Annotated in this window: 46 protein-coding genes (1 of these 46 running past the window's edge); 24 read left to right on the top strand and 22 right to left on the bottom strand. The window is 57.9% G+C overall.

The genetic code is table 11. The features are described 5' to 3' along the window. On the top strand, positions 1-229 hold the end of the coding sequence (locus tag QZR14_RS22430; protein WP_311997776.1) for a recombinase family protein. The gene continues 335 nt to the left of window position 1, outside the view; the window shows 229 of its 564 coding nt (coding positions 336-564); its start codon lies beyond the left edge, outside the window; it ends in the stop codon at positions 227-229. 386 nt (positions 230-615) lie between these two features. Here QZR14_RS22430 and QZR14_RS22425 read toward each other — a convergent pair whose 3' ends face one another. The 3 genes from QZR14_RS22425 to QZR14_RS22415 all read right to left on the bottom strand — a co-directional run bounded on the left by QZR14_RS22425 (position 616) and on the right by QZR14_RS22415 (position 6,044). Then, positions 616-1,782: a hypothetical protein gene (locus QZR14_RS22425; protein WP_311997775.1), complete on the bottom strand. Its 1,167-nt coding sequence runs from the start codon at positions 1,780-1,782 to the stop codon at positions 616-618. A gap of 398 nt (positions 1,783-2,180) precedes the next feature. After that, complete coding sequence (locus QZR14_RS22420; protein WP_311997774.1) at positions 2,181-3,881, bottom strand: AIPR family protein; 1,701 nt, start codon at positions 3,879-3,881, stop codon at positions 2,181-2,183. A 630-nt stretch (positions 3,882-4,511) separates the two neighbouring features. Next, positions 4,512-6,044: a site-specific integrase gene (locus tag QZR14_RS22415; RefSeq protein WP_311997773.1), complete on the bottom strand. Its 1,533-nt coding sequence runs from the start codon at positions 6,042-6,044 to the stop codon at positions 4,512-4,514. 275 nt (positions 6,045-6,319) lie between these two features. Here QZR14_RS22415 and QZR14_RS22410 point away from each other — a divergent pair, with 275 nt between their 5' ends. Continuing rightward, positions 6,320-6,640, top strand: coding sequence for a YbjQ family protein (locus QZR14_RS22410; protein WP_250603928.1), 321 nt, complete (start codon positions 6,320-6,322; stop codon positions 6,638-6,640). On the opposite strand, the gene QZR14_RS22405 is transcribed toward QZR14_RS22410, so the two are convergent. Continuing rightward, positions 6,641-6,994 (bottom strand): YceK/YidQ family lipoprotein, encoded by a 354-nt coding sequence (locus QZR14_RS22405; RefSeq protein WP_250603930.1) that lies wholly within the window; start codon positions 6,992-6,994, stop codon positions 6,641-6,643. A 222-nt stretch (positions 6,995-7,216) separates the two neighbouring features. On the opposite strand from QZR14_RS22405, the gene QZR14_RS22400 reads away from it, so the two are divergent. From QZR14_RS22400 to QZR14_RS22385, 4 genes are all read left to right on the top strand, one after another. Beyond that, on the top strand, positions 7,217-7,405 hold the full coding sequence (locus QZR14_RS22400; RefSeq protein ID WP_250603932.1) for a hypothetical protein: 189 nt from the start codon (positions 7,217-7,219) through the stop codon (positions 7,403-7,405). A gap of 322 nt (positions 7,406-7,727) precedes the next feature. Beyond that, positions 7,728-8,099 carry a hypothetical protein gene (locus tag QZR14_RS22395; RefSeq protein ID WP_038366883.1) on the top strand — a complete coding sequence of 124 codons (372 nt, stop codon included), beginning with the start codon at positions 7,728-7,730 and terminating at the stop codon, positions 8,097-8,099. Positions 8,100-8,235: 136 nt separating this feature from the next. Further along, a complete protein-coding gene (locus QZR14_RS22390; RefSeq protein WP_007914081.1) occupies positions 8,236-8,655 on the top strand; it encodes a YMGG-like glycine zipper-containing protein in 420 nt (139 codons plus the stop codon). Positions 8,656-8,777: 122 nt separating this feature from the next. After that, on the top strand, positions 8,778-8,957 hold the full coding sequence (locus tag QZR14_RS22385; protein ID WP_127926470.1) for a hypothetical protein: 180 nt from the start codon (positions 8,778-8,780) through the stop codon (positions 8,955-8,957). 278 nt (positions 8,958-9,235) lie between these two features. On the opposite strand, the gene QZR14_RS22380 is transcribed toward QZR14_RS22385, so the two are convergent. Together QZR14_RS22380 and QZR14_RS22375 are read right to left on the bottom strand one after the other, a co-directional pair. After that, on the bottom strand, positions 9,236-9,631 hold the full coding sequence (locus QZR14_RS22380; RefSeq protein WP_311997772.1) for an Imm50 family immunity protein: 396 nt from the start codon (positions 9,629-9,631) through the stop codon (positions 9,236-9,238). 2 nt (positions 9,632-9,633) lie between these two features. After that, positions 9,634-14,418 (bottom strand): RHS repeat-associated core domain-containing protein, encoded by a 4,785-nt coding sequence (locus QZR14_RS22375; protein WP_311997771.1) that lies wholly within the window; start codon positions 14,416-14,418, stop codon positions 9,634-9,636. 246 nt (positions 14,419-14,664) lie between these two features. On the opposite strand from QZR14_RS22375, the gene QZR14_RS22370 reads away from it, so the two are divergent. After that, a complete protein-coding gene (locus QZR14_RS22370) occupies positions 14,665-15,360 on the top strand; it encodes an HAD-IA family hydrolase (RefSeq protein ID WP_122842763.1) in 696 nt (231 codons plus the stop codon). 72 nt (positions 15,361-15,432) lie between these two features. Here QZR14_RS22370 and QZR14_RS22365 read toward each other — a convergent pair whose 3' ends face one another. Then, positions 15,433-16,179 (bottom strand): 3-oxoacyl-ACP reductase family protein, encoded by a 747-nt coding sequence (locus QZR14_RS22365; protein WP_093431727.1) that lies wholly within the window; start codon positions 16,177-16,179, stop codon positions 15,433-15,435. A gap of 126 nt (positions 16,180-16,305) precedes the next feature. Here QZR14_RS22365 and QZR14_RS22360 point away from each other — a divergent pair, with 126 nt between their 5' ends. Further along, entirely contained in the window at positions 16,306-17,232 is a 927-nt protein-coding gene (locus QZR14_RS22360) for a LysR family transcriptional regulator (protein WP_311997770.1), read from the top strand. Between the two features lie 120 nt (positions 17,233-17,352). On the opposite strand, the gene QZR14_RS22355 is transcribed toward QZR14_RS22360, so the two are convergent. The 3 genes from QZR14_RS22355 to QZR14_RS22345 all read right to left on the bottom strand — a co-directional run bounded on the left by QZR14_RS22355 (position 17,353) and on the right by QZR14_RS22345 (position 20,989). After that, positions 17,353-18,081, bottom strand: coding sequence for an aspartate/glutamate racemase family protein (locus QZR14_RS22355; protein WP_095047763.1), 729 nt, complete (start codon positions 18,079-18,081; stop codon positions 17,353-17,355). A gap of 55 nt (positions 18,082-18,136) precedes the next feature. Continuing rightward, positions 18,137-19,675, bottom strand: coding sequence for an NCS1 family nucleobase:cation symporter-1 (locus QZR14_RS22350; RefSeq protein ID WP_311997769.1), 1,539 nt, complete (start codon positions 19,673-19,675; stop codon positions 18,137-18,139). Between the two features lie 579 nt (positions 19,676-20,254). After that, a complete protein-coding gene (locus tag QZR14_RS22345; protein WP_123448528.1) occupies positions 20,255-20,989 on the bottom strand; it encodes a phosphoadenylyl-sulfate reductase in 735 nt (244 codons plus the stop codon). A gap of 164 nt (positions 20,990-21,153) precedes the next feature. Here QZR14_RS22345 and thrH point away from each other — a divergent pair, with 164 nt between their 5' ends. Further along, positions 21,154-21,771 (top strand): bifunctional phosphoserine phosphatase/homoserine phosphotransferase ThrH, encoded by a 618-nt coding sequence (gene thrH, locus QZR14_RS22340; RefSeq protein WP_250603949.1) that lies wholly within the window; start codon positions 21,154-21,156, stop codon positions 21,769-21,771. A 108-nt stretch (positions 21,772-21,879) separates the two neighbouring features. On the opposite strand, the gene pabB is transcribed toward thrH, so the two are convergent. From pabB to rloA, 4 genes are all read right to left on the bottom strand, one after another. Beyond that, on the bottom strand, positions 21,880-23,223 hold the full coding sequence (gene pabB / locus QZR14_RS22335; RefSeq protein WP_311997768.1) for an aminodeoxychorismate synthase component I: 1,344 nt from the start codon (positions 23,221-23,223) through the stop codon (positions 21,880-21,882). A gap of 514 nt (positions 23,224-23,737) precedes the next feature. Continuing rightward, the gene (locus QZR14_RS22330) at positions 23,738-24,724 is read right to left on the bottom strand and encodes an alpha-L-glutamate ligase-like protein (protein ID WP_160057043.1); all 987 of its coding nucleotides are present in this window, start codon (positions 24,722-24,724) and stop codon (positions 23,738-23,740) included. Next, on the bottom strand, positions 24,724-26,259 hold the full coding sequence (gene rloB / locus QZR14_RS22325; protein WP_093431750.1) for an osmotic stress tolerance membrane protein RloB: 1,536 nt from the start codon (positions 26,257-26,259) through the stop codon (positions 24,724-24,726). The genes QZR14_RS22330 and rloB overlap by 1 nt, the downstream gene beginning before the upstream one ends. Before the next feature lie 5 nt (positions 26,260-26,264). Next, positions 26,265-26,801 carry a retropepsin-like aspartic peptidase RloA gene (rloA, locus tag QZR14_RS22320; RefSeq protein WP_053116866.1) on the bottom strand — a complete coding sequence of 179 codons (537 nt, stop codon included), beginning with the start codon at positions 26,799-26,801 and terminating at the stop codon, positions 26,265-26,267. Positions 26,802-27,158: 357 nt separating this feature from the next. On the opposite strand from rloA, the gene QZR14_RS22315 reads away from it, so the two are divergent. From QZR14_RS22315 to prpD, 6 genes are all read left to right on the top strand, one after another. After that, positions 27,159-27,881, top strand: coding sequence for a GntR family transcriptional regulator (locus QZR14_RS22315; RefSeq protein WP_172828118.1), 723 nt, complete (start codon positions 27,159-27,161; stop codon positions 27,879-27,881). Next, positions 27,878-28,768 (top strand): methylisocitrate lyase, encoded by an 891-nt coding sequence (prpB, locus tag QZR14_RS22310; RefSeq protein ID WP_250603955.1) that lies wholly within the window; start codon positions 27,878-27,880, stop codon positions 28,766-28,768. The genes QZR14_RS22315 and prpB overlap by 4 nt, the downstream gene beginning before the upstream one ends. Before the next feature lie 146 nt (positions 28,769-28,914). Next, complete coding sequence (gene prpC, locus QZR14_RS22305) at positions 28,915-30,042, top strand: bifunctional 2-methylcitrate synthase/citrate synthase (RefSeq protein ID WP_311997767.1); 1,128 nt, start codon at positions 28,915-28,917, stop codon at positions 30,040-30,042. 197 nt (positions 30,043-30,239) lie between these two features. After that, the gene (gene acnD / locus QZR14_RS22300) at positions 30,240-32,834 is read left to right on the top strand and encodes a Fe/S-dependent 2-methylisocitrate dehydratase AcnD (protein WP_311997766.1); all 2,595 of its coding nucleotides are present in this window, start codon (positions 30,240-30,242) and stop codon (positions 32,832-32,834) included. Positions 32,835-32,888: 54 nt separating this feature from the next. Further along, a complete protein-coding gene (gene prpF, locus QZR14_RS22295) occupies positions 32,889-34,079 on the top strand; it encodes a 2-methylaconitate cis-trans isomerase PrpF (protein ID WP_311997765.1) in 1,191 nt (396 codons plus the stop codon). Between the two features lie 413 nt (positions 34,080-34,492). Further along, complete coding sequence (gene prpD, locus QZR14_RS22290; RefSeq protein ID WP_311997764.1) at positions 34,493-35,977, top strand: 2-methylcitrate dehydratase; 1,485 nt, start codon at positions 34,493-34,495, stop codon at positions 35,975-35,977. Between the two features lie 88 nt (positions 35,978-36,065). Here the strand turns inward: prpD and QZR14_RS22285 are convergent, their stop codons facing one another. Then, the gene (locus QZR14_RS22285; protein ID WP_250604219.1) at positions 36,066-36,980 is read right to left on the bottom strand and encodes a DMT family transporter; all 915 of its coding nucleotides are present in this window, start codon (positions 36,978-36,980) and stop codon (positions 36,066-36,068) included. A 114-nt stretch (positions 36,981-37,094) separates the two neighbouring features. On the opposite strand from QZR14_RS22285, the gene QZR14_RS22280 reads away from it, so the two are divergent. Next, entirely contained in the window at positions 37,095-38,504 is a 1,410-nt protein-coding gene (locus QZR14_RS22280) for an aminotransferase-like domain-containing protein (RefSeq protein ID WP_311997763.1), read from the top strand. Positions 38,505-38,623: 119 nt separating this feature from the next. On the opposite strand, the gene ppsR is transcribed toward QZR14_RS22280, so the two are convergent. Further along, entirely contained in the window at positions 38,624-39,442 is an 819-nt protein-coding gene (gene ppsR / locus QZR14_RS22275; RefSeq protein ID WP_016773826.1) for a posphoenolpyruvate synthetase regulatory kinase/phosphorylase PpsR, read from the bottom strand. Between the two features lie 174 nt (positions 39,443-39,616). Here ppsR and ppsA point away from each other — a divergent pair, with 174 nt between their 5' ends. The 8 genes from ppsA to QZR14_RS22235 all read left to right on the top strand — a co-directional run bounded on the left by ppsA (position 39,617) and on the right by QZR14_RS22235 (position 47,777). Next, positions 39,617-41,992: a phosphoenolpyruvate synthase gene (gene ppsA, locus QZR14_RS22270; RefSeq protein WP_311997762.1), complete on the top strand. Its 2,376-nt coding sequence runs from the start codon at positions 39,617-39,619 to the stop codon at positions 41,990-41,992. A 96-nt stretch (positions 41,993-42,088) separates the two neighbouring features. Beyond that, entirely contained in the window at positions 42,089-43,078 is a 990-nt protein-coding gene (locus QZR14_RS22265; RefSeq protein ID WP_311997761.1) for an alpha/beta fold hydrolase, read from the top strand. Positions 43,079-43,305: 227 nt separating this feature from the next. Continuing rightward, entirely contained in the window at positions 43,306-43,797 is a 492-nt protein-coding gene (rraA, locus tag QZR14_RS22260) for a ribonuclease E activity regulator RraA (protein WP_311997760.1), read from the top strand. A 22-nt stretch (positions 43,798-43,819) separates the two neighbouring features. Then, positions 43,820-44,815 (top strand): zinc transporter ZntB, encoded by a 996-nt coding sequence (locus tag QZR14_RS22255; protein ID WP_250603968.1) that lies wholly within the window; start codon positions 43,820-43,822, stop codon positions 44,813-44,815. A gap of 63 nt (positions 44,816-44,878) precedes the next feature. Then, positions 44,879-45,127: a hypothetical protein gene (locus tag QZR14_RS22250; RefSeq protein WP_003223293.1), complete on the top strand. Its 249-nt coding sequence runs from the start codon at positions 44,879-44,881 to the stop codon at positions 45,125-45,127. 2 nt (positions 45,128-45,129) lie between these two features. Continuing rightward, positions 45,130-45,954, top strand: coding sequence for a mechanosensitive ion channel family protein (locus tag QZR14_RS22245; RefSeq protein WP_007916401.1), 825 nt, complete (start codon positions 45,130-45,132; stop codon positions 45,952-45,954). 90 nt (positions 45,955-46,044) lie between these two features. Further along, positions 46,045-46,635 carry an RNA polymerase sigma factor SigX gene (gene sigX, locus QZR14_RS22240; RefSeq protein WP_011333251.1) on the top strand — a complete coding sequence of 197 codons (591 nt, stop codon included), beginning with the start codon at positions 46,045-46,047 and terminating at the stop codon, positions 46,633-46,635. A gap of 107 nt (positions 46,636-46,742) precedes the next feature. Continuing rightward, on the top strand, positions 46,743-47,777 hold the full coding sequence (locus tag QZR14_RS22235; RefSeq protein ID WP_034152869.1) for an OmpA family protein: 1,035 nt from the start codon (positions 46,743-46,745) through the stop codon (positions 47,775-47,777). Positions 47,778-47,847: 70 nt separating this feature from the next. Here QZR14_RS22235 and cobA read toward each other — a convergent pair whose 3' ends face one another. The 6 genes from cobA to QZR14_RS22205 all read right to left on the bottom strand — a co-directional run bounded on the left by cobA (position 47,848) and on the right by QZR14_RS22205 (position 57,409). After that, complete coding sequence (gene cobA, locus QZR14_RS22230) at positions 47,848-48,603, bottom strand: uroporphyrinogen-III C-methyltransferase (protein WP_311997759.1); 756 nt, start codon at positions 48,601-48,603, stop codon at positions 47,848-47,850. A gap of 13 nt (positions 48,604-48,616) precedes the next feature. Further along, complete coding sequence (locus QZR14_RS22225) at positions 48,617-51,331, bottom strand: nitrate reductase (protein WP_311997758.1); 2,715 nt, start codon at positions 51,329-51,331, stop codon at positions 48,617-48,619. Next, on the bottom strand, positions 51,331-51,648 hold the full coding sequence (nirD, locus tag QZR14_RS22220) for a nitrite reductase small subunit NirD (protein ID WP_311997757.1): 318 nt from the start codon (positions 51,646-51,648) through the stop codon (positions 51,331-51,333). The genes QZR14_RS22225 and nirD overlap by 1 nt, the downstream gene beginning before the upstream one ends. Next, positions 51,645-54,098, bottom strand: a complete 2,454-nt coding sequence (gene nirB, locus QZR14_RS22215; protein ID WP_311997756.1) for a nitrite reductase large subunit NirB — start codon at positions 54,096-54,098, stop codon at positions 51,645-51,647. Before nirB ends, nirD begins: the two co-directional genes overlap by 4 nt. Before the next feature lie 421 nt (positions 54,099-54,519). Further along, the gene (locus QZR14_RS22210; protein ID WP_311997755.1) at positions 54,520-56,190 is read right to left on the bottom strand and encodes a bifunctional protein-serine/threonine kinase/phosphatase; all 1,671 of its coding nucleotides are present in this window, start codon (positions 56,188-56,190) and stop codon (positions 54,520-54,522) included. Between the two features lie 7 nt (positions 56,191-56,197). Further along, positions 56,198-57,409: a nitrate/nitrite transporter gene (locus QZR14_RS22205; RefSeq protein WP_250603982.1), complete on the bottom strand. Its 1,212-nt coding sequence runs from the start codon at positions 57,407-57,409 to the stop codon at positions 56,198-56,200. Positions 57,410-57,671 lie beyond the last annotated feature (262 nt).

Below are 57,671 nucleotides of genomic sequence, written 5' to 3'. Positions count from 1 at the left end.
GCTAGGTTTACTGGGTAGCGTTGCTCAGTTTGAGCGGGCATTGATCCGAGAACGTCAGGCAGAAGGCATTCAGAAAGCCAAGGCAGCAGGCATTTACAAAGGCCGTGTGAAGACGATAGATGATGAAGCCATTCGCAAAGCAATGGCGGAAGAGGGAGCATCGTTCCGCAAGGTGGCAAAGGCTCTTGATGTGAGCCTGTCGACAGTACAGCGTGCTATGAAGAAATAACGCAATCGAGACGCCACGCAATCACTCGCGAGCAACGATAACCATTAGGTGCGACTGTGACGCTGGCGCTGAGATAAACAGCCCGCACGCAATCCTGCAAAACCTCAGGTCGTATTCAGACCATCACCACCATCGGATTTGGCGAAAGCTTGGCATAAGCCCGGCCTTAATCGCCATACCGGTTGGATATGCCTGACCAATATCTAACACCCACCACGGATTCCAGCACTATCAATATACAGATTCAACCCAGAATCGAGATTCAAAATAAAGGGGGTTGGGATTCAGGGGTAAAAAGTGGTGGTGTAATATTTGGAATCACTGCGTGCATCAATTCCGTAGGTTCTGACCTTCACGACAGTCGTCTGTCTTTTGGGCGTGCGCCATTACCGTGTGACGCCAAGTTGCTCCATGGCTGCCCAGTGATACCTATCTGCTCTTGCTAACATTTCGCTCGCTACTGGATCGTCTTTATACTTTACAATTTCGCGTTGAAGTTCGTTATGAATAATGTCCGTGACATGATCAGCATAATCGAAGTCTTTGAGTTTCTCTATCTCTTTATAATCCGCAAAAATTGTTGCTAGCTGCCGATAGGTTTCCTCAAGCATTCTTTCAGTAACAACAATATGTTGCTGGCTATCTTCATAAAGGTCATGGAGGTGGGGAAGAGCTTCTATTTTATATCGAATTTCAAACGCACCTTTCGCTCTATAGTAAGTAGTCAATGTTTTGTAGAGGGAATCCCGAATTAACCCTCCTTGACCTTTGTGGTGTATTGGAGCGACGTTTGGATTGCCCGTATAAAAAAGGATGGAGTTAAGTACATTTTCGATTCTAAACAATGTTTCATCGATGTTGTAAATATTTAGTCCCGCATTCCGACCTAAGAAGAAAATGTCGCCTTCACGATGAGGGCCGATGTATTCGATACCAAGGCAACCTTGTATATGATAAATTTTCTCCACAAGCCGCAGGTGCTCTTCGTTATCCCTGTAATTTTCTAGTAGTTCACCAACAGATTTATAAATAGCTAAACAGTCAGTTAGGTCGTAGGCTTTAGCATTTTCAGGTTCTACTATTTTCACATTATAGTCACAACGACTTGGGCTGTTATTAGGAAACATAGCTGTATAAACCCGGTCAGGGTCTGCGAAGCGAATAGTACCTTTAAAAAAAACAGCTTGTTCATTGAGCCTTTCAATAAATACCTTTCGATGATTAAGGTATTGTTCAAAAATAAGAGCGGCTAATTGCTTCTCTACAACAATGTCGTGCTTTTGTTGCTTGACTAAATTTTCGGCATCCAATGCGATTTGTCTTTCTTCGCCTTTTACTTGTTGGAGATAGAGGAAAAGTAGTGTGCCGATAGTGGCGAATGAGCTTAATAAAGTAAATGCACCACTCATCACTGAACCGAAGCTGCCCCAGTCAGTTGTAAGTCGAGAGATTGGCCCGAGGTAATACCCATAACTACATAGAACCCCCGCAGCAACAAAAACACCAACTCCAACAGCTATGCCTACCCCGGCTAATATCCAATTTGTTTTCATGATGACTCCTGGCTATATCTTGTTTTTTGCTAAACCTTATGAAAGGTGCAAAGATATTGCTGATGGCAACCGTGGCGCGGTTGGATAAGGAAAAGAGTATCAGGCAAGGTTGGGATAAAAAAGCTGCTAATCTCCAATGAAGGCCATCAAAGCTCGGAATGTTGCCGTAGGTAAAGGTATTCTCGCTAATGCGCGCACCTAATGATGTCCGCGATGAGCTTTTCTAACATGGCTGATTGCTATGGGCCAAAGTTACCACGCCAAATGAGATGCGAACGTTGCATAACTTAAAGCTTGCCTAATTTATCACTGCAAACCGTCATGCTTCTCGCCGTCAAACAGAATGCCCCGAACTCCAGTTCACTCAATGATCTAGAGTGGGGCGAGGCAACTTCCAATCAAGAAGAAACATTGTGGAGCTTTGGAAGTTTCCAGCGAGCTGAATTGTTTAATTTAAGGGCAAGTGTTCTTTTTAATTTGTCCAAAAAAGGCTTTACCCGAATTTCATTTCGAACACTCGCAGCCTCATCATCTGAACTAACAATGCTAACTGCAATTTCGGAGTACAACTCCATCGCCTTTCTCGAGTACTTGGCTATTGCATTTTTGAAATCGTCTCCCGTCATCTTTTTCAAGGTTAGTTTCGAAACGTCAGTGCCGAGGCGATCAACTAGGAAATTAGCAACAAAAATACCCCATGGAGTACCGTGTATACCCAAAATAATTTTCATCACTTTATCGCTAGGTACACCAGCCGCATTAAGTAGTGCAGATCGCTCCACTTCAACTTCGTGAGCTATCAACCACGCAAGGAAAACTTTTTCCGCCGTTAACCCTCGAGGGAATACCATTTTATAAAAACGGTCGAAAAGTTCCATTTTTCTCGTAACCGCTTCGAGTATCGTATCATCGGACATAGCAGCTAAATACTGAGCGGCTTTATCCAGTTCTATCCTCTTCGAGTTTTTCATTACCCTTGCACCCTCTTGCTTAGGTGCATAGGTATAGTCGATAGAAGAAAATGAGGTGCGCAAGCTCTCTTGTATTGGGTCAAGCAATCGGACGGCAGCCAGCTTAACCGGGTTTTGAGTATTGTTATACCTAACAATATCAGTCAGCAATGCTTTTTTAGCAGCTACCACTCGCACTAACACCTGAGACTGCCCCGCACTGGGATTATTTTCAATAGCCTTAGATAAACTGACCGTTGTTTGACAGCCGTTGACAATTGAAAAGCTTCTTATGGTGTATTTGTTCTCACCTATCTGCTCAAATGAATCTGCGACTATTGTGATACCGTTATTCAACGCCCAAAAATCGCCATGCCGGTTTTCTGCGGTCTCGACTATCTTCTCGTTTATACCACCTTTTCGCTGACCGATAAAAAGCCGAACATTGCCCTCAAAGAGTTGATTTTCATACTGGCTATACAGGCGAAATAGCTCTCCCGCATATACAGAGCCAACTATTGAATATCCAAACTCTCCGCGCAACTCAGCAATACCGCCATTGAATTGCAAGTTATCCTGCGGCACGTTTCGATCAGCAGCCTTTACTACTAAATACTTATCATATAGAGTATCTTGGTATTCATAGAAAAATGAGACATCTCCATAGCTTTTTGAGCGAACAGTTGCTTCTCTATTTCTTGAAATAGTATCAGATTTAGCAGCAAGCGTTACTAACCCAAAGACCATGCTGTAGCCCTCGGTATCTCCATCAGTCAATCTATCGTATATGTCGTTTCGACCTGCGTATTGGAACATAATAGGGTCTTTAACACTTGCGACAGCGCCAATTAACGCGTTCCACTTTTTCAAGCCTGCACTTTTATCTGATCGCTCAGATACATATCCTTGAAGCACATAAATAGTTTGCTGGTCATCGTCGATATAAATAAAATCACAGCCAGCATCTTCCGGCCCGTCTACCGAAGCAGCATCAATTGCCTCGTCTTCATCAATACCCAGAAGAGTAGACGCATACCATGCAGCTAAGGCTCTATCACGACTTATCCCACCCCTTTTAGCTAGCGAGTCAATCGCAGCAAGCAGTTCCTTGCGTTGGGCAGGGGTTTTTTGGGTGGGTGACAGAGCCATTTGTTAGAAGTCCTTTTGCACTGATTTGAGAAGGCGTTTGCCTCGATGTCGTAATGCTATCATGCGGAACCACCGAATTCACACCCGCCCCAGTAAGTCGCCTCATATTCGGGGCCAGCGTCTCATTTTAAGGCTGTGACCACCTGAGAAATACTTGCTGTCTGTGGCTCCGCTTGACGGCTACAAGCTGAAACGCTAGTGCGTTCTTTCAATCGTACAGCTGGAGTCTTTCGCCGCCCATGCGTTCCGTTGTCGCTACAATTGCGACCGCTGCAACTGCCTTCATGATGGCGCCATCGATATGTAATCTGGCAAGATTACATAGGGTTACCTGCACGTCAGGCGACCAGAGCAAGTATTTCCTTCAGGAGCGGAAATTTTGGAACACAGGTCAAGCGATGTGTTTTCTCAGAGCATCGTCGCCTAACTTATGCGTCCGGACGCAAGATAGTAGTTCTGATGGCGTAGACAATCCTCTCGCCGATCATTCTCGCCGTCTTACGCTCCGAATCACGCCGGTACATGTCTTACTAACTCTACCGGACTTGAAGAAAGTGGAGGTGGGTGGTCTTCTACAGCACCGGTTCCAGCTAAGTCTGCTAGCTGAATATCTTCGGATTTTCACCACCATCAACAGGTGGTTGTGACGTCAATGGGCAACTCTGCTTTCAGGGCAGGGAGTTTGGAGATTGCTGTCAGCTTCTGTGCCGTGCTCGCGCCTTTCGAATACACGTCGTGAGTGACTGAGCCCGTTTCATGTCCAACTAGCTCTTTTGCCAAGGCGTCTGGTACGTCAGCTCTGATCAGCTCAGTAACTACGGTATGGCGAAAGCTGTGGAAGACGTGGAGCTTGCTGAAGCCTGCTGTTGTACGCAATCTACCAAACGCCTTGGATATCGCGTGGGAGCGTTTGCCGTAGTGGTCGTGTGAGCTGGTGGGGATTAGGAAGGTATCAGTAGTTTCTTCGCACAGGCGGTCAATGGTAGTGGTCAGGCTCGGATGGATTGGCACCACACGCTTGCTCGCCTTGCTCTTGCTCTTCGGAAAGTCGAAGCAGCGGATGCCGTCAACAGTGATCACGCTGTCTCTGTTCAATCGACATAACTCTTCGATCCTGGCCCCGGTGTACCAGCCTAATGCGATGAGGTCTGCAAGCGGTTTATCCCCGTTGTCCAGTGCTGCTTGGTGCAGCTTGAGGGTATCAGCACGGGTGTATATTTCCCTGTCTTTGCCTGCTGTCTCGGAGCCACCGCCCTGTGGCAGTTCGTGTGCTACGAACGGGTTAACCTTGTCTTTGTATTCTTCACGCCATGCCGCGTCATATTTCATCGCCCACTTCCAGAGCGCCGTACCAGCCATGAGGTACTGGCCTAACGTAGCTGGTGCACGATCCAGCGATTTGAGCCATGCGTCTACCGTGTCGAAGTTGAGTGGGAGTCCCTCTTTCTTGAGGAAGTCTGACAGTCGTTCCATTTTGCCCACTTGCTGATCGATGTGTTTTGGAGCGCCACCACGACTCTCCCTGAATTCTCGATAGGTTTTCAGGCGAGCGGAGGTGATGGGTGACTTTGGCTTGAGGACGGTTGGGTCCAGAGCTATCGCCTGCCCTTCGGCGACCTCAAGGGGGGTCAGACCATAGTCAGCCGCAATCACCTTCAGCATAATTTCACGATTAACTTGAGCAACATGTTGTACTCGCTCTAACGGATTAGAGGGCATTCTTGCTAGGCTTTCGTTGAGGAAATCGATGACACCTATCACTCCGGCGGCCTCCAACTGGTTTGCCGCCGCAGACATGATGGCAAAATTATTCTCTTCGGAATCCTCGGTTTCTTCGGGTGAAAGCTCGTTGATTTTCCTGGAGTTTCTCTTTGTAACCTCCATAAAATGCGAAACTGTATCCGCGTCGAGTTCGCTACCCCATTCAGCTAATTCAGGACGCCAGTTCTCTTTGCGAATCTGTGCCTCTGTTCTTGCTACTGCAAATTCCGCCTTCCACTGGGTGAGGTAGGGTAGACGTGCGTCCATAGCTTGCTTGCGAAGTCCCGTCTTCAATGACTGAATCCGCACTTTACAGCCGATAGCTTTCTGTAGATCGGCAGGGACGGCCAGCCTCACGTACCAAGTGGATTCACCTTTCTTTTGAATCAGGTTGTCTGCCATTGGAATGCCGTGAAGTGGAGGAGTGGTAGCGGATTGTACTACTCAATTGTACTACTATGCACGCTGAAAGCCCCAGGTTACGGGGTTTTCTGGTCGAAAGGGGTGTTGAATTAGAATCTCTCCTTCACCGCCATATTCAGTACACAAAACCCCTGATTTCGAAAGAAGTCAGGGGTTTTGTGGTTTCTGGCGTCTGCATTTTTATTGCCGCGCCGTGAAGTCCGCTTTGTGCGATTACAATCGCGCATTTATTCATTGGTACAGAGACGACTTCCATGATCATTTCCACCACTCACACCATTGAAGGCCGGCAGATCACGGCTTACCTGGACATCGTCAGTGCCGAGTCGGTGCAGGGCGTCAATGTGATCCGCGATATGTTTGCCGGTATGCGCGATTTTTTCGGCGGACGCTCGCAAACCCTGGAGCGCGCGTTGAAGGAGGCTCGTATTCAGGCGACCGATGAGATCAAGGAACGCGCACACGCTTTGCAGGCGGATGCGGTGGTCGGGGTGGATTTCGAGATCAGCATGCCGGCGGGGAAGGGTGGCATGGTGGTGGTGTTTGCGACCGGGACCGCCGTCAAGTTGCGCTGATCATTGAGCCGACGTTTGCGCCTGGTAGATTTCGATATTGCCGTGTTTAACCTGTTGATAGGCGGTGTAAGGCAATACCAGCGTATCCGTGACGCCGGAGACCGCGAGGTCGAGCAATACCAAGGGTGCAGCGGGGCGGCCGGTGCCGAAAGCTTTCATCGGTAATTCTGGCGCGTGCAATACGCAGAAGTCGTAACCGACGCCGCTGTAGATCCGGGAGATCGAATCACAGTAAGTCTGGCGCTGTTTCAGGTCATTGCCTGCGACGGTGTCTTCCTGAAAAACACTGCTGATCGTCCCGCAGCCGCTGATCATCAGAGCTGAAAGTAGTAGAGCGCTGGCATTTCTGAGCATGTTCGCGATTCCTTCGCAATGAGATTGGGGTGCCAGATTAGCTTGGTGGCAATGCGGATGCCTCTTCATTTTGTTCATTTTTTGTAGGCCATTCGTCGGGCGTAAGGCAGCCTGAATAACAAGTCCAAGAGTGACCGACTAGTCTCAAAGGCATGGAGGTCGATATTTTTTCAGGCAGAAAGGTTTTTTGTCGGTGTCGATCTGTTGCGAAGGGGCGAACGTATGACTGATCCGTATATCGAAGACGATGGCGCTGAATTTTCCTTCAATAACTGCGTCCGGTGCGGCCAGAGCGAATATCAGGCAGGTTTTGGCGAGGATCCTGTGCAGATCGGGAAGATCAAATCCGCGGCACCCAAAGGACCAAAGGCGAAATTCCTCCCCAAGGTCACCACGCGATCCAGAAAATGATTGTTCTCTGAGTAACCCCGTATTGAGCGGGGTTTTTTATGCCAGTGCGTGTGAAGAATTTTCTTACGGGCGACGACGACAAATCAGTTTGCTTTCACAAACTTTTCACGTCTGTCGCAGTAGGGTGAAGCCATCCGTTAGAAAGCAAGTCTCCAGCCCGTCTCCCCAGCGGGCTTTTTTTTGCCTGTCATAAAACCTTTTGCAGAATTGCTGTCCAATCGGCGCCGAGTACGCGGGCACCTCTGATTTCGGCTGGACTTTCGCGTGACGACGGCATTAAATCCCGGCCCTTTTAGTCATCCCAATTGTTGAGGTTTTCGTCATGCGTTTAACACTGCCTGCTCTGGTTCTGGGGCTTCTGGTTGCTCAAGGTGCAATGGCCGCAGGTGATGGCACCGCTGCGCTGGGCGGTGGTCTGGGTGGTGCACTGGGTAATGTCGTCGGCCAGAAAATGGGCGGCAGCACTGGCGCGGCCATTGGTGCCGGTGTAGCAGGCGCGGCGGGCAGCGCAATGGCGGCGCGCAAGGGGAGCCGAACCAAAGCGGCGATTGGCGGCGGCGTTGGCGCAGCCGGTGGTTCAGTGATCGGTAACAGCCTTGGCGGCAAGACTGGCGCAACCATTGGTGCAGGCCTGGGTGGCGCGGCTGGCGGCGCAGTGGGTAGCAACTTGTCCAAAGGTCACAAGCGTCACTAAGACTCATCCCTGTCAGAAGAAGCCCGGCCCGATGTCGGGCTTTTTCATGGCTGAACGTTTTCCCCGTTCGACTCTCCAATCTCACATAGGCCCATGTCTGGGCGGACTGTCCCGCTTCGGGAACTGTGAGGTTGATATGCGCTTGTCATTATCTGCACTGTTTTTCGGTTTGCTGGTAGCACAAGGGGCGATGGCCGCCGGTGATGGCACCGCCGCTGTGGGTGGCGGCCTGGGTGGCGCGCTCGGCAATGTGGTCGGTGGACAACTCGGTGGCAGTACTGGCGCGGCGGTAGGTGCAGGCGTTGGCGGCGCGGCCGGCAGTGCCGTCGGGGCGAATAAACGCAATCGAACCGAAGCCGCCATTGGCGGTGGTCTCGGCGCGGCCGGTGGCTCGGTCGTCGGCAACAGTCTCGGCGGGTCTACCGGTTCGACCATCGGCGCAGGGTTGGGCGGCGCGGCCGGTGGTGCGGTCGGCAACAACCTCGGTGACGATGGTGGCTCTCATTCCGGCGGCGGTCACAAACACAAGAACAAACATAAAAACCGCCATCATTGATGGAGGTTTGAACAGAAACCCGGCTTTTTGCCGGGTTTTTTGTATTTGCTCGTCGGACACCGGAACGATTGGCTGTAGGGCTTTTCGAACGTCATACACTCCCTGAAACGACGAGGTTTGCCATGACTCCTGAAACCGAAGGCAAGGAAGAGAAAGGTTCGAGTGGACTGCCGTTTATCAATGATCCGGGGAATGAGGATCCGGGGTCGTTGATGGATGATGCGACGGTGCCGTTGAATGATTCGGATGAGGCGGATATGGAGTATGAAGAGGATGAGGATGAGCAGTCATCGGATGTTTGAGAAGATCTCAGCGTCTGAATCCGGATTTTAAGGGCCTGAGTTCAAGAGGTCCTACAAATTTGTTAGCGACTAAAAACGGCTGCCCGCCAGTCATTGAACGGGTGAGCGAGTCTAGGTATATGCGTTTTTTTGTAGTGCTAACAATGTGAGATCTCGGATTTAGAGAGTTCCATATTGTCTAGAGTCATGCTGAGCAACTGGATGTCGAATTGTTCTCTGTATCTATATACATTTTTTATGATGCCTCACGGTACAGAGCACCCGTCGCTTAATGAATTTTAGAAAGGTAGCTCTGTTAAATATACGCTAGGTTCTCGCAGTCTTAATGATGATGTGGTAAACGTTACTTTCGAAGTGCTTGATACAGCTGAAATCAGATATCTGTCTCCAATTGGTTGTATGGATAGACTTAAATTTTTTTGAGTTGGAATGTTGGATGTCGTCAACTCTCTAATTTCACCGCATGTTATTCCGATTCGGCAAGCATTGTATCCTATGGATTCCCATTTTTTCGGAGGAGTGTCCGGCATTTCTCTAATATCAAATGCCAAGGTCAATGTTGAAAGATTGTTGTCTATGTTTAAAGCGAATAGCTTGATCTCCCCAACGGGTATATCTCTGCTGAATACCATGTTGAAGAGTTTGCTTCCTTCTATTTCATTCCAGTATTTCATGGTCATTCCTTGAATGGATAATGATCGCTCGTATTTTTTACTTTGCCATTGCGTGCGTCATGCGCGGGGCGTATGTTTATGTGAGGACCTTGATCTCCTCGGTTATTTATATCTCCATATTTATGTCCCGCTGAGTGGTCTTGGAGTATCAATATAAAGCCATCTTTTCGGGTGAATCTATATTCTCTGGTTATAATCGGCTTTCCACTGCTGTCTAGAATGTTATTTCCTTTTCTATCCGTCATGTTGACATAGGTGAACTGCTTCTGCCTGCCACTTACATCATCAGTTTGAATGTCAGGCTGTTGCCCTTTCGGTATTCCTGCATCAACTTTTGCCTGCCTGAATGCACCGCGCCTGGAAACCTGTGGAAGGTCAACTTCATCAGGTTTTGGACAATTGATTGATTTTCGACCTTTGGGTGGACAATTGGAACTCAACCCCAACGGATCCACCCACCCCGTCGGATTCGGCACGTACTGGTACTGATTCAAGCCACCGGCCAACTTGATCGGATCCGGCGTCAGATACCGCCCCAGTCGCGGGTCGTAATACCGGTGCCGGTTGTAATGCAGCCCGCTTTCCCCATCGAAATACTGCCCCTGAAAACGCAGCGGCTGGTTGAGGTAGTCCTCGCCGGCCAGGGTCAGGGCGGCGACTTTGCCGTAGGCGTCGTATTGCGCGGACCAGACGATGTCGCCGCTGTAGTCGGTGAGTTCCTGCGGGGTGCCGAGGTGGTCGAGTTGGTAATAAAACGGGCAGGCTTTTTTCGGGCCTTTGCCGTCGAGCAGGGCCAGCGGGCGGAAGGTGCCGGGTTCGTAGACGTAGCTGCGGTATTCGCGTTCGCTGCTTTCGGCGACGAGGTGGTCGCCTTGCCAGAAGAATTCGGTGGTTTGGCCATTGACGGTTTTGCTGATGCGTCGGCCGAAGGCGTCGTAGCGATAGCTGGCGGTCTGGCCGTCGGGGCGGGTCAGGCCGATCAGGCGGTGTTGGCTGTCGTAGCGGTATTCGGTGACGAGAGTCTGCGCGCGGCCACGGCGTTCGCGGATCAGGTTGCCGAAGGCGTCGTAGTCGTAATGACGGTCGCCCTGCATCAACAGGCGATTGCCCTTTATCTGGCTGGGACCGGGGCGGTCCTGCATCAGCAGGTTGCCGGCCGGGTCGTGGGCGAAGCTTTCCGGCAGTTCGTCGCGTGAGTGACGTACGCGGATCAGCTGATCGAGGGTGTCGTAGCCGTAGGTGCGCTGGCCGTGGCGGCTGTCGGCAATGTGCGCGAGATTGCCGTTGGCGCTGTAGGCATAATCGCGGCGGTAAAACGCATCGCGCTGATGGCCTACGGCGTGGGCGAGTAAGCGTCCCTGATCGTCGTAGGAATATTCGCTGAGCAGTAAACCCTGCTGGCGCTGCAGTTCGCGACCGGACTGGTAGACATGGCGGGTCAGCGGTGTGCCGTTGAGGTCGATGCCGTTCAGCGCGCCGCCCTTGGCGTGGTGGTAATCGAGCAGGCTGTTGTCCGGCAGACGCAGGCGCTTGAGCTGGCCGCAGGCGTCGTAGCGGTAGCGCAGGGTGCCCCAGCCTTGATGCTCGGTGATCAGTCGGTCCTGACGGTCGTACTCGAACGCCAGCGGGTGTTGCTGGCCGTCGTCGACACCCGTCAGTCGGCCGAGGCGGTCGTATTGATAGGAAACCTTGATCCCGTCGGGCAAAGTTTTGACCAGCAAACGCCCGGCAGCATCGCGCTCATAAGCGGTGACCAAACAAGAGCCGTCATCACCAAACTCGGTCTTTTCCAGCAGATGGCCGTTGAGGTCATAGGCGTACGCGGTGCGCCGACCGTCAAAACCGCTTTCCTGACGAATCAGCCCGGTCGGCGTGTAATCCAGCCGATACTTTTCCCCGGACTCGTTTTCGATCTCGGTGAGCAGCAGTTGCGCATGGTCGTAGCGGTACTGCACCTGCGTGCCGTCGGGGTTGATCCGCCGCGAGACCAGGTGCAGATCGTCGTCGTATTCGTAGCGGGTGATGCGCCCCAGTTCATCGCGCTCGGCGGTGACCTGACCGTAGGCGCCGTAGCTGTAGGCGCGGGTGCTGCCGGTAGGAAATATCGTCTGAATCAGTCGGCCAACGGCGTCCCAGTGCTGACGGGTGACGGCACCGTGTTCGTCTGCGGTCGTCGTCCGCCGCCCCAGCGCATCGTAGGAAAAACGCCGCACGCCACCGTCGGGCAGCGTTTCCTCGGTCAACTGGCCAAGGTTGTTCCAGACCAACCGATGCCGACTGCTGTCCGGGTAACGGATCGACAGCAATTGCCCCCGGGTGTCGTAGTAGTAATGGGTGACCTGGCCGTCGGGGTCGACCGCTTCGGTGACATCGCCCTCGGCATTGCGCCGATAGATCCACACCGCGTCGCCGCGCGAACGCCGGTGCAGGAAACCGTTGCGATACTCGTAGGACGTTGGCGCCTCATCCGGCGGAATCAGCGCGATCAGCCGTCCGACTTCGTCGTAGCGGTATTCGGTGACCGCACCCAAGGCATCCTGCTCGGCGATTAACCGCCCCGAAGAGTCATACGCCTTGAGCTGTTCACCACCATCCGCCTCGACCTTGCGCACCATCCGCGCACGCTCGTCGTGGACGTAAGTCTCTTCGGTGCCATCGACGTAATGCACCGCGACACTGCCGTCGTCGTTCCAGACGTAACGCGTGTCCATCTGCGAAAACGACGCCCAGTGACGCACGCAACGGGCAGCCTTGCCGGACCGCTCCCACTCCCAGAAGAAGCTCGCGCCCCCAGCGAGTTGCCGCTGCAAAATCACATGGGCGTCGTCGTAGTCGTAGCGCTCGCTGTCGCCGACGGCGTTGGTTGCTTCGATCAGGTGCGGGTAGGCGTCGTAGCGGTAACTGACCAGCGTCTGTTCGCTGTCCCAGGCACCGTCGCGAAACACTTGGTAATCGACCCCGACCAACTGCGCCCGCTCATAGCGCAACAGCAGTGAACGCCCGGCGCCGTTGTCCAGTCGCTGCACCCGGTCAGAGCGATCGCGTTGCACTGTCAGACGATTGCCATAGGCATCGCTGATCGCCGTCAGTCGTCCTGCGCGAAAGTGATAAAAGCGCGCTGTGTCCCCGGCCAGCGCGAGGATCAGCTCTTCCGGTTCATCGCCAAGAAAGATCGCCGCTCGCGACAGGCTGTTGTGAATCGCCGGCCGCTCGCTACTCGGTAATGGAAAGCGGGTGCGGCGGTTTTCGTGGTCGACCCAGACAACAACGTCGCCCTCAAACGCCAGCCGATGCGCCAGCGAATGGCTCCAGCCGAAGCCCAGGCCGACATCAATCTCCGCCGCGCTGCTGCGATACAACCGCGCGAACTCGAACGGCAACACCCCATCGAGCACCGCATCGGTCAGGGTCAGCAGTTCTTCGCCAGTGACCATCGACACCGGGCAGCCGTTGGTGCAGGTGCGGGGTACACAATCGGCGCTGTCGCCGTTGGGGTTTTTCGCCTGATCCGGCGAGTCGTCGTGGGGCTCATGCCGTTCCATCCGGCTCGAACCGCCAGGCTTGTCCCGCGCAAGAGGCGCCGGATTCGGCACCGTCAACACCAGCGAATCGGCCTGACGAATGTTCAGCGGAATCGACGGCGTGGGTTTCAACTCAACTTCACGGGCGTGAAGCATCAGCGGCCGCAAAGCGCTCGCGTGTTTGTTCAGTTGCGGTGCCGACGTCAGTTCCGCCAGGCGCAACGCTGACGCCGCCAGCCATTCCCGCGCCCGCGGCGACTTGATCTTCGCCAGCACCTTGCTGCTCAAGCGCAGCGGCACGCCGACGCCACCCGACACGCGCATCAGCAGAAAACTGATCAGCAGTTCGACACGAACCTCGGCCACCACTTCAGCCAGGTATTGCGGCGGCAGCATCTTCAGCCAACTGGTGAACGCGGCCAGATGAATAAACAGCAGCGGTTCGTCACTGAGGATCAGCAGGCCATTGGCAATGGCCTCGCTGGAGGCTTGCAGCAGCGCTTCGAGTTCGACGTCGCTCAGGTACGCCAGCAGTTTTTCGCTGTTGGCCTGCAAGTCGGCGAGCAGGGCGAATACCTGTTTGATGTCGTCCCAGACGCCATTCAGGGCTTTCTCGAACCCGCGCCAATCGGCTTGTTGCAACTGACCGTAACGGTCAAGAAACCCGGAGTTGGAAAACTCCGTCCACTGCGGCTGAAATCCGGCCCATTCAGCGCGCAACCAGCCCTCCAGGCCCGCAATGACACCTTCATAAGAGGCATACAGAGCACGCACATGGTCGGTGGATACATCGGGAAAAAAGGTGATGCGATAACGCTGGCCCCGATCGCAATCGGTCACTTGCAGAATGCCGCTTGGGCCGATGGTGTGGTGCAGCGGTTCGCCGAAGGTCAGCACACCGCCGACATCGGCGATCACCGGCTCAAGCGTAACGGGAGTGTCGCCAATCGGCACAAACCGCGCGGCGTCGAACATGTGCACCAGCGTCAACGTCCCACTGGCCGAGCACATGACCACCGATGAACTGAGCGGCTGGCGCGACTTGATCGGCGCGCTGAGGCGCACGTCGTTGCCGACGGTGAAGACCTGCTCGACATCCAGCGCGGTTCCGGTCCAGAACTGCTCGGCCCAGGCGTCGTAGTTGTTCAGGCACAGGCGGAACTCGCGAATCAGGTTTTCAAAATCCGGCTCGTCGGGATTCAGGGCGGCAACAATGAGTAGGCCAATGCTGTTGTTCAGAGCCAGAAGCCGATCGGGTTGAAGCATGGGCAAGCACTCGCGCACGTGAGGAAAGAGGTGCGCGGACTTTGCTGGGGATCAGAGAGGAAAGAAGTCGGGCGAGTAGGCGTTATCTGTAGGATGTTTCGCTAAATGCCTGCGAGTAGTTCATCGCCCAACAAACATTGGCCGTTGCTCAATGTCTGTAGTGCTCGTTATGCTGCTGAACCCTTTAATCAGATCCGAGCAGCGGTTCACCTGCCGCCTGGGATGTCTTTGTTAACGGATCCGATGATGAATGCACCGCTGAAGGCGTTCGGCCCGATCAAGGCCGTGATTTTCGATATGGACGGTTTGTTGCTGGACACCGAGGGCATTTACACCGAAGTCACTTCGCTGATTGCCCAGCGTTACGGGCGCACCTTCGACTGGAGCGTCAAGCAGAACATCATTGGTCGCGGGGCCAACGACCTGGCGAACTACGTGGTGCAGGCGCTGGATCTGCCGATCACCGCCGAAGAGTTTCTGGTGATCCGCGAGCCGCTGATGCGTGAGCGTTTCCCCAAGGCGCAGGCGATGCCGGGCGCCGAGGAACTGATACGCCACCTCAAGGCGCACAATATTCCCATTGCCGTGGGCACCAGTTCGTCGCGGCAATCGTTCGGGCAGAAAACCACCCTCCACCGCGACTGGTTTGCGCTGTTCGACTTCATCGTCACGGCAGACGATCCGGAAGTCGGCGCGGCGAAACCGGCACCGGATATCTTCCTGACCGCTGCCCGCCGTCTGGGTGTGGCACCTGAGGATTGCCTGGTGTTCGAGGATTCGCCGTTTGGCGTGACCGCAGCAAAAGCGGCGGGCATGACGGCCATTGCCATCCCCGATGCCGCCATGGCTGATGAAAAATACGCACATGCTGACGGGATTCTTCGCACGCTAAAAGCGTTCACCCCGAGTGCCTGTGGTTTGCCGGCGCTGGAATGGGCCTGAACCCCTGAGACAAAAAACGCCGCCCCTCTGTGAAAAGAGGGGCGGCGTTTTTCGTTCAGGTAACGCGGGATATCAGGCGCCGAAACCACCGTCGATGGTCAGGCTGGCACCGGTGATGTAACCGGCTTCCGGGCCTGCCAGATAGGCGACGAAACTGGCGATTTCTTCGGCTTTACCGTAACGACCGACCGCCATCAGCGGGATCAGGCTTTCGGCGAAGTCACCGTGCGCCGGGTTCATGTCGGTATCGACCGGGCCAGGCTGGACGTTGTTGATGGTGATGCCGCGCGGGCCGAGGTCGCGGGCCAGACCTTTGGTCAAACCGACCAGCGCCGATTTGCTCATGGCATACACACCGCCACCGGCGAAGGGCATGCGGTCGGCGTTGGTGCTGCCGATGTTGATAATGCGCGAACCTTCGCCCATGTGCTTGGCGGCTTCTTGCGAGGCGATGAACACGCTGCGCACGTTGATGGCCAGGGTCTGGTCGAAATCTTCCAGGGTGAAATCTTCCAGCGGTGCGACGGCGAGCACGCCCGCGTTGTTGACCAGAATGTCGAGGCGGCCAAAGGCTTCAACCGTGGCGCTGACCGCGTGGCGAATCGCTGCGGCGTCGGCGCTGTCGGCCTTGATCGCCAAGGCTTTGCCGCCGCTTGCGGTGATGCTGTTCTGCAACTCTTCGGCTTTCGCGGTTGAGCTGACATAAGTGAAGGCTACTGCAGCGCCTTCAGCGGCCAGGCGTTTGACGATGGCAGCGCCGATACCACGGGAACCGCCTTGAATCAGAGCGACTTTGCCGCCGAGGTGTTGAGTGGTCATGTTCGATCTCCAGATGGTTCAAGGCGGAATGCCTTGGTGTTGGCGCCGATTATCGGCGTGGTATCGACAACTGTGTAGACCATGATTGCTATAGTCTGTGTAAACCAAAAGTTTATAGTGACGATCATGGAAACCTTCAGCAGTATCGAATGCTTCGTGCGCAGTGCCGAAGTCGGCAGCTTCGCCGAAGCGGCACGACGCTTGAGTCTGACCCCGGCGGCCGTTGGCAAAAGTGTGGCCAAACTGGAGGGGCGGCTAGGCGTACGGCTGTTCCAGCGTAGTACACGCAGCCTGACGCTGACCGAGGCGGGGCAGCTTTTCCTGGATCAGGTCAGTGGCAGTCTGACGACGATTCAGAATGCCGTGGCCAATCTGTCCAGTGTCGAAGGGCTCCCGGCCGGGACGCTGAAAGTCAGCATGGGCGCCGCGTTTGGCTGTTTGCACATCGTGCCGATGCTCGGTGAGTTTCTGCGGCGATATCCCGCGATTAGTCCGGACTGGCATTTCGATAACCGACAGGTCGATCTGATCGGGCAGGGCTTTGATGCGGCCATCGGTGGCGGTTTCGAGCTTCCGCCAGGCGTGATCGCGCGCAAGTTGAGTCCGGCGCACCGGGTATTGGTGGCCTCCACCGATTATTTACAGGCCCATCCCGAGGTCCTCGATCCGGACGACCTCAACCATCACGACGGCATTTTGATTCGCTCACCGCAAACCGGGCGTGTGCGTTCCTGGCAACTGGTCGGTCGCAATCCGCAGAACTGCCGCCCGTTGATGCTCAAGGCGCGGATGACCTTGAGTGATTCCGAGGCCGCATGTGCCACGGCGGCGCAAGGGTTGGGGATTGCGCTGGTGAGCATGCCGTTTGCGGTCGGGTATCTGCAGGCGGGGAGTTTGCAGCGGGTGTTGCCGGACTGGTTTGTCGATGACGGCAACATCTCGATCTATTACGCCGAGCACAAATTGCTGCCGGGCAAGACGCGGGCGTTTGTTGATTTTCTGATTGAGCAGTTTGCGGAGCAGGGGTTGGCGCGGCGGTTTAGTGCGATTTGAGCATGGCTTGATACCGAATTGCGTCCTTCGCGAGCAGGCTCGTTCCCACATTTGGAATGCATTTCCCCTGTGGGAGCGAGCCTGCTCGCGAATGGGTCGACTCGGTTTTCGCTGATGATCTCAGCGGGCAAACCGCCCCGGCCAGCCAATGATGTTCTTCGGTCGCGGCGTTGCATAAGTCCGCACCTTCGACGTCGACAAGCGTAACCGCACCAGCGATTCCGCAATCGTCACCGCCGCCGTCACGCCATCCACCACCGGCACGCCGGTACGTCGACGAATCTGCTCATCCAGCCCGGCCATGCCGCCGCAGCCCAGACAGATCACCTCGGCTTTATCCTGCGTCACCGCCAGTTCTGCCTGATGTACGATGGCTTCCAGGGCGCGTTGCGGCTCATGTTCCAGTTCCAGAACGGCCAGACCACTGGCCCGCACCGATGCACAACGATCCCACAGACCGGACAATTTCAGCCGATCCTCGATCAGCGGCACGGTGCGATCCAGCGTGGTCACCACCGAATAAGCGTGGCCGAGAAACATCGCCGTGCTCGCCGCCGCATCAGTGATATCCACCACCGGCACGTTGAGCAATTCCTGCAGGCCTTCGCGACCATGCTCACCGTAACCGGCCTGAATGACCGCATCGAACGGTTGATCGTAGGCCATCACCCGATCCATGACCGCGATAGCGGCCAGGTAGCTTTCGAAGTTGCCTTCAATCGAGTCGGCGCCGAAGTACGGCGTCAAACCGACGATTTCGGTACCGGGCGAAGCGACAGCCTGCGCCGAGCGGGCAATGGCCTCGGTGATGGATTCGGTGGTGTTGACGTTGACCACGAGAATACGCATGGGGGAATCCTTATAGCGGGCAGTTCTGCGGCCCGAAGTCCGGGCCGCGAGGGAATTAATGGCAAACGTTGTCGACAGCGATCGATTCGCCGCTGATGTCGGCGTAGTGCGGTTGGCGTTTGGCAATGATCAGGTAGAGCATTCCGGCGATCCCGGCGCCGATCAGCCAGGAGAACGGCGAGACGCTGTGGAAACCCGGCACCAGCGCCAGGACGATGGCGATCAACGCCGCAGGAATAAACGCCGCCACCGCACGGAAATTCACCCCGCGGCTGTAGTAATAAACGCCGTCGGGATCTTCGCTGTAGAGCTGTGGGACATCGATCCGGCCTTTGCGGATCAGCCAGTAGTCGACCATGATCACCCCGTACAACGGGCCGAGCAGGGCGCCCAGACCCGACAGGAAGTACACGATCACCAGTGGGCTGTTGTAGAGATTCCACGGCAGGATCAACACGGCGATGGTCGCGCTGATCAGCCCGGCGCGGCGGAAGGTCAGGTACTCCGGCGCCAGGTTACTGAGCACGAAGGCCGGGGCGACGAAGTTGGCCATGATGTTCACCGCGACGGTGACGATCAGGAACGCCAGGCAACCGAGCACCAGGAAGAAGGTATTGGGAATCGAAGCAATGATCTCGGTCGGGCTCTCAATGATCCGGCCATTGATCTGAAATTGCGCGCCGCAGAGCAGTACGGTAATCGCGGCGAACACCAGAATATTCACCGGCAAACCCCAGAAGTTTCCGACCTTGATGGTCTTGCGGCACGGCGAAGAGCGGGCGAAATCGCAGAAATTCAGAATCAACGTGCCGTAGATCGCCAGCCACAGTGCGCCGCCGGCAAAGATGTTGCGCCACATCTCGCCACCGGTTAGCGGCTCGCGGATCGACCAGGCGATGGTTGCGTTGGCCTGGAAGTACATCCACGCGGCGAGGGCGGCGACGGTCAGCAGAATCACTGGCCCGGCAAACGCTTCATAGCGGCGGACCATTTCCATGCCGTAGGCGAGGATCGCCAGTTGCACGAACCAGATCGCCACGAAGCACACCCAACCCAGCGTCGACAGACCAAGAATCGAGTCGTGGTCGTATTCGGCGAATCCGGGATGGACTGCAGTAAGCAATACGCGAAACACCACTGACGCCAGGTACGTCTGAATGCCGAACCAGGCAATGGCGATAACCGCCCGGATCAGTGCAGGAATTTGCGCGCCGTGGATGCCGAAACTGATCCGGCTGATCACCGGAAACGGCACTCCGGTTTTCTGCCCCATGTAACCGGACAGGTTCATGAAGAAATACACCAGCGCCGCGCCGATCCCCAACGACAGCAGAATCTGCCAGCCACCCAGGCCCAACGCGTACAGACCAATGGCGAACGAATAGTTGGCGATGTTGTGCACATCGTTGGTCCACAGGGCGAAGATGCTGTATTTGCCCCAGCGTCGGCCTTCGGCCTTGGTCGGCGCCAGATCACTATTGTGCAGACGCGGACTCAGTTGCAGCGGCTCGGTCAGGCCGTCATGGGGCGACGGTTGATCGAGAGCAGAGGCGGGCAGATTCAGCGCGATGTTATTGGAGAGACTTGTACGCATTCCGGCAGGCTCCTGATGTTCAGGGCCGCGATGACTGTGCATGAGCCGTCAGGCTCGACAAATCTTCGTCGCGGCAGTGAAACCATCACTGGTTACGGGGCATCTGCAGCCTGTACGGGATAGGGCGCTTCAGGCTTGCGGATCGAAAGTGGTTTTATGTTCAGCGGTTTTGTATGCAAAACATGTATGCACTAAAGCCAGATTTGTGCCAATCGCGAATCTATAGGCGGTGTTACTCATTTCGAAAAGTTATCGATGAACACTAACTCTTTGAAAATAGGTGGTTAAAAATTGACCGTTCGTACAGCTATTTATTTTTGGCGGGTGGATTTGGCGGCAGGCGAGGGCGAGGTTTTTTCTGGCGGGATGTAACTTTTCAGGGCGTGCAAACAAAAAAGTGCACACATAAATGGCACCGATGGTGACATTTGTGTGTACACATTTTTAAGGTCGTGCAGGTGCAAAATGTGGGAGCAAGCCTGCTTGCGTATGCGTTGGATCAGTCAATGAAGATGTCGACTGAGACTACGCCTTCGCGAGCAGGCTCGCTCCCACAGGGGATGTCGCTGGAATTGGAGATCAGGCCTTGCTGATGATATTCCCGGCATGCAACCCGCATTCTTTCTGCGTCGCCTCTTCCCACCACCAGCGGCCTTCGCGCTCGTGCTGGTTGGGCAGAACCGGACGGGTGCACGGTTCGCAGCCAATGCTGATAAAACCGCGCTCATGCAGGCTGTTGTACGGCAGTTCGAGCATACGGATGTAGCCCCAGATCTCTTCGCTGGTCATCTGTGCCAACGGGTTGAACTTGTACAGGGTGCGCTCCGGGGTGGAGAACGCGGTATCGATTTCCAGCACTGCCACGGCACTACGAGTGCCCGGGCTCTGGTCGCGGCGCTGGCCGGTGGCCCAGGCTTTGACGCCGGACAGTTTGCGGCGCAGCGGTTCGATCTTGCGGATACCGCAGCATTCGCCGTGGCCGTCCTTGTAGAAGCTGAACAAGCCTTTTTCCTTCACGAACGGTTCAAGCCTGGTGTAGTCCGGCGACACCAGTTCGATGTCGATCTTGTAGTGCTCGCGCACCTGATCGATGAAGCGGTAGGTCTCCGGGTGCAGACGGCCGGTGTCGAGGCTGAACACCTTGACGTTCTTGTTGAGCTTCCAGGCCATGTCCACCAGCACCACATCCTCGGCGCCGCTGAAAGATATCCACAAGTCATCGCCGAACTCGGCAAACGCGAGCTTGAGGATGTCCTGGGCGGATTTATTGGCATAGGTCGTGGCGAGTTCCACGACGTCGAACGTTGCACTCATCAGGGCGGCTTCCTACAGGTCGGTGGCGCTGGGCGCTCTATATGGGGCCGATGGTAACAAAAAGCTGCGCGAGTCGGGGCGTGCTGTGCGTTGCGTGTCGGGATTCGAGTCGCTAGAGTTCGGCATCGCTCGACTCAAATAATCAATACAAACGGGAGTGTCTTGTGGAAATTGCTTGCCTGGATCTTGAAGGGGTGTTGGTGCCGGAAATCTGGATCGCCTTCGCCGAAAAAACCGGAATCGAATCCCTCAAGGCCACCACCCGGGACATTCCCGATTACGACGTGCTGATGAAGCAGCGTCTGCGCATCCTTGATGAGCATGGCTTGAAGCTGGCGGACATTCAGGAAGTGATCGCCACGTTGAAGCCGCTGGACGGCGCGGTGGAGTTCGTAAACTGGCTGCGCGAGCGCTTTCAGGTGGTGATTCTGTCGGACACTTTTTATGAGTTCTCGCAGCCGCTGATGCGTCAACTGGGCTTCCCGACCTTGCTTTGCCATCGCCTGATTACCGATGAAAGCGGGCGGGTGACCAGCTATCAGTTGCGTCAGAAAGATCCCAAGCGCCAATCGGTGCTGGCGTTCAAGAGCCTGTATTACCGGGTGATTGCGGCGGGGGATTCGTATAACGATACGACGATGCTGGGCGAGGCGGATGCCGGGATTCTGTTTCATGCGCCGGAGAATGTGATTCGCGAGTTTCCGCAGTTTCCCGCGGTGCACACCTTTGCTGAGTTGAAGCAGGAGTTCCTCAAAGCTTCTAACAGAGAATTGAGTTTGTAATGAATACCCCTGTAGGAGCTGCCGAAGGCTGCGATCTTTTGATCTGGTTTTTCAGGATCAAGATCAAAAGATCGCAGCCTTCGGCAGCTCCTACACGGGTTGTGTCATTCAGAGGTTCTGCAGGGTGTCGAGGAGGATTCTGACTTTGGTAATCGACTCCTGATACTCAGCCTGCCAGTCCGAATCCGCAACAATCCCGCCGCCACCCCAGCAGCACACCTGGCCATCCTTGACCAATAGACTGCGAATTGCGATGGAGCTGTCCATCTCGCCGCGCACGTCCAGGTACAGCAGCGACCCGCAATACAACCCGCGCCGGGTCGGCTCCAGCTCATCGATGATCTGCATTGCGCGAATCTTCGGCGCGCCGGTGATCGAGCCGCCGGGGAAACTGCCGGCAATCAAATCCAGTGCGTCACGATCATCCGCCAGCTCACCGGTGACGCTGCTGACCAAGTGATGCACGTTCGGATAGCTTTCCAGACTGAACAGCTCCGGCACCCGCACCGAACCGATGCGGCAGGTACGGCCGAGGTCGTTGCGCAGCAGGTCGACGATCATCAGGTTTTCCGCGCGATCCTTGGGGCTGGCCAGCAGTTCGGCGGCGTTGGCGGCATCTTCGGCCGGCGTCAGGCCGCGGGGGCGGGTGCCCTTGATCGGCCGGGTTTCCACCTGACGTTCGCTGACTTTGACGAAGCGCTCTGGCGACAGGCTCAACACCGCGCCGCCGTCGGGCAGGCTCTGGAAACCGGAGAACGGCGTCGGGCAGGCTTCACGCAATTTGCAGTACGCCAGCCACGGATCGCCCTGACATGAAGCGCGGAAGCGCTGGGCAAAGTTGACCTGATAGCAGTCGCCGGCCTGGATGTAATGCTGGATGCGTTCAAAGGCTTGACGGTAATCGTCGGCCGAAAGATCGGCGGTCATCGGCGCGTTCAGTTTGAACGGCGCCATCGATTCAATAGCCGGCTGGCTGAACAGCGCGATGAGCCGCTGTTTTTCGCTGTCGATCACGGACGGATGAAACACCAGTTGGCTGGTGGCGGTCTGGTGATCGCTGATCAGCGCCCAGTCGTACAGGCCAAAACGGGCATCCGGCAATTGCAGATCATCCAGCGCCTGGCTCGGCAGGTTTTCCAGATGCCGACCGAAGTCGTAGCTCAGGTAGCCGATCAAACCGCCGGCGAAGGGCAGGTCAAAACCCGTTGGCAAATCAGCCTCGCCCAGGCGGGTCAGATTATCCCGCAGGCGTTGTAGGAAAGCGCCGCCGCTTTCGTCGGGCAACACCGCCAGTTGTTCCAGCGGCCAGGCGCTGAGCAGGTCATAGCGGCCACGGTCGGCACTTGGTCGGCCGCTGTCGAGCAGCACGGCGCCGGGGGCGTTGCGGATGGCCGCGAAGTAGTCGGCGGGATTGGCGCGGTAGGGCAGCGGGTGTACGGAACAGGTCAACATGGTCGGGGCAGATCGGCCATTGAGGCGGGGAGGGGATTGTAGTCCTCTCCGATGCCAGATCAAAGTCAAAAGCCTCCCCCTCACCCCAACCCTCTCCCCCAAGGGGGCGAGGGGGAAAGGGAGCCGATCTTCATGCTTTTCAAAGCCGAGTTTGACTCGAAATTTCGGAAAGGGAGCCGATCTTCATGCTTTTCAAAGCCGAGTTTGACTCGAAATTTCGGAAAGGGAGCCGATCTTCTTGCTTTTCAAAGCCGAGTTTGACTCGAAATTTCGGAAAGGGAGCCGATCTTCATGCTTTTCAAAGCCGAGTTTGACTCGAAATTTCGGGAAGGGAGCCGATCTTCATGCTTTTCAAAGCCGAGTTTGACTCGAAATTTCGGGAAGGGCGCCGACCTTCATGTTTTTCAAAGCCTGAGTTCGACTCAAGACTTTCAAGTCGGCGTAGCTCCAATATCCACCTCGGTCAGTCCCCTCTCCCTCTGGGAGAGGGCTAGGGTGAGGGGCTTTTCAGCTTTTAGCCTTCGACCGCAGGAATATGCCCAAACATTTCCTGAGTAAACGCCACGCGCTCCTCAACCGTCTCCGTCACACCACGCGCCTTCAGCTCTTCCAGGCGCGCTTCCACCGCGTGCGTACGCAACGTCAGCCCACAGTCGTTGGCGATCTGGATATTCAAACCCGGCCGCGCATTCAATTCCAGAATCAGCGGGCCTTTCTCCTGATCCAGCACCATGTCCACACCGATATACCCCAACCCGCACAGCTCATAGCAGCCGGCCGCGAGTTTCATGAAACCGTCCCAGTAGGGCAGTTGCACGCCGTCCACCGCGTTGGTGGTGTCGGGGTGTTTGGTAATGATGTTGTTCAGCCAGGTGCCGCGCAGCGTCAGACCCGTGGCCAAGTCGACACCGACACCGATGGCGCCCTGGTGCAGGTTGGCCTTGCCGCCGGACTGCCGGGTCGGCAGGCGCAACATGGCCATCACCGGGTAGCCCATCAACACGATGATGCGGATGTCCGGCACACCTTCGTAGCTGATGCTTTTGAAGATTTGATCCGGAGTCACGCGGTATTCGATCAACGCGCGGTCGCGGTGCCCGCCCAGTGAATACAAACCGGTGAGGATGCTTGAGATGTGATGTTCCAGCTCTTCATGAGCAAGGATCTTGCCCGACACCGTGCGATAGCGGCCCTCGAAGCGGTCGGCAATCACGATGATGCCGTCGCCGCCAGCGCCCTGGGCCGGTTTGATCACGAAGTCGTTGCGGCCGCCGATGATCTCGTCGAGCTTGTCGATTTCCTTCTCTGTGGAAATCACGCCATACAGTTCCGGCACGTGAATGCCGGCCTCGATGGCGCGCTCCTTGGTGATGATCTTGTCATCGACGATCGGGTACAGGCTGCGCTTGTTGTACTTGAGCACGTAGTCGGCGTTACGCCGATTGATGCCCATGATGCCCCGCGCTTCCAGGGCCTTCCAGGTCTTCCAGAAACCGAACATCAGGCGTCAGCCTTCTTCAGGAAAGCCTTGAAACGCACCAGCTCGGTCAGGCGGTAGCCGCGATAACGCCCCATCGCCAGCATGAAACCGACCAGAATCAGCAGGATCGCCGGGAAGGTGAACACGAAGTAGACCAGCTCAGGCACGGTCATGATCAGGTGCGCCAGGGACGCCGCGAACAGCGTGCCGATCGCGACTTTCATCGCATGGCTGGCGCCGCGCTCTTCCCAGGTGATCGACAGGCGTTCGATGGTCATGGTCAGAATCACCATCGGGAACAGCGCCACCGAAAGCCCGCGCTCCAGGCCAAGCTTGTGGCTGAACAGGCTGATCGCCGCGATCAACACCACAACAAAGGTCAGCACCACCGAGAGGCGCGGCAGCATTTGCAGCTTCAGGTGTTCCAGATACGACCGTAACGACAGGCCCAGCGCGGTGATCACGGTAAACAGCAGAATGCCGAAGCCCAGTTGGGTTTCGCGGAAGGCGAGGGCGATCAGTACCGGGGTGAACGTGCCGAGGGTCTGCAGGCCGATCAGGTTGCGCAGAATCAGGATCACCAGCACGCCGATCGGGATCATCACCATGATCATGAAGGTCTGCTGAGTCTGCAGCGGCAAGCCGTACAGCGAGTATTCGAGGAAGTTGGCGTCGGTGTTTTCGTCCGTCAGCTTGGCCAGACGAATCGCGTTCATCTCGCTGTTGTTGAGGCTGAAGGTCACGTTGGCTTTCTTGCCGCCGTCGACGGTGATCAGGTTTTCATCGCCGGTCCACCACAACAGGCGGTCGGTCGGCAGGCCTTGTTCGCCGGTTTCCGGGTTGAAGTACAGCCAGTCGTTGCCGTTGAAGCTGCGCAGCCACAGTTCAGGCGTTTGCGGCTGGTCGGCGACGAGGCGGATGGTATGGACTTTTTCCACCGGCACGTGGGCGATGGACAGCAGCAGTTCGACGATTTTGGCTTTGTGCGGCGTCGACGGATCGCCGGCCAGCAGCAGTTTCACGTTGTCATCGTTGACGTTGTTGACGCGTTTGATCGCCTCGCCAATAAAGGTTTCGACGTCGGCAGAGTGCTGGCGGATCGGCGCGAGCAGGGCTTCGGCGGCGATTTTCTCAGGGCCTTCAATGGCGATGCTGTCGCGGAAGGTCGGGCCTTTGATCTTGGATTTTTCCGCGGTGTAACGCTTGGTCAGCACCAGACGGTAATAAAGGGTCTGGTTGCCCTTGGCCCGGCGCGCCGACCAGGTGACCTTGCGGTTGCCGTCGACGCGGTTGACGGCGACGCCGTAGTTATTGGAGATAAAACTCTCGTTAAGGCTGACGTAATCGCGGCTCAACGGTGGCACGAACATCTGGATCTTTACCGGATCCTTGGTGCTGGCGACGAACTCGACTTTGGCGTCGATGTTCCACAAGTCGTCGGTGGCGTCTTCGGTCACCGGGATGCCGAGCACGAAAATCTGATAGGCCGTAACCGAAACGCCCAGGAGCACCAGAATGGTAATCAGGATTTTCAGGTGGAAGGTTAGAGAACGCATGGAAATTACTCGGCGGTATGAGCGGCGATGGTGCAGGCGGGTTTGCCGGCAGCGTATTTAAGACTGGGGTCGACCAGCGCGTCGAAGCGTTTCAGCGCTTCGGAGCCGATCAAAAGCGGGTATTGGAACGCACTTCGGTCGGTCAGGTTCACTTCGATGCTGCGCATTGCTGTGCCCATGCAGATATCCAGCTCGATCACCGGACGGGCGGTGTACTTCTTGCCTTCTTCCGGGTCGTAGTCGCCGGCGCGGCGCTTGATCTTGCTGACCCGCGCCAGCGGCCGTTCGATCGGGTGCGAATGCGCGGCGTCGATGGCCAGGTAGAAACGTACCCAGGACTCACCGTTGCGTTTAAAGCGTTTGATGTCGCGGGCACTCAGTGAGGCGGTTTTCGCCCCGGTGTCGAGTTTGGCCGCCACTTCCAGATTGATGCCGTCAAGCGAAGCGTATTCGTTGAGGCCGTACACGGTTTTTTCCCCCGCGGCGGCGAGGCCGGGCAGGCAAAACAGGGCGAAGAATGTGGGAAAAGGCTTGAGTCTCATAAATCCTGGTGCGCAGCGTTCCGTTTTCGGTTCAGGTCCTTGGCAAAAGTTGCGCAAGGCCCTTCGTGTGCCTATCAGCTTTTTATGACAAGCCGTACAAATGGCCAGCAAATGCGGGCGGCATTCTAGCACGGTGGTTTTATGGCGCCAGCGCTGGGGCGGGTCTATAGAAGATCAAAAGATCGCCGCCTGCGGCAGCTCCTACCTTGGATTTGCGTGCGCCCTGTAGGCGCGGCCGAAGGCTGCGATCTTTTAAGGTTATTAGACGATTGTCGACAATACCTATTTATCCTTTGACTGATGCCGGCGAATTGGCTAGTTTTTGCCGCATTGGATTTAAAGGTGTCGACAATCATGCTGGATCAACTCGATCCCCCGGTCATCAGCGGCGACGATTCCGAGACACTCTCGGAAAACGTCTTCCGGCGTATTCAGGCGGCCATCGTCAAAGGCGAGATCGCCCCGGGCAGCAAGATCTCCGAGCCGGAGCTGGCGCGCACTTACGGCATCAGTCGCGGGCCGCTGCGTGAGGCGATTCATCGTCTGGAAGGCCAGCGCCTGCTGGTGCGCGTACCGCATGTCGGCGCGCGGGTGGTGTCGCTCAGCCATGCCGAATTGCTTGAACTCTATGAAATCCGCGAATCCCTCGAAGGCATGGCCTGCCGTCTGGCGGCCGAACGCATGAGCGTAGAAGAAATCGACGAACTGCGCCGGGTGCTGGAAACCCACGAGCGCGACGCAGCGTTTCAGGCCGGTGTTGGCTATTACCAGCAGGAAGGCGATTTCGACTTCCACTACCGGATCATCCAGGGCAGCGGCAACCGCACGCTGACGCAGATGCTCTGCGGCGAGCTGTATCAACTGGTGCGCATGTACCGCATCCAGTTCTCCACCACGCCGAACCGCCCGCGCCAGGCCTTTGCCGAACACCACCGGATTCTCGATGCCATCGCCGACCGTGACGGCGAGCTCGCGGAATTATTGATGCGCCGTCACATCGGCGCCTCGAAACGCAACATCGCCCGTCATTACCAGGACGGCGCCCACAACAAGACAGCCACTGAACGAGGTGAGTCATGAGTTCCAACCTGAACACTCCAGGCCAGCGTTTCCGCGATGCGGTCGCCAGCGAGCACCCCTTGCAAGTGGTCGGCGCGATCAATGCCAACCATGCGCTGCTGGCCAAGCGTGCCGGTTTCAAGGCGATCTACCTGTCCGGTGGCGGGGTGGCCGCAGGTTCGCTCGGCGTGCCGGATCTGGGCATTACCGGTCTGGACGACGTGCTGACTGACGTTCGGCGCATCACCGACGTATGCGATCTGCCGCTGCTGGTCGACGTGGACACCGGTTTCGGCTCGTCGGCGTTCAACGTCGCGCGTACGGTCAAGTCGATGATCAAGTTTGGCGCGGCGGCGATTCACATCGAGGATCAGGTGGGTGCCAAGCGCTGCGGCCACCGTCCGAACAAAGAGATCGTCAGCCAGCAGGAAATGGTCGACCGCATCAAAGCTGCGGTCGATGCGCGTACCGATGACAGCTTCGTGATCATGGCGCGCACCGATGCGCTGGCGGTGGAAGGTCTGGAATCGGCACTTGATCGCGCAGCGGCATGCATCGAGGCCGGCGCCGACATGATCTTCCCGGAAGCCATCACGGAACTGGAGATGTACAAGCTGTTCGCCAACCGCGTGAAAGCGCCGATTCTGGCCAACATCACCGAGTTCGGTTCGACGCCGCTGTACACCACCGAGCAACTGGCCGGCGCCGACGTGTCGCTGGTGCTGTACCCGCTGTCGGCGTTCCGCGCGATGAACAAAGCGGCGGAAAACGTCTACACCGCGATCCGCCGCGACGGCACGCAACAGAATGTCATCGACACCATGCAGACTCGCATGGAGCTTTACGATCGCATCGACTACCACACCTTCGAGCAGAAGCTCGATGCGTTGTTTGCCGCGAAAAAATGATTGAAAGATCAAAAGATCGCAGCCTCGTTTCACTCGACAGCTCCTACAGGAGCGCGTTCGATGTAGGAGCTGCCGAAGGCTGCGATCTTTTGCGAACAACACCGTAATTGCAGATTCCCTAACAAATTCAAAAATTGGAGACAGCAATGGCCGAAGCAAAAGTACTCAGTGGCGCCGGGCTCCGTGGCCAGGTCGCCGGGCAAACCGCACTGTCCACCGTGGGCCAGGCCGGTGCCGGGCTGACCTATCGCGGCTACGACGTGCGCGAACTGGCAGCCGATGCGCAATTTGAAGAAGTCGCTTACCTGCTGCTGTACGGCGAGCTGCCGACCCAGGCGCAACTCGACGAATACCAAGGCAAACTGAGCAAACTGCGCGACCTGCCGCAAGCGCTGAAAGAAGTGCTCGAACGCATCCCTGCCGACGCCCACCCGATGGACGTGATGCGCACCGGTTGCTCGTTTCTCGGCAACCTCGAGCCGGAGAAAGACTTCTCCGAGCAGCGCGACAAGACTGACCGCCTGCTGGCCGCGTTCCCGGCGATCATGTGCTACTGGTATCGCTTCAGCCACGACGGCAAACGCATCAACTGCGTCAGTGACGAGCCGACCATCGGCGGCCACTTCCTGCACCTGCTGCACGACAAGAAGCCAAGCGAACTGCACGTCAAAGTGATGAACGTCTCGCTGATCCTTTATGCCGAGCACGAATTCAACGCATCGACCTTCACCGCACGGGTTTGCGCCTCGACGCTGTCCGATCTGTATTCCTGCGTCACAGCTGCCATCGGTTCGCTGCGTGGCCCGCTGCACGGCGGTGCCAATGAAGCGGCGATGGAAATGATCGAGCGCTTTTCGTCGCCGGAAGAGGCGATCAAAGGCACCCTCGGCATGCTCGAGCGCAAGGACAAGATCATGGGCTTCGGCCACGCGATCTATAAGGACAGCGATCCGCGCAACGAGGTGATCAAGGGCTGGTCGAAAAAACTCGCGGACGAAGTCGGCGACAAGGTGTTGTTCCCGGTCTCGGAAGCCATCGACAAGACCATGTGGGAGCAGAAGAAACTGTTCCCCAACGCCGATTTCTACCATGCCTCGGCGTACCACTTCATGGGCATCCCGACCAAGCTGTTCACGCCGATCTTCGTCTGCTCGCGCCTGACCGGCTGGGCCGCGCACGTGTTCGAGCAGCGCGCCAACAACCGCATCATCCGTCCAAGCGCCGAGTACATCGGCGTTGAACAGCGCAAGTTCGTGCCAATCGAACGTCGCTGAAATGGTGAGCTGACCCGATCCCGGAAAACACCGCAAATCCCTGTAGGAGCTGCCGAAGGCTGCGATCTTTTGATCTTGATCTTAAAAACAAAAATCAAAAGATCGCAGCCTTCGGCAGCTCCTACAGGGGAGGGGTGATTTTCAAGGTCGGTGTCGCCCCCACCCTTTGCAACCACCGTGACCCGAGTCCTGACCCGATGAACACAGCATTCCGCAAAACCCTGCCCGGCAGTCCTCTGGATTATTTCGATGCCCGCGCGGCTGTCGAGGCGATCCAGCCCGGCAGTTACGACACCCTGCCGTACACCTCCCGCGTGCTGGCGGAAAACCTCGTGCGTCGCTGCGACCCGGCCACGCTCACCGATTCCCTCAAGCAACTGATCGAACGTAAACGCGACCTCGACTTCCCGTGGTATCCGGCCCGTGTGGTCTGCCACGACATTCTCGGCCAGACCGCGCTGGTCGACCTCGCCGGCCTGCGTGACGCGATTGCGCAGCAGGGCGGCGATCCGGCGCAGGTCAACCCGGTGGTGCCGACGCAATTGATCGTCGACCACTCGCTGGCGGTGGAGGCGGGCGGTTTCGACAAGCAGGCGTTCGAGAAGAACCGCGCCATTGAAGACCGTCGCAACGAAGACCGATTCCACTTCATCAACTGGACCAAAAAGGCCTTCAAGAACGTTGATGTAATCCCGCCGGGCAACGGCATCATGCACCAGATCAACCTGGAGAAAATGTCCCCGGTGATCCAGGTGCGCGACGGCGTAGCCTTCCCCGACACCTGCGTCGGCACCGACAGCCACACTCCGCATGTCGATGCGCTGGGCGTGATCGCCATCGGCGTCGGCGGTCTTGAAGCCGAGAGCGTGATGCTCGGCCGCGCGTCGTGGATGCGTCTGCCGGAAAGCGTCGGCGTCGAACTGACCGGCAAGCTGCAACCGGGCATCACCGCCACCGACATGGTGCTGGCGCTGACCGAATACCTGCGCAAACAGAAAGTGGTTGGCGCGTGGCTGGAGTTCTTCGGCGAAGGGGCGGCGGCGCTGACCCTCGGCGACCGCGCGACCATCTCCAACATGGCCCCGGAATACGGCGCCACTGCAGCGATGTTCTACATCGACCGGCAGACCATCGATTACCTGAAACTGACCGGTCGCGAAGACCAGCAAGTGCAGTTGGTCGAGCAATACGCCAAGCTCACCGGCCTGTGGGCCGACAGCCTGAAAGGCGCGCAATACGAGCGCGGCCTGACCTTCGACCTGTCGTCGGTAGTGCGCAACATGGCCGGCCCAAGCAACCCGCACGCCCGCGTTGCGGTGTCGGATCTGGCCGCCAAAGGCATCTCCGGGCAGTGGGATGACGTGCCGGGGCAAATGCCCGACGGCGCGGTGATCATCGCTGCCATCACCAGTTGCACCAACACCAGCAACCCGCGCAACGTGATTGCTGCCGGACTGCTGGCGCGTAATGCCAACAAGCTTGGCCTGACCCGCAAACCGTGGGTCAAATCCTCGCTGGCGCCGGGCTCGAAAACCGTGGCGCTGTACCTCGACGAAGCAGGGTTGACCACGGAGCTGGAACAGCTCGGTTTCGGCGTCGTCGCGTTCGCCTGCACCACCTGCAACGGCATGTCCGGCGCACTCGATCCGGTGATCCAGCAAGAGATTATCGACCGCGATCTGTATGCGACTGCCGTGCTCTCGGGCAACCGCAACTTCGACGGCCGCATTCACCCGTACGCCAAGCAGGCATTCCTCGCTTCGCCGCCATTGGTGGTCGCGTACGCCATTGCCGGGACCATCCGTTTCGATATCGAGAAGGATGTGCTGGGTGTGGTCGACGGCAAGGAAATCCGCCTGAAAGACATCTGGCCGAGCGACGAAGAAATCGACGCGGTGGTGAAATCTTCGGTCAAGCCTGAGCAGTTCCGTAAGGTCTACATTCCGATGTTCGCCGTCCATGAAGACACCGGCCCGAAAGTCACGCCGTTGTACGACTGGCGCGAGATGAGCACCTACATCCGCCGTCCACCGTACTGGGAAGGCGCACTGGCCGGCGCCCGTCCGCTGAAGGGTATGCGCCCGCTGGCGGTGCTGCCGGACAACATCACCACCGACCACCTGTCGCCATCGAACGCAATCATGCTCGACAGCGCCGCCGGCGAATACCTGGCGAAAATGGGCCTGCCGGAAGAGGACTTCAACTCCTACGCCACCCACCGTGGCGACCACTTGACCGCGCAGCGTGCAACCTTCGCCAACCCGAAACTGTTCAACGAAATGGTCGTGGAAAACGGCAAGGTCAAACAGGGTTCACTGGCGCGTGTCGAGCCGGAAGGCAAGGTCATGCGCATGTGGGAAGCCATCGAAACCTACATGGAACGCAAGCAGCCGCTGATCATCATTGCCGGCGCCGATTACGGTCAGGGGTCGTCCCGTGACTGGGCGGCAAAAGGTGTGCGTCTGGCCGGTGTCGAGGCGATTGCCGCTGAGGGTTTCGAGCGCATTCACCGCACCAACCTGGTGGGCATGGGCGTGTTGCCGCTGGAGTTCAAGCCGGGCACCGACCGTCACACCCTGGCCATTGATGGCAGCGAAACCTACGACGTGGTTGGCGAGCGCAAACCGCGTGCGGATCTGACGCTGGTGATCCACCGCAAGAATGGCGAGCGCGTTGAAGTGCCAGTGACCTGCCGTCTGGATACCGCTGAAGAAGTGTCGATCTACGAGGCCGGCGGCGTGTTGCAGCGCTTCGCTCAGGACTTCCTCGAAGAGTCGGCGGTTGCCGTTTAAAACAAGTTAAGTGACCAAGGGATGACGAATCCCTTGGTTCTTTGAGGAGCAACCATGGCTCACGCACCACAAATCAAAATCCCCGCCACCTACATGCGCGGCGGCACCAGCAAAGGCGTGTTCTTCAGCCTCAAGGACCTGCCCGAAGCCGCGCAGATTCCTGGCCCGGCTCGCGACGCTTTGCTGCTGCGCGTGATCGGCAGCCCCGACCCGTACGACAAGCAAATCGACGGCATGGGCGGCGCCACCTCCAGCACCAGCAAAACCGTGATTCTGTCGAAAAGCATCAAGGCCGATCACGACGTCGATTACCTGTTCGGTCAGGTCTCCATCGACAAGCCGTTCGTTGACTGGAGCGGCAACTGCGGCAACCTCTCGGCAGCGGTCGGTTCGTTCGCCATCAGCAACGGTCTGGTCGACGCCAGCCGCATTCCGTACAACGGTGTCGCGGTGGTGCGCGTGTGGCAGGCCAACATCGGCAAAACAATTATTGCCCACGTGCCGATCACCAACGGCGAAGTACAGGAAACCGGTGACTTCGAACTTGACGGCGTGACCTTTCCAGCGGCTGAAGTGCAGGTTGAATTCATGGACCCGGCGGCTGAAGAAGAGGGTGGCGGTGGCTCGATGTTTCCTACCGGCAACCTGGTCGATGAGCTGGAAGTGCCGGGTGTTGGCACCTTCAAGGCGACCATGATCAATGCTGGCATCCCGACGATTTTCGTCAACGCCGAAGACATTGGTTACACCGGCACCGAGCTGCAAAGCGCGATCAACAGCGATCCGCAAGCGCTGCAGATGTTCGAGACCATTCGTGCCTACGGCGCGCTGCGCATGGGCCTGATATCGAATCTGGATGAAGCGGCCAAACGTCAGCACACGCCGAAAGTTGCGTTTGTCGCCAAGCCTGCTGCGTATGTGGCGTCCAGTGGCAAAGCGATCGGCGCGGGTGATGTGGATTTGCTGGTGCGGGCGTTGTCGATGGGCAAGTTGCACCACGCGATGATGGGCACGGCGGCCGTTGCGATTGGTACGGCGGCGGCCATTTCCGGCACCTTGGTAAACCTTGCGGCCGGTGGCGTTGAACGCAATGCCGTGCGCTTCGGGCATCCGTCCGGGACGTTGCGCGTTGGCGCTGAAGCCAGTCTGGAAAACGGTGAGTGGATCGTCAAAAAAGCAATCATGAGCCGCAGTGCGCGCGTGCTGATGGAAGGCTACGTACGCATTCCCGGGGATTCTTTCTGACTCGCGAACCTTTTCCCTCACCCCAGCCCTCTCCCGGAGGGAGAGGGGGCCGACCGAGGTGTCTGACGCTGTACATCGACCTGAAAGATCCAGTCGATTATGGATTCAGGGGGGCGACCGAGGCGTCTGAAGGAGTGCACCGACCTGAAAGATCGATTCAGGGGCATCGAGGTGTTTGAAGTTGTGCATTGACCAGATCCATTATGGATTCAGCGCAAATCGCTCACGTCGGTGAACCTCTACTGCATCCCCCAATCGGTTCCCTCTCCCTCGGGAGAGGGCTAGGGGGAGGGGCCACCCACTGAAGAAACCCAAAACAAGCAGGCACCCCAGACCTGCAATCAACCAGACCAAACCCGCCAAGCCCTGAGGAAGACCGCACCCACTCATCATTCCCGCACAGGAGAACCGCAATGAGCGCCAACGTCGACCTGAACAACCGCCCCGACTACGACCGTGTCCTGCAAGACATCGCCGATTACGTCCTCACCTTCAAAGCCGAATCCGCCGAAGCTCTCGACACCGCTCGCAACTGCCTGATGGACACACTGGGCTGCGGCCTGCTGGCGTTGCGTTTTCCCGAATGCACCAAGCATCTGGGCCCGATTGTCGAAGGGACAGTGGTTCCTTACGGTGCGCGGGTCCCCGGCACCAGTTATCGCCTCGACCCGGTCAAAGCCGCGTGGGACATCGGCTGCATCGTCCGCTGGCTCGACTACAACGACACCTGGCTCGCCGCCGAGTGGGGGCACCCGTCGGATAACCTCGGCGGCATTCTTGCGGTGGCCGATCACCTCTCGCAAAAGCGTCTGGCCAACGGTGAGTCGCCGCTGACGATTCGCGATGTGCTCGAAGCGATGATCATGGCCCACGAGATTCAAGGCGTGATGGCTCTGGAAAACTCCTTCAATCGCGTAGGACTTGATCACGTCATTCTGGTGAAAGTCGCCTCAACCGCCGTTACCGCCAAACTGATGGGCGCCAATCGTGAGCAACTGCTGTCGGCCTTGTCCCACGCGTTTGCCGATGGTCAGGCGTTGCGCACCTATCGTCATGCTCCAAACGCCGGTTCGCGAAAATCCTGGGCGGCGGGGGATGCGACGAGTCGTGGTGTGCGTCTGGCCGATATCGCCCTGCGCGGTGAAATGGGCATTCCCGGAGTTCTCAGCGCCAGGCAGTGGGGCTTTTATGACGTGCTGTTCAGCCACACCAACAGCGATCTGGCGCTGAAACCGGACGATAAACGTGCTTTCAGTTTTTCGCGGCCGTTTGGCAGTTACGTAATGGAAAATGTCCTGTTCAAGATCAGCTTTCCCGCCGAATTCCACGCGCAAACGGCCTGTGAAGCGGCGGTGACGTTGCATCCGCAAGTGCGCAATCGCCTGCACGAAATCGACAAGATCGTCATCACCACCCACGAATCGGCGATCCGCATCATTTCCAAGGTCGGGCCGTTGGCCAACGCCGCCGACCGTGACCACTGCATCCAGTACATGACCGCCGTGCCGCTGGCCTTCGGCAATCTGGTTGCGGAGCAGTACGAAGACGATTTTCACCGGGCGCATCCGGTCATCGACGTACTGCGCGAGAAAATGGTCATCGTCGAAGAGCCGCGCTTCACCCGCGAATACCTTGAAGCCGACAAGCGCTCGATCGCCAACGCCGTGCAGGTGTTTTTCAAGGACGGCAGCAGCACCGACAACATCGTCGTGGAATACCCGATCGGCCATCGCCGCCGCCGTGCCGAGGGCATTCCGTTACTCGAAGGCAAGTTCAAGGCCAATCTGGCCACACGTTTCACCGGCCAGCGCAGCGGCGAAATCTTCGCATTGTGCAAGGATCCAGCGCTGCTTGAAGCCACCCCCGTAAACCGTTTCGTCGACCTGTTTGTGATCTGACGAAAAACCTGTAGGAGCTGCCGCAGGCTGCGATCTTTTGACTCTGATTGTAAAAACAGGATCAAAAGATCGCAGCCTTCGGCAGCTCCTAAATGGACGATTTGCGCCACTTTTCGATAGGCAATTTGGTGAGCGCAAACCCGCTGAGCAAAACCGCCGAATAGATCATCAGCTCCCGGGACAGGGTTTGCCCCTCGTACCAGGCGCCGATGATCACGGCGAACACCGGGAAAATGATAAACACGAACGACAGAATGATCGGGCTCAAGCGTTTAAGCAGCAAAAAGTAAACGATGAATCCACCGACCGACGCCACCAGCCCAAGGTAAAACAGCGCAGCCCAGGAGCGTACGCTGACGTCCCTGAACACCGGCGCCTCAACGCTCAAACCGACAATAAATAACATCAGCCCGGCGATACCGATCGGCAGCGTGTTGTAGGTGATCACGCTGATGGCGCTGCCGTGTTTCTTTGTCACCACGTAACACAGCGCGTGCATCACCGCCGCACACAGAATCGCCAGCACCCCAAGCCATTCGGCCTGATCCAGGTGCAGACCCTGGCTGCGAATAATCATGAACAGACTGCCAAAGCCGATGGCGATGCCGAGTATTTGCGACGGGTAGATTTTCTCGCGCAGAAACAGCGCGCAAAACAACAGGATAAACACCGGCATGCAACTGAACAGCAGCGCTGTCAGGCCCGACGAAACGTGCACTTCACCGTAGTTGAGCAGGTAGTAGGGCAGGCTGAAATATGACAGCGTGACGAACACGAAGAACCCGCGACTTTGCCGCGGAAACAATAGCGGTTCCTTGCGCAACAGCGCAAAGCTCAGAAACAGCGGAAAAGCGATCAGAAAGCGCAACCCGGCGGCCGTTAGCGGCGGCACGCTTTCCACTGCAATCTTGATCCCCAGCCACGTCGTGCCCCAACTCAGACAGACGATCAGAAACAGCGTGCTGGTGATCAATCCGGCGAGCCAGGGTTTGCTGATGTGCATCGGTGTGCTGACGGCGGTCGACATGTGGCGTACTCCGAACGGTGGAATTGACCTGATCGCGAAAACGGTCTATTTCTGATTGAACCTGTTCTAAGCACGCTATTCGGGGCGAGAATGACTGTCAAAGTAAGTATTGCCATGGTGTCAATTCTCCACGACGGCCTCGCCAATGGCGTTGGCGTGAAGTACAAACGCCTGGCGGACGCGGTCTCGCAGGCCATTGAGGAGGGTGTGATTGAGGCGGGATGCAAGTTGCCGCCGCACCGGCTGCTGGCCGACAGCCTCGGGGTGACCATCGGCACGATCAGCCGTGCCTATGGTGAATTGGAGCGGGTGGGATTGGTTGTCGCCCGCGTCGGAGATGGCACTTATGTGTGTCAGCGCGGGATGGAACGGCCGCAGGAAAAAGGCTTTCGTAATGTCAGCGATGAGCCGTCGGCCTGTTTCGACATGAGCCGCAATCAACCGATCCCGGCGCAGGAAGCGGCATTCATGAGTCAGAGCCTGCAGGAATTGGCCAGTGATCCTCGGGTGTTGCAGCAATTGACCGGGTACACCGCAGAGGGCGGTCTGGCCCGGCACCGATTGGCCGGGGCAGTCTGGTTGCAGCATGCGACGTATGTCCCGCACGCTGACCAGGTGTTATGCGTCAACGGCGGCCAGCATGGTCTGTTGTGCACATTGATGGGCTTGCTCAAGGCCGGCGACACCGTTGTGACCGAGCATCTGTCCTACCCGGGATTGATCGGCGTCGCACGCCAGCTCGGGATAAAACTCATTGGCGCGGCGATGGATGACGAAGGGCTTTTACCGTCGGCGCTGGAGGATATCTGCCGTCAGCATCGTGTTTCTGCGCTGTATTGCACGCCGACGATCCAGAATCCTACGGCCGCCGTGATGTCGATCCCACGGCGCGAGGCGATTGCCGAAATCTGCCGCCAGCACAATCTGCTGATCATCGAAGACGAAGCCCATGCGGTGCTGGATCGCCAGCGCCCATTACCGCTGAGTTATTTCGCACCGGAGCGCGCGGTATTGATCGGCAGCCTCAGCAAGGCTGTTTCGGCGGGGTTGCGCGTCGGTTATCTGCATGCACCGCAAGCGTTGATCGGGCGTTTGAGTGCCGCCATTCGTGCAACGTGCTGGATGGCCAATCCGTTATCGATGGAAGTGGCCAGTCTGTGGATCGAAAGCGGCATGGCCGAGCGTTTGCTGGATGAGCAGATCAGCGAGATCGCTCGGCGCAAGGCCTTGGTGGCACCCTTGCTGCAGGGTTTGAACTACAAGACTCACCCTTACAGTCCGCATTTCTGGGTGGAAGTGCCCGAGCTGTGGCGGGCGTCGCAGATTGCGGCGGAGTTGAAAGAGAATAACTATCTGGTGGCCACCGCTGAGGCGTTTGCGGTGGGGCATGCTGCGGTGCCGCAATTTATTCGGGTGAGTGTGTGTAATGCGGTGGGGGATGACGGGTTGTTGCTTGGCGGCTTTGAAGCTTTGGCCAAGGCATTAACAGACACCGTGTGATCGTTCATCGCGGGCAAGCCCGCTCCCACAGGTTTATCAGGTGTTTGCGAAACTCACATTCACAACAAATTCCTGTGGGAGCTGGCTTGCCAGCGATGCCGTCAGCCAGGACACCGCAACTACTTGAAGCGCCGCTCCACGCCTTTCTCCACCAGAATCTTCGCCGAAATCTCTTCCACCGAAAAATGCGTGGAATTGATGTGCGGGATGTTCTCGCGACGGAACAGGTTTTCCACTTCGCGCACTTCGAATTCGCACTGGGCGTAGCTCGAATAACGGCTGTTGGGCTTGCGCTCGTTGCGGATCGCGGTGAGACGGTCGGGGTCGATGGTCAGGCCGAACAGCTTGTGCTGATGGGCGCGCAGGGCCGTCGGCAGGGTCAGGCGTTCCATGTCGTCTTCGGTCAGCGGATAGTTGGCCGCGCGGATGCCGAACTGCATGGCCATGTACAGACACGTCGGCGTTTTGCCGCATCGCGACACGCCCACTAGTATCAGGTCGGCTTTGTCGTAATAGTGGGTGCGCGCGCCGTCATCGTTATCGAGCGCGAAGTTCACCGCCTCGATCCGCTCCATGTAATTGGAGTTGTGCCCGATCGAGTGCGACTTGCCGACGGTGTAGGAAGAATGCTCGGTCAGTTCCTGCTCGAGCGGGGCGAGGAAGGTAGAGAAAATGTCGATCATGAAACCATTGGAGGTTGCGAGAATCTCACGGATGTCCTGATTGACGATGGTGTCGAAGATGATCGGGCGAAAGCCGTCGGTTTCAGCGGCTTTGTTGATTTGTTGTACCATGGCCCGCGCTTTTTCAACGCTGTCGATGTACGGTCGCGTGAATTTGCTGAAGGTAATGTTTTCGAACTGCGCCAGAAGGCTTTGCCCCAGGGTTTCGGCAGTGATGCCGGTGCCATCGGAGATGAAGAAAGCAGATCGTTTCATTTGCACCTTGGGCCTTAAGCTAATGAGCATTTCTGGATATGATAGGCGCGATTTGTCGGCCGCCATTGGCCCGCATTCTCACTTATTTTCCAGGTCCAGGCCATACAACCGGCCAAGGCTCCCCCGGGCCGCCGGTTTCTGAGCTTTTCCAACACAGTTAGTGGAGAGATCACCTTGGTAGAGTACGTAGTTTCCCTCGATAAGCTCGGCAAACACGATGTTGAGCATGTGGGGGGCAAGAACGCATCCCTGGGCGAGATGATCAGTAACCTGGCAGGCGCCGGTGTTTCGGTCCCCGGCGGCTTCGCCACGACGGCTCAGGCCTATCGTGATTTCCTCGAACTGAGCGGCCTCAACGACCAGATCCACAAGGCCCTCGACGCACTCGACGTTGACGACGTCAACGCCTTGGCCAAGACCGGCGCCCAGATCCGTCAATGGATCATGGAAGCCGAATTCCCGGAAAAACTGAATGCCGAGATCCGCACCGCGTTCGCCGCGCTGTCGGCCGGTAATCCTGATGTGGCCGTGGCCGTGCGTTCTTCCGCCACCGCCGAAGACTTGCCGGACGCGTCCTTCGCCGGTCAGCAGGAAACCTTCCTGAACATCCGTGGCGTGGAAAACGTTATCCGCGCCGCCAAAGAGGTGTTCGCTTCGCTGTTCAACGACCGTGCGATTTCCTACCGCGTGCACCAGGGCTTCGACCACAAACTGGTCGCCCTGTCGGCTGGCGTGCAGCGCATGGTGCGTTCGGAAACCGGCACCGCCGGCGTGATGTTCACCCTCGATACCGAATCCGGTTTCCGTGACGTGGTGTTTATCACCGGCGCCTACGGTCTGGGCGAAACCGTCGTACAAGGCGCGGTCAACCCGGACGAGTTCTACGTACACAAGGGCACGCTGGAGGCCGGTCGTCCGGCGATCCTGCGTCGCAATCTGGGCAGCAAAGCCATCAAGATGATCTACGGCGACGAAGCCAAGGCCGGTCGTTCGGTCAAGACTGTCGACGTCGACAAGGCTGACCGCGCGCGTTTCTGCCTGACCGACGCTGAAGTCAGCGAACTGGCCAAGCAAGCGATGATCATCGAGAAGCACTACGGCTGCCCGATGGACATCGAATGGGCCAAGGACGGTGACGACGGCAAGCTGTACATCGTGCAGGCGCGTCCGGAAACCGTGAAAAGCCGCACCCAGGCCAACGTCATGGAGCGTTACCTGCTGAAAGAAACCGGCACCGTGCTGGTTGAAGGTCGTGCGATTGGCCAGCGCATCGGCGCCGGTAAAGTGCGCATCATCAAAGACGTGTCCGAAATGGACAAAGTCCAGCCGGGCGACGTGCTCGTTTCCGACATGACCGACCCGGATTGGGAACCGGTGATGAAGCGCGCCAGCGCCATCGTCACCAACCGTGGCGGCCGTACCTGCCACGCGGCAATCATCGCCCGTGAGCTGGGTATCCCGGCAGTGGTCGGTTGCGGCAACGCCACCCAACTGCTGAAGGATGGCCAGGGCGTGACCGTGTCCTGCGCCGAAGGCGACACCGGTTACATCTTTGAAGGCGAACTGGGCTTCGATATCAAGAAGAACTCCGTCGACGCCATGCCGGAGCTGCCGTTCAAGATCATGATGAACGTTGGCAACCCGGACCGCGCTTTCGACTTCGCGCAACTGCCGAACGCCGGTGTCGGCCTGGCCCGTTTGGAATTCATCATCAACCGCATGATCGGCGTTCACCCGAAAGCGCTGTTGAACTACGACGGTCTGCCGCAGGAAATCAAGGAAAGCGTCGACAAGCGTATCGCCGGTTACGACGATCCGGTCGGTTTCTATGTCGAGAAACTGGTCGAAGGCATCAGCACCCTCGCTGCCGCGTTCGCACCGAAGAAAGTCATCGTGCGTCTGTCGGACTTCAAGTCCAACGAATACGCCAACCTGATCGGCGGCAAGCTCTACGAGCCGGAAGAAGAAAACCCGATGCTGGGCTTCCGTGGCGCTTCGCGTTACATCAGCGAATCGTTCCGTGACTGCTTCGAACTCGAGTGCCGTGCGCTTAAACGTGTGCGCAACGAGATGGGCCTGACCAACGTCGAAATCATGGTGCCATTCGTCCGTACCCTGGGCGAAGCCAGCCAGGTGGTCGATCTGCTCGCCGAAAACGGCTTGAAGCGCGGCGAGAACGGTCTGCGCGTGATCATGATGTGCGAGCTGCCATCCAACGCGATCCTTGCTGAAGAATTCCTCGAATTCTTCGACGGTTTCTCGATCGGTTCCAACGACCTGACTCAGCTGACGCTGGGCCTGGACCGCGATTCCGGTATCATCGCGCACCTGTTCGACGAGCGTAATCCGGCGGTCAAAAAGTTGTTGGCCAACGCAATTGCCGCGTGCAACAAGGCCGGCAAGTACATCGGTATCTGCGGTCAGGGTCCTTCGGACCACCCGGATCTGGCCAAGTGGCTGATGGAGCAGGGCATCGAGAGCGTGTCGCTGAACCCGGACACGGTGCTGGAAACCTGGTTCTTCCTCGCAGAAGGCCAGGCGCAGGCCTGATCAATAGTGAACGGCCCGTTCCCTCTTTGGGGCGGGCCTTGAGATTCAAGTAGGGCGGGCTCCTGTAGATGCCGCCCTTTTTTGTGCAAGAGCATTATGCAAAGCAGCAGCAACCTATTTCCTGTCGCCCTGATCAGCGCCGAACGGCGTGGTGATCTGAGCGAAGACGTGTATCGCTTGAAACCCGGCAACAGTCCCGACTGGTCCGTGGAAATCGCTGTGACCCGTTTGGGCATGGCCGATGACTCGACGCCTCGCGGTGTGCCGGTGATCCTGCTGCACGGCAGTTTCTCCAATCGACGCTTCTGGTTTTCACCCAAAGGCCTGGGCTTGGGCGCGTATCTGACGCGCCTGGGGTTCGACGTGTGGATTCCGGAGATGCGCGGCCACGGCTTGTCGGCGCGCAACGAAGAATACCGACGCAACCGTGTCGCCGACTATGCCCGCTACGATCTCCCGGCGATTGCCGCGTTCGTGCGTGAGCAGAGCGGTCAGGTGCCGCACTGGATCGGCCATTCGCTGGGCGGCATCACCCTGGCGGCGGCGCTCGGTGGCGAATACCTTGGCGAGCCTGCCGTGGCGTCGGCAGCGTTTTTCGGCGCCCAGGTCAGCCGCACCTACTGGCCGCTGAAAATCCCGCCGGTGGAGTGGAGCGGGCGCTTCATTCTCAAGCGCTTTGCGCAATTGTCGGGTTCGCGTCTCAAACGTGGCCCGGAAGATGAGCCGATCGGTCTGGCGCTGGAAAGCATGCGCTGGTACGGCTTGTTCGGCCGTTTTGGCGACAAGGACAAGGATTGGTGGGCGGGGCTGGCCGATGTGCGAGTGCCAGTGCTGGCGGTCAGTGCAGCAGGCGATCATCAGGATCCGGCCTGGGCCTGTCGCAAGTTGTTCGAGCAGATCGGTTCGGAGCACAAGCAATTCATCAATCTGGGGCGTGAGCAGGGCTTCAACGATAATTTCGGCCATGTCGAGATGCTGGTGAGCAAAGCGGCGCAGACTGAGGTGTGGCCATTGGTGGCGCGCTGGTTGAATGATCAGCACACGCCATTGCTGGGCGAGAAGCCGGATTTGGCTGCTGCGGTCTGAGAGGGAAAGCCCTGAAAAGGGCATTTCGTTCGCGTTGGCTTGCGGCTAAGATATGACGCGTTGTGCGGTTCTGGTCATTTTTGGTGGCTGTTTAGCTATTACGTTTCAGGGTTTGTTCAGGTTCGTTCAGCGACCATGGGATGGACTAAGGTAAACAGCGACCGCCGGAGATCGTCTCAAAAGAATGCGTCATCCTTGATCGTCTTCCTTGTTACAGGAGTTTTTCGATGAACCATTACCTTACGCCTGACCTGTGCGACGCCTATCCGGAGCTGGTGCAGGTGCTGGAACCGATGTTCAGCAATTTCGGTGGCCGTGATTCCTTCGGCGGCGAAATCGTGACCATCAAATGCTTCGAAGACAACTCACTGGTCAAGGAACAGGCTGAGCTCAAGGGCAACGGCAAGGTACTGGTCGTCGATGGCGGCGGTTCCCTGCGTCGCGCGCTGCTGGGCGACCTGATCGCCGAGAAAGCCGCTAAAAACGGTTGGGAAGGGCTGGTGATCTACGGCTGCATCCGTGACGTCGACGTTATCGCGCAGACCGATCTGGGCGTGCAGGCGCTGGCCAGCCACCCGATGAAAACCGAAAAACGCGGCATTGGTGACCTTAACGTCCCGGTGACGTTTGCCGGCGTGACATTTCACCCGGGCCACTACATTTATGCGGACAACAACGGCGTGATCGTCTCGCCAAGCCCGCTGCAGATGCCTGAATAAGCTTTTCGACAAAGGGATGCGGATGTTCGAGGAAGAAAACGCGCAGTGGGGGCTGGTGCATGCCCTGGTGCTGGACGGAAAAGGCGGTGCGCGTTCGATAGCCCGGACTGAGCTCGACGATCTACAACTGCAGGCCCATGAAAGCCTGTGGCTGCATTGGGATCGCAGCCATCCGCAGACCCAGACCTGGCTGCGCAAATCCAGCGGTCTCAACGAATTCACCTGCGATCTGCTGCTGGAAGAGAACACCCGACCGCGCCTGTTGCCGCTGCCGGATGCCCAACTGCTGCTGTTTCTGCGCGGGGTCAATCTCAACCCGGGCGCCGAGCCGGAAGACATGGTCTCGGTGCGGATTTTTGCTTCGGCCCAGAGGGTGATCTCCCTGCGTTTGCGCCCATTGCGCGCCACCGATGAGCTGCTGGCTCAACTGGCGGACGGCAAAGGCCCGAAAACGTCCTCAGAACTCATCCTTTATCTGGCGCAGTTCCTCACCAACAAGGTGCAGGATCTGGTCACTTGCCTCTCGGAAATCGCCGATGAGGAAGAAGAAAAGATGGATGCCGACGAACGGTATACGCCCGAGCATGGCGCCATTTTGCACATCCGTCGTCGGGCGGCCGGACTAAAGCGTTTTCTTGCACCGCAGCGGGATATTTTCGGACAACTCACGCGGATAAAACTGCCGTGGTTTGTCGATGACGATGCCGATTACTGGAACGAACTCAACAACAGCCTGACCCGCTATCTCGAAGAACTCGAATTGACCCGAGAGCGCGTGGGGCTTGTGCTGGAGGCCGAAGACCGGCGTTTGAGCGAGCGCATGAATCGCACGATGTACCGCTTCGGGATCATCACCTGCATCTTTTTGCCGATGAGTTTCATCACCGGTCTGCTGGGCATAAACGTCGGCGGTATCCCGTTCTCCAACAGCCCTTATGGTTTCCTGATTGCCTGTCTGACGGTACTCGCCCTGGCCTTCGGTCAGTGGTGGTTATTCCGTCGTTTGCGCTGGGTGTGAAGATGGCGCATGTGACCCGACCAAATCTGCCCGCGTCTTTCACAGACATCACGAGAGGTGCGTATGCACGATCCGTTTGAACAGTCTTTGCGCGACATGCTCAACGCTTCGCCGTCCAGCCGCGACGACGATGCGTGCCTGGGCCGCGTACTCAAAACCGCCAACCGCCAGGTTGGCGCCGGTGATCTGTTCAGCCTGCTGGGCCGTTGGCTGCCCGCGCTGATGATCGCCCTGAATAATGGATCGGCGCATGTCTCGCCGGTTTCCCGTCTTCGTAAAACTACCGCTCGCACTGCTGATAAGGCTGATTGAATATGGAACTTGATCTCTGGACTCAGAGCCTCGTCACTGCAATGACTGCGTTGTGGACCAAAGTCGCCAACTTCATCCCGAACCTGTTCGGCGCACTGGTCGTGCTGCTGTTGGGTTTCGTCGTGGCCAAGCTGCTCGATACCTTGCTCTCCAAGCTGCTCGCGAAACTGGGCCTCGATCGCCTGATGGGCGGTACCGGGTTGACCAAACTGATGTCGCGCGCGGGGTTGCAAGTTCCGATCTCGACCCTGATTGGTAAAATCGTTTACTGGTTCGTCCTGCTGATTTTTCTGGTTTCTGCAGCAGAATCCCTTGGCCTTGAGCGAGTTTCGGCTACGCTGGATATGTTGGCGCTCTATTTGCCGAAAGTATTCGGCGCGGCGCTGGTGTTGCTGGTAGGTGTTTTGCTCGCGCAGCTGGCCAACGGGCTGGTGCGCGGGGCGGCAGAAGGCGTGGGCCTGGACTACGCTTCGGGGCTGGGGCGAATTGCGCAAGGGCTGGTGATCATCATCAGTATCTCGGTCGCAATCAGTCAGCTTGAGGTCAAGACTGACCTGCTGAACCATGTGATCGTCATCGTTTTGATTACCGTTGGTCTGGCCGTTGCGCTGGCCATGGGGTTGGGAAGCCGGGAAATTGCCGGTCAGATTCTTGCGGGAATCTATGTGCGTGAGTTGTATCAGGTTGGGCAACAAGTGCGTGTTGGCGAGGTCGAAGGCCAGATCGAGGAGATCGGCACGGTTAAAACCACATTGCTGACCGATGAAGGTGAGCTAGTCTCACTTTCCAATCGGATCCTGCTGGAACAGCACGTGAGTAGCCGCTAATCCGGCAAACCCTGCTAATGTATGCCGCCGCAAAACGCCAGCTGATGCTGGTTGCGGTGGACATTGACCTGACTGTCGGCACGACTTGTTTTGAATAAAGCCCAAACGCTATCCACGCGCTACGACCCCCGCGAGCTCTCTGATGAGGAGTTGGTCGCGCGCTCGCATACCGAGCTTTTTCACGTAACGCGCGCCTATGAAGAACTGATGCGGCGTTACCAGCGAACATTATTTAACGTTTGTGCGAGATATCTTGGGAACGATCGCGACGCAGACGATGTCTGTCAGGAAGTCATGTTGAAGGTGCTGTATGGCCTGAAGAACTTCGAGGGGAAATCGAAGTTCAAAACGTGGCTCTACAGCATCACGTACAACGAATGTATTACGCAGTATCGGAAGGAACGGCGAAAGCGTCGCTTGATGGACGCATTGAGTCTTGACCCCCTCGAGGAAGCGTCCGAAGAAAAGGCGCCGAAACCCGAGGAGAAGGGCGGGCTTGATCGCTGGCTGGTGTATGTGAACCCGATTGACCGCGAAATTCTGGTGCTTCGATTTGTCGCAGAGCTGGAATTTCAGGAGATCGCAGACATCATGCACATGGGTTTGAGTGCGACAAAAATGCGTTACAAACGTGCTCTAGATAAATTGCGTGAGAAATTTGCAGGCATTGCTGAAACTTAGTTCAGCGCAAATATCTCTTACGTGTAGGCAAGTTCTGATAGACTTGCCGCCGAGTTGTCCCCCGGTTTGCGGGACTGCTTCACAATCACCAGATGGGGATTTAACGGATGAAACTGAAAAACACCTTGGGCTTGGCCATTGGTTCTCTGATTGCCGCCACTTCGTTCGGCGCTCTGGCACAAGGCCAAGGCGCAGTTGAAATCGAAGGCTTCGCAAAGAAAGAACAATTCGACAGCGCTCGTAACTTCAAGAACAACGGCAACCTGTTCGGCGGCTCGATCGGTTACTTCCTGACCGACGACGTTGAACTGCGTCTGGGCTACGACGAAGTGCACAACGTGCGTTCCGACGACGGTCGTAACATCAAGGGCGCTAACACCGCTCTGGACGCTCTGTACCACTTCAACAACCCAGGCGACATGCTGCGTCCATACGTATCGGCTGGTTTCTCCGATCAGAGCATCGGTCAGAACGGTTCCGGTGGTCGTGACCGCTCCACCTTCGCCAACGTTGGCGCTGGTGCCAAGCTGTACTTCACCGACAACTTCTACGCTCGTGCCGGCGTTGAAGCTCAGTACAACATCGACCAGGGCGACACCGAGTGGGCTCCTAGCGTTGGTATCGGTGTGAACTTCGGTGGCGGCTCCAAGCCTGCTGCTGCTCCAGTTCCAGCACCAGCTGAAGTCTGCTCCGACAGCGACAACGATGGCGTTTGCGACAACGTTGACAAGTGCCCGGACACCCCAGCCAACGTAACTGTTGACGCTGACGGCTGCCCAGCAGTTGCTGAAGTTGTTCGTGTTGAGCTGGACGTTAAGTTCGACTTCGACAAGTCGGTAGTCAAGCCTAACAGCTACGGCGACATCAAGAACCTGGCTGACTTCATGAAGCAGTACCCATCCACCACCACTACTGTTGAAGGTCACACTGACTCCGTCGGTCCTGACGCTTACAACCAGAAACTGTCCGAGCGTCGTGCAAACGCCGTTAAGCAAGTTCTGACCAACCAGTACGGTGTTGAATCGTCCCGCGTTCAGTCTGTTGGCTACGGCGAATCCCGCCCAGTTGCTGACAACAAAACTGAAGCTGGCCGCGCTGTAAACCGTCGCGTAGAAGCGCAGGTTGAAGCTCAAGCTAAGTAATTAGCTGCCGCTCTGAGAAAAGCCCGGCTTAGGCCGGGCTTTTCTTTGTCTGCGATTTGTCTTCCCAGGACTACGCAGTCCCTGTGCAGGACCTGCCGAAGGCTGCGATGTTTTGATTTTCAACAGCAGCCACCGCGCCGATCACCAGTATCGCAGGGCTCTTCAATTGAAATCTGTAGGCGGCTTCGTTCATTGCCGTCAGATCGCTCCGGCATTCCCGCTGCTCCGGCAACGACGCATTCTCGATCATCGCCACCGGCGTATCCGCCGCCATCCCGCCCGCCAGCAGTTGATCGCGAATCTCGCCCAGCTTGGCCACGCCCATATAAACCACCAGTGTCGTGCCGCCCTGCGCCAGCGCCTGCCAGTTCAACTGGCTGTCGTCCTGAGTGTGTGCAGTCACCAGTGTCACCCCGCGCGCCACACCGCGTAACGTCAGTGGAATATCGCACTGCGTCGCCCCGGCCAGTCCGGCGGTGATGCCATTGACCAACTCCACTTCGATCCCACGCTCACGCAGCCACTGCGCCTCTTCGCCACCACGGCCGAAAATGCACGGATCGCCGCCCTTGAGCCGCACCACGCACTTGCCTTGGCGGGCGTAGCGCAGCATCAGCCGATGGATAAAGGCTTGCGGTGTCGAACGGCAACCGCCGCGTTTACCCACCGCAATGATGCGTGCGCCAGAGCAATGCTCCAGTACCGCGTCGTTGACCAGATAATCGATCAGCACCACATCGGCCTCGCGCAGGGCGCGCACCGCTTTGAGGGTCAGCAGTTCCGGATCACCCGGCCCTGCACCGACCAGCCAGACTTTTGCGTTCATGGTGTTTTCCTCATCAGATGACGGCGACTGGCTGCACGTCGGCCGCCAGCAAGCGTTTTATTTCCGGGACGCACGAGCCGCATTGCGTGCCGCAGCCCAGTTCGCTCTTCAAACCTTGCAGATCCAGCCCTTGGCGAATGCCGGCGCAGACCGCGTTGAGGCTGACGTTCTTGCAGTTGCACAGGGTTTTATCCACAGCCATCTGCGCTCCGGCACTGCCCGGCGGCGCACTCATTGGCGCCAGTAGCCAGCGCCGCAGTTGTTCATCCGCGCGGCCTTCCAGCCACAACCCTTGCAGCCAATGCTGAGCGAGGGTTTCTCCGGCCAACCGGATCGCAGTGATCCGGCCATTTTCAATGCGCACGCGTTTGCCAATGGCGCGACGCGGATCGTCGTAAGCCAATACCGGGCCGTCGATCAGTGACAGGCATTGGTCGATTTCACTGAGCAATTGCGCATTGGGCGCCTCGCTGCTGGCTGCTCGTATCAGCAATGCCGATCGTTCACGTCCGACAAGGCTGAGACTTACGTAGGAAAAAGCCTCGCAGAGCGGTCGCAGGGCTTCGAAATGCCGCTGAACATCGCCTTCGATCAGTGCGAAAAGTTGCCACGGCAGATTCACCGACTCGAGGCGCACACCGCTGTGTTTGAGTTCCGGTTGTTTCGACAGTGGATCAAAGGCCGCCAGGGTCAAGCTGTTTACGCCGCCCTTGAGAAAGCGATCACCCCAGTGCATCGGCAAAAATGCTTGCCCTGGACGCACGCTGTCATCGCTGGCGACTGCGACGATCACCGCGCCGCGCCGACTTTTCAGATTAACCAGGTCGCCCGGCTGCAAACGATGCCGACGCAATTCGTCTGGATGCAGGCTCAACACTGCTTCGCTGACATGCCCGAACAGCTGCGCCGCCGTGCCGGTGCGGCTCATACCGTGCCATTGATCGCGCAGGCGGCCGGTGATCAACGTCAATGGAAAGCGAGCGTCACGTTGTTCCTTGGCGGCGCGATACGGGTCGGCAATGAATTGCGCGCGGCCGTTGGCGGTCGGGAAAATGCCGTTCTCGTACAGTCGCGGCGTGCCTTCGCGAGCGCCGACAGGGAAGGGCCATTGCTGCGGGCCGATCTCGTCGATCAGCGCATGACTGATCCCGGACATATCCAGATCACGGCCGCGCGTCAGCCCCTTGAATTCATCGAACAACTGCGCAGGTTGGTTGAACCTAAACAGGCTCGGTTCATCGGCGCGAAGACGTTTCTCCAGACGTTGTGCGAAATCCACCGTGATCGCCCAGTCTGGCCGCGCTTCACCCGGTGGGAGGATGGCTTTGCGCACGTGGGAAATGCGTCGCTCGGAATTGGTTACCGAGCCTTCTTTCTCGCCCCAACTGGCGGCGGGCAGCAGCAGATCGGCGAATGCTGCGGTTTCAGTGGTGCGAAAGGCTTCTTGCAGAACTACAAACGGGCAGCCCTCCAGTGCTGCGCGCACAGCCTGTTGATTCGGCATCGATTGCGCTGGGTTGGTGCAGGCAATCCACAACGCCTTGATCTTGCCGCTGCGCACTTGCTCGAACAGTTCGATGGCACTGAGACCGGTACTGTCTGGCAACCGATCAACGCCCCAATAAGCCGCTACTTCGGCGCGGTGTTCAGGGTTGGCCGCGTCTCGATGGCCTGGCAACAGATTCGACAAACTGCCGGTTTCCCGTCCGCCCATGGCATTTGGCTGACCGGTGAGGGAGAAAGGTCCTGCACCCGGACGACCGATTTGCCCAGTGGCCAGGTGCAGATTGATCAAAGCGCTGTTTTTCGCGCTGCCGGCCGTGGACTGGTTCAGGCCCATGCACCACAGCGACAGAAAACTCGGCGAAGTGCCCACCCATTCGGCGCACTGCTGCAATTGCTCGACGCTGATGCCGCATAACTGCGAAACCATCTGCGGGGTGTAATCGCGCACCAGACTCTTCAGTTCGGCGAGGCCATCGGTGTGCGCCTTGACGAAATCGCGGTCGATCCAGTCTTCCCACAACAACAGATGCAAAATCCCATGGAATAAAGCCACATCGGTGCCGGGCAGAATCGCCAGATGCAGGTCGGCGAGGTCGCAGGTGTCGGTGCGCCGCGGATCAATGACGATGACTTTCATCTGTGGGCGGCGGGATTTTGCCTCTTCCAGCCGACGAAAAAGTACCGGATGGGCGTAGGCCATGTTACTGCCGACGATCATCACGCAGTCGCTGAGTTCCAGATCCTCATAGCTGCACGGTGGAGCGTCGGCGCCAAGGCTGCGCTTGTAGCCGACCACCGCCGACGACATGCACAAGCGTGAGTTGCTGTCGATGTTGTTGGTGCCGACCAGTGCCCGTGCCAGCTTGTTGAAGGCGTAATAGTCCTCGGTCAACAACTGTCCGGAGATATAGAACGCCACGCTGTCCGGGCCGTGTTCGGCGATGGTTTCGGCGAACACGTTGGCGGCGTGTTCCAGCGCGGTGTCCCAGTCGGTGCGGCTGCGCGCCAGGCCTTTACCCAGACGCAATTCCGGATACAGCGCGCGGGCCGCAAGGTCGCCGGTCAGGTGCAGGGTCGAACCTTTGCTGCACAGTTTGCCGTAGTTGGCCGGATGCGCCGGATCACCGCTAACGCCGAGGATGTGCTCGCCGTCATGCTCGATCAGCACGCCGCAGCCGACCCCGCAATAGCAGCAGGTCGAGGCGGTCGTCTGGCGGTTCATCAGATGGCGTCCCGCAGAGCCAACTGCACCCGACCATTCTCGACCCGCGCCGGGTGATGGTGTGCGCAACCAATGTCCGGGGCCTGAGCTTCGCCGGTTTGCAGGTCGATCTGCCAGTTGTGCAACGGACAGGCGACCCGTTTGCCGTAAATCAGACCTTGCGACAATGGCCCGCCCTTGTGCGGGCAGCGGTCGTCGAGGGCGAAAACTTCGTCGTCGCTTGTACGAAAAATCGCGATGTCACCTTTCGGCCCGGCAATGATTCGCGAACCGAGGGCATTGATCTCGTCGAGGGCACAGATATCCAGCCAGTTCATGCCGGCACCTCCAGATTTTTCACGGGGATTACGTCGAATTCTTTCTTTAGTTGCGGCTGCGCCAGACGTTCTTTCCACGGGTCTTGCTCGAACGACAGGGAGAATTGCAGGCGTTCGTTCAAGGCTTTGCGGCGCTCGGGGTCTTCGAGCACGGCTTTCTTGATGTGCTCCATGCCGACCCGTTGCAGGTAGTGCACGGTGCGTTCGAGGTAGAACGCTTCTTCGCGGTAGAGCTGCAGGAACGCGCCGTTGTATTCGCGGACTTCCTCGGCGGTTTTCAGCTTGACGAAGAATTCGGCGACCTCGGTTTTGATCCCGCCGTTGCCGCCGATGTACATCTCCCAGCCGGAATCGACGCCGATGATGCCTACGTCTTTGATCCCCGCTTCCGAGCAGTTGCGTGGGCATCCGGAGACGGCCAGTTTCACTTTGTGCGGCGACCACATGTTGAACAGGTCGTGCTCAAGCTCGATGCCCAACTGGGTCGAGTTCTGCGTGCCGAAGCGACAGAACTCGCTGCCGACGCAGGTTTTCACGGTGCGGATGGATTTGCCGTAGGCATGGCCGGAGGGCATGTCGAGATCTTTCCAGACGCCGGGCAAGTCTTGCTTCTTGATGCCGAGCAAGTCGATGCGCTGACCGCCGGTGACCTTGACCATCGGCACGTTGTACTTGTCGGCCACGTCGGCAATCCGCCGCAGTTCTGAAGGATTGGTCACACCGCCCCACATGCGTGGCACCACCGAATAGGTGCCGTCCTTCTGGATGTTGGCGTGGGCGCGTTCGTTGATCAGGCGTGATTGTGGATCGTCCTTGGCTTCGCCGGGCCAGGTGGAAATCAGGTAATAGTTGAGGGCAGGGCGGCACGTTGCGCAGCCGTTCGGCGTGCGCCAGTTGAGGTAGCTCATGGTCTCGGCGATGGTCAGCAGATGCTGCTCGCGAATGGCCTGGCGAATCTGCCCGTGATTGAGATCGCTGCAACCGCAGATGGCTTTTTCGCTTTTCGGTTTGACGTCGGCCGCGCCGCCGACGGTGTTGATCAGGATCTGCTCGACCAACCCGGCGCACGAACCGCAGGAGCTGGCCGCTTTGGTATGTTTCTTCACCTCGTCGACGCTGAACAGGCCGTGTTCCTGAATGGCTTTGACGATGGTGCCTTTGCACACGCCGTTGCAACCGCAGACTTCGGCGCTGTCGGCCATGACCATGGCTTTGTCCTGGCCCTGATGTCCTACGTCTCCGAGTGCGTTTTCTCCGAACATCAGGTGATCGCGGATCTCGCCGATGGCGTGATTCTCACGAATCTGCCGGAAATACCAACCGCCATCTGCCGTATCGCCGTACAGACAGGCGCCGACCAGCACGTCATCCTTGATCACCAGTTTTTTGTACACGCCGCCGATCGGGTCGGAGAGGGTGATGGTCTCGGTGCCTTCGCCGCCCATGAAGTCGCCGGCGGAAAACAGGTCGATGCCGGTGACTTTCAATTTGGTCGAGGTCACCGACCCCTGATAACGGGCGAAACCCAGTTGGGCGAGGTGATTGGCGCAGACCTTGGCCTGTTCGAACAGCGGCGCGACCAGACCGTAGGCAATGCCTCGGTGGCTGGCGCACTCGCCGATGGCATAGATGCGCGGGTCGTAGGTTTGCAGGGTGTCGTTGACCAGGATCCCGCGATTGCACGGGATGCCGGCCTTTTCCGCGAGTTCGGTGTTGGGCCGAATGCCGGCCGCCATTACCACCAGATCCGCCGGGATAATGTCGCCGTTCTTGAACTGCACCGAGCCGACCCGGCCATTGCCCGCGTCGTGCAGGGCCTGGGTCTGTTCGCACAGGCGGAAGTGCAGGCCGCGGGACTCGAGGGCACTTTGCAGCAGTTGACCGCTGGTTTTGTCGAGTTGGCGCTCCAGCAACCACTCACCGAGATGCACCACGGTGACGTGCATGCCGCGCAGCATCAGGCCGTTGGCGGCTTCGAGACCGAGCAGGCCACCACCGATGACCACCGCGTGCTTGTGGGTTTTCGCGGTGTCGATCATCGCCTGGGTGTCGGCGATGTCGCGATAGCCGATCACGCCGTGCAGGGTGTTGCCGGGGATCGGCAGAATAAACGGCGTCGAGCCGGTGGCAATCAGCAGGCGATCGTATTCGGCCTCGGTGCCATCCTCGGCGATCACCCGGCGTTTGACCCGGTCGATTTGCACCACCTTGCGGTTGAGCAACAGCTTGATGTTGTTTTCCAGGTACCAGTCGAGGTCGTTAAGCACGATTTCTTCGAAGGTCTGTTCACCGGCCAGCACCGGCGAGAGCAGGATGCGGTTGTAGTTGGTGTGCGGTTCGGCGCCGAAGACCGTGATGTCGTACAGTTCGTTACTCAGCTTGAGCAGTTCTTCGAGGGTGCGGACCCCGGCCATGCCATTGCCGATCATCACCAGTTTGAGTTTTTTCATCAGGTTCTCCGGGAGCTGCGGCTGGCCTCTTGTGGGCAGTCAGGCCTTGCTCGACAAATTTTGCGCAAACAAAAAAAGGCGTCCCGCTAGTTGCCTAGCGAGGACGCCTTTGTCCTGGTCCCGTTCTCTCGGGAAGCGCAGCCTTCGTCGTTGAAGGTTGGGCTTTATGTGTGTGTTGGTTGGGGTAATGCAGTGGTTGTGCCAAGTGGGGGAATGGCGTGTTTATTAGGCGGGAGCGGTTATTGACGGGGATTTTTTGCACCGAATCGACGCGGGTTGCTCGTTCGTGGGGCATTCAGGCAGACAGAATTGTTGTGATTGGGCTGGCCGCTTCGCGAGCAGGCTCGCTCCCACAGGGGTTTTGTGAACGACTCCGATCCACTGTGGGAGCGAGCCTGCTCGCGAATGACGCGACGCGGTCTCAGCCGTGAAACAACAAAACCAGCAACACCAGATTCCCCAGCAGAGCCAGCAACGCCATCGTCCGCCAGACCTTCAACGGCTCACGCTCCAGTAACGGCCGAAGCCGCACACTCAAACTCCGCCGCTCGCCCTGTTCCAACACCAACAACCACTCTTCAGCCGTTTCAAAACGCTGCTGCGGATCCACCGCAACACCGCGTTCCAGGCTCTGCGCCAGCCACTCCGGCAGATCCGGCCGATAACGACTGGCGCTTACCGGCAGACCAAAGCGCGGCCGCTGAAACGCTTCGATCTCGCCATGGGGGAAATGCCCGGTGAGCAGGAAATACAGGGTCACACCGACTGCATACAAATCCTGCTGCGCACTCGGCGGATCACCGCGAAAGGCTTCCGGGGCTATATAGCTGGGCGTTCCCGGCAGCGTCGACGGCGCGTCTTCGGACAATCCCGGGCAATACGCCAGGCCAAAGTCCAGCAGGCGCAATTCGCCGTCGTCGCCCAGGTGCAGATTTTCCGGCTTGATGTCCCGGTGCAGAATCTGCCGTCGGTGCAAAAGCCCCATAGCACGCAACAGACGCTCGGCGATGTCCTGCCACTGCGCCAGCGGCAATGGGCCGGACTGCTGGAACCACTGCGCCAGCGTCGTCCCTGAATATTCGCGCATCACGTAGTACAAATGCTGACGCTGCTGGCAGGCATGGACTTCGGGAAAGTGGCGGCCGGCCACGCGTTTCAGGAACCACTCCTCGGACAGCAACGCCTGCCCGGCGTGAGGGTCATCGGCGTTACGCGATGGCAGGGTTTTCAGTAACCACGTCTGACCTTGGCCATCGAGAACCCGATACAGCAGCGATTGCTGGCTCTGACTGACAATGCCGTGCACCTGCCAGCCCTCGAATGACTGGCCGGGTTTCAGCAGCGGCGGCAGAGGCCATTGCTGCAGATGAATCAGTGCATCGCCGATACTCGCCTCACCGACAGCATCGACCCGCACCAGCAAAGCGCTGGCATTGTCCTGACTCCCCGCCAGATGCGCGGCGTTGACCAGCGTCTGTGCGGCGCTGTGCAAATCCGGTTGATCACGCAGAATCGCCGCAATCGCGGTATCGCCCAGCGTCGACCAGACCCCATCACTGAGCAGCACAAAGCTTTCGCCTTCACGCAGTTCGCCGTCGAGAAAATCCAGCACCAGATGCTGATCCAGGCCCAGCGCGCGTTTGAGCACATGCTGCATGCCGGGCTGGTCCCAGACGTGATCTTCGGACATTCGCTGCAAACTATCGCCATGCCAGCGATACACCCGGCAATCGCCGACGTGGGCGAGGGTAAAGCGCCGGCCGCGCAGGACCAGAGCACTGACCGTGGTGAGCAACGGCTGGCCACCGCCATTGGCCTGCAACCAGCGATTTTGCGCGAGCAGCAGGCGATCCAGTGCCTGGGCCACGCTCCAGGTTTCCGGCGTGGCGTAGTAGTCGAGCGCCAGCGCCTGCAAGGTCGATCGCGCAGCCAGTCCGCCATCGGCACACTGGCTGACACCATCGGCGATGGCGAACAGATAACCTTTGCTCGCCGCCAGCGCCGGAGCGGGCGTGACCAGACGCAAAGCGTCCTGATTCTCCGCACGCGGGCCGGTGGCGCTGGCGTCGGCAAAGCTCAGTTGCAGGGCCATTGAAGGTTCAGACCCGCGCCGCCGTCACTGCCGCCGAACCCCAGGTGGTTCTCCAGCGACGCTTGACGCCGTGCAGGCCAAACCACGCCAACACGCCCAGGCTGGCGAACAACCACAAAGCCAGTTGATAGCTGCCGGTGCTCTGTTTGATCGCGCCCATGCCGGCCGCCAAGGCAAAACCGCCGATGCCGCCGGCCATGCCGATCAACCCGGTCATGACGCCGATTTCCAGACGAAAACGCTGCGGCACCAGTTGAAACACTGCGCCATTGCCTGCCCCTAAACCGAGCATGGTGCAGACGAAAAGTGCCAGCGCCGCGTAGGAACTTGGCAGGTTGAAGCCGACGGCAGCAATACAAATGGCTGCCACCGTGTACATCGCCAGCAACGTACGAATACCACCGAAGCGATCCGCCAGGGCGCCACCCAATGGCCGCATCAAACTGCCGCCGAACACGCAGGCGGCGGTGTAGTAACCGGCGGTCACCGGGCTCAGACCGTACTGATCGTTGAAGTAGCCAGGCAGGGCGCTGGCCAGGCCGATGAAGCCGCCGAAGGTGACGCTGTAGAAAAACATGAACCACCAACTGTCACGGTCGCCTAAGGCTTTGAAGTAGTCGGCCATGGCTTTGGCTTTCGGCCGCTGCGGGGCATTTTTTGCCAGCCAGGCGAACAGCACCAGGGTCAGGATCAGCGGGATCAGGGCAAAGCCGAACACGTTACTCCAGCCGAATGCGGCGGCGAGGACCGGCGCAATCAATGCCGCGAACACCGTACCGGAGTTGCCCGCACCGGCGATGCCCATGGCTTTGCCCTGGTGCTCTGGTGGATACCACTGCGACGCCAGCGGCAGGGCTACGGCAAACGACGCACCGGCCATACCGAGGAACAGGCCGAGGATCAGCGCCTGCTCATAACTGTGAATGCCCAGTTTCCAGGCACCGAACAGCGCGCAGATCACAATGACCTGGCCGATCAGCCCGGCGGTTTTCGGCGACAGTCGATCCGCGAGCATGCCCATCACAAAACGCAGCACCGCACCGGCGAGGATCGGCGTGGCGACGACAAGGCCGCGTTGCTGCGTGGTCAGCTGCAAATCAGCGGCAATCTGCACGGCCAGCGGGCCGAGCAGGTACCAGACCATGAAGCTCAGGTCGAAATACAGAAAGGCCGCGAACAGGGTCGGGGTGTGGCCGGATTTCCAGAAGCTTGAATTCATCGCGCACCTCAGCTGAAAAGAGTCTCGAAAGGAGTCGTGCAACAGCAGGTGGGGCGCCGCCGCGGCCGCACCACCGGCCCCGGTCTGTGGGGCCAAAACGCAAAAACGCCGCTACCTGATGCGCCGGTTGGGGCGAACGGGTGAGCGACGTCTTTGTCGTGGGTGGGGCAACCGCCGTTGGTTACCTGTGCGTTTTACGTAGCGAGATTTGTGCCAACAAGTAAAAGATCAAAAGCCCCTCACCCTAGCCCTCTCCCGGAGG

Source organism: Pseudomonas sp. rhizo66 (assembly GCF_031931925.1).
Classification (GTDB): domain Bacteria; phylum Pseudomonadota; class Gammaproteobacteria; order Pseudomonadales; family Pseudomonadaceae; genus Aquipseudomonas.
This window is presented reverse-complemented; position numbering and strand designations above follow the sequence as displayed.

Bases quoted from the DNA above. Each gene is read 5' to 3' on its own strand.
- QZR14_RS22425 (WP_311997775.1), bottom strand. From the start codon at position 1,782: ATGAAAACAAATTGGATATTAGCCGGGGTAGGCATAGCTGTTGGAGTT.
- QZR14_RS22420 (WP_311997774.1), bottom strand. From the start codon at position 3,881: ATGGCTCTGTCACCCACCCAAAAAACCCCTGCCCAACGCAAGGAACTG.
- QZR14_RS22415 (WP_311997773.1), bottom strand. From the start codon at position 6,044: ATGGCAGACAACCTGATTCAAAAGAAAGGTGAATCCACTTGGTACGTG.
- QZR14_RS22410 (WP_250603928.1), top strand. From the start codon at position 6,320: ATGATCATTTCCACCACTCACACCATTGAAGGCCGGCAGATCACGGCT.
- QZR14_RS22405 (WP_250603930.1), bottom strand. From the start codon at position 6,994: ATGCTCAGAAATGCCAGCGCTCTACTACTTTCAGCTCTGATGATCAGC.
- QZR14_RS22400 (WP_250603932.1), top strand. From the start codon at position 7,217: ATGACTGATCCGTATATCGAAGACGATGGCGCTGAATTTTCCTTCAAT.
- QZR14_RS22395 (WP_038366883.1), top strand. From the start codon at position 7,728: ATGCGTTTAACACTGCCTGCTCTGGTTCTGGGGCTTCTGGTTGCTCAA.
- QZR14_RS22390 (WP_007914081.1), top strand. From the start codon at position 8,236: ATGCGCTTGTCATTATCTGCACTGTTTTTCGGTTTGCTGGTAGCACAA.
- QZR14_RS22385 (WP_127926470.1), top strand. From the start codon at position 8,778: ATGACTCCTGAAACCGAAGGCAAGGAAGAGAAAGGTTCGAGTGGACTG.
- QZR14_RS22380 (WP_311997772.1), bottom strand. From the start codon at position 9,631: ATGAAATACTGGAATGAAATAGAAGGAAGCAAACTCTTCAACATGGTA.
- QZR14_RS22375 (WP_311997771.1), bottom strand. From the start codon at position 14,418: ATGCTTCAACCCGATCGGCTTCTGGCTCTGAACAACAGCATTGGCCTA.
- QZR14_RS22370 (WP_122842763.1), top strand. From the start codon at position 14,665: ATGAATGCACCGCTGAAGGCGTTCGGCCCGATCAAGGCCGTGATTTTC.
- QZR14_RS22365 (WP_093431727.1), bottom strand. From the start codon at position 16,179: ATGACCACTCAACACCTCGGCGGCAAAGTCGCTCTGATTCAAGGCGGT.
- QZR14_RS22360 (WP_311997770.1), top strand. From the start codon at position 16,306: ATGGAAACCTTCAGCAGTATCGAATGCTTCGTGCGCAGTGCCGAAGTC.
- QZR14_RS22355 (WP_095047763.1), bottom strand. From the start codon at position 18,081: ATGCGTATTCTCGTGGTCAACGTCAACACCACCGAATCCATCACCGAG.
- QZR14_RS22350 (WP_311997769.1), bottom strand. From the start codon at position 19,675: ATGCGTACAAGTCTCTCCAATAACATCGCGCTGAATCTGCCCGCCTCT.
- QZR14_RS22345 (WP_123448528.1), bottom strand. From the start codon at position 20,989: ATGAGTGCAACGTTCGACGTCGTGGAACTCGCCACGACCTATGCCAAT.
- pabB (WP_311997768.1), bottom strand. From the start codon at position 23,223: ATGTTGACCTGTTCCGTACACCCGCTGCCCTACCGCGCCAATCCCGCC.
- QZR14_RS22330 (WP_160057043.1), bottom strand. From the start codon at position 24,724: ATGTTCGGTTTCTGGAAGACCTGGAAGGCCCTGGAAGCGCGGGGCATC.
- rloB (WP_093431750.1), bottom strand. From the start codon at position 26,259: ATGCGTTCTCTAACCTTCCACCTGAAAATCCTGATTACCATTCTGGTG.
- rloA (WP_053116866.1), bottom strand. From the start codon at position 26,801: ATGAGACTCAAGCCTTTTCCCACATTCTTCGCCCTGTTTTGCCTGCCC.
- prpB (WP_250603955.1), top strand. From the start codon at position 27,878: ATGAGTTCCAACCTGAACACTCCAGGCCAGCGTTTCCGCGATGCGGTC.
- prpC (WP_311997767.1), top strand. From the start codon at position 28,915: ATGGCCGAAGCAAAAGTACTCAGTGGCGCCGGGCTCCGTGGCCAGGTC.
- acnD (WP_311997766.1), top strand. From the start codon at position 30,240: ATGAACACAGCATTCCGCAAAACCCTGCCCGGCAGTCCTCTGGATTAT.
- prpF (WP_311997765.1), top strand. From the start codon at position 32,889: ATGGCTCACGCACCACAAATCAAAATCCCCGCCACCTACATGCGCGGC.
- prpD (WP_311997764.1), top strand. From the start codon at position 34,493: ATGAGCGCCAACGTCGACCTGAACAACCGCCCCGACTACGACCGTGTC.
- QZR14_RS22285 (WP_250604219.1), bottom strand. From the start codon at position 36,980: ATGCACATCAGCAAACCCTGGCTCGCCGGATTGATCACCAGCACGCTG.
- QZR14_RS22280 (WP_311997763.1), top strand. From the start codon at position 37,095: ATGACTGTCAAAGTAAGTATTGCCATGGTGTCAATTCTCCACGACGGC.
- ppsR (WP_016773826.1), bottom strand. From the start codon at position 39,442: ATGAAACGATCTGCTTTCTTCATCTCCGATGGCACCGGCATCACTGCC.
- QZR14_RS22265 (WP_311997761.1), top strand. From the start codon at position 42,089: ATGCAAAGCAGCAGCAACCTATTTCCTGTCGCCCTGATCAGCGCCGAA.
- rraA (WP_311997760.1), top strand. From the start codon at position 43,306: ATGAACCATTACCTTACGCCTGACCTGTGCGACGCCTATCCGGAGCTG.
- QZR14_RS22255 (WP_250603968.1), top strand. From the start codon at position 43,820: ATGTTCGAGGAAGAAAACGCGCAGTGGGGGCTGGTGCATGCCCTGGTG.
- QZR14_RS22250 (WP_003223293.1), top strand. From the start codon at position 44,879: ATGCACGATCCGTTTGAACAGTCTTTGCGCGACATGCTCAACGCTTCG.
- QZR14_RS22245 (WP_007916401.1), top strand. From the start codon at position 45,130: ATGGAACTTGATCTCTGGACTCAGAGCCTCGTCACTGCAATGACTGCG.
- QZR14_RS22235 (WP_034152869.1), top strand. From the start codon at position 46,743: ATGAAACTGAAAAACACCTTGGGCTTGGCCATTGGTTCTCTGATTGCC.
- cobA (WP_311997759.1), bottom strand. From the start codon at position 48,603: ATGAACGCAAAAGTCTGGCTGGTCGGTGCAGGGCCGGGTGATCCGGAA.
- QZR14_RS22225 (WP_311997758.1), bottom strand. From the start codon at position 51,331: ATGAACCGCCAGACGACCGCCTCGACCTGCTGCTATTGCGGGGTCGGC.
- nirD (WP_311997757.1), bottom strand. From the start codon at position 51,648: ATGAACTGGCTGGATATCTGTGCCCTCGACGAGATCAATGCCCTCGGT.
- nirB (WP_311997756.1), bottom strand. From the start codon at position 54,098: ATGAAAAAACTCAAACTGGTGATGATCGGCAATGGCATGGCCGGGGTC.
- QZR14_RS22210 (WP_311997755.1), bottom strand. From the start codon at position 56,190: ATGGCCCTGCAACTGAGCTTTGCCGACGCCAGCGCCACCGGCCCGCGT.
- QZR14_RS22205 (WP_250603982.1), bottom strand. From the start codon at position 57,409: ATGAATTCAAGCTTCTGGAAATCCGGCCACACCCCGACCCTGTTCGCG.